Raw genomic sequence first — 56,385 nt, forward strand, 5'->3', positions numbered from 1 at the left:
TTTGGCCCCCAAAAATTGGGCGGGTCACGGGGGGGCTGGCGGGGGGGGGGGGGCGGGGGGGCGGGGGGGGCCGCGGGGGGCGCGCCTGCCGCCACCCCCCGGGGGGGCGCGCCCCCCGCACCCCCGGGATATTTTTAGTCAGATGAAGCCGATGGCCCAGCGAAGCTGATAGCCCGGAGCGCACTCAACGGCCTTCGTATTCCGCCGGGCGTTTTTCCATAAAGGCCAACACGCCTTCCTTGAAGTCGCGGGTCTTGCCGCATTTGCCTTGCAGGCGCGCTTCGAGCAGCAATTGTTCGTCCAGAGTATTGTCAAACGAGCCCCGGATCGCCTGTTTCAGATGGGCATAGGCGGCACCCGGACCTTTGGCCAGATGTAATGCACGGGCCCGCCAATGATCGGCAAAGGCGTCGTCTGCGACAGCCTCCCAGATCATGCCCCAGTCGGTGGCCTGCGTGGCGGTGATCTTGTCCGCGAACAAAGCCGCGCCCATGGCCTTGGCCGTGCCCATTTGCCGAGGCAGCCAATAGGTGCCGCCAGCATCAGGGATCAGACCGATACGGGTAAAGGCCTGAAGGAAAAACGCGCTTTCGGAGGCAATCACCACATCCGCCGCCAGTGCCAGATTGGCCCCTGCGCCCGCCGCCGCACCGTTAACGGCGCTGATGGTCGGGATCGGGCAATCATAGATCGCCCGCAGCATGGGCACATATTCGTCGCGCAGCACCCGCTCCAGGTCCATCGCCGCCGCAGAACGCGCATCGCCAAGGTCCTGACCGGAACAGAACGATGTGCCCGCGCCCGTCATCACCAATGCACGTGCCTTGTCGCTACAAGCGCGCACCGCGTCGAGGATTTCAGCCCGCATTTGGGTGTTGAGCGCGTTTTTCACATCGGGTCTGTTCAATGTCAGAACCGCAATGTCATCGGCGATCTCCAGCGTGATTGTATCGTAATTCATGGCCTGCGCCCCTTTGTCCCGGATTCGGGGGCGAGACTGGCGCAAAGGCCGGGGACTGACCAGAGAAAACGCAGCGTTACGCTGCGGCGCGGCGCCAGTCCTCGAGCGCTGGATTGCTATCCCGCGGCGTGGCATTGTCGATAGTTCCGGGCTCGGCCATATCTTCCAGCTGGCGCAGGTTTTCCACCACATCCGGCACCCGGGATACGGTTTGCGCCAACTCGCGCCGGAATTCCTGCCCCTTGGCCTGATGGCGGGCCCCGAAGTAGAAGCTGACAATGGCGCCCAGAAGCCACCAAAGCGGTTCCGGCACCAGCGCAATCCCCTGCATCCGCGCCGCAAACCAGATCGGATCGACCATCGCCGACACAAAAAGCCCCAGCGTCCCCAAGGCCAGCGCCGGACGTGGCAAGCGGTTGACCGCATCCATCAGCCGATCGAACCAGCCCCGTCGCACGACGCGGAACTCCTTGCCGAATTGTTCCAAAGTGGCGGTATGCAGCGCGGATTGGCGATCTGCGCCATTTTCGGCATTTTCGCGAAACACCTCGACCGTTTCGGCCAACACGTTGCGCCCGCCGCCAAACACCAGTGACAAAAGCCGTTCCATCAATGCCATGCCGCCACCCGCCGTTCAAATTCAGTCTGACTGAGGTGATACCGCGGCGAGACAAATTCCTCGGCCCGTTTGATCCAGCCGCCTTTGCCCCCGGCGCGCGTGCGGGCGAATTTGCGGCTGTTGGGGCGCTGATCCGCGAGGCGAAAGTAATAATTGCGCCGCGCAATCCCATAGGCATCCGCAAAGTAACGCGCGCCGTTCAATTCGGCCTGCGCAGCCGCTGCAGCGGTCTGGGGCCCGATCGCGCCGTCCACCGCCACGTCATGGCCCATGTCACGCAACAGCCGTTGCAGGATTTTCACCGCATTGGCGCCGGCGTTGACATACATGTCAAACACACTGGCCTGAATGCTGGTCGGCAGTTGCGAAATACCGGGCCGGAAAAAGTAATGGCGGACAAAGATATCCACCGCCTGATCGCGGCCAAGTCTTTGTACGTCCTGCACATCGACGTCGCCATCGCCGTCCAGATCCAGCCCCAACCGGCGCATGGTATGGATGGTCACACCATGATTTGTCGCGCCGCCGGGATCGTCGGGGTCATTCACATAGCCGCCTTCGCGGGCGACAATTTCATCGGCAATTTGCCGGACCGAATGTTGCAGCATCTTCGCCTCACTTGCCTGTTGGTCACGGCAAATCTGGCGACGTTTCGGTTAATGGCGGCTCATCTGGGCGTTCGGTGGTCGACCCCGGATTATCCTTCCGGCTCTTGATAGACGCCTTGTTCCTTCAGGGCATCCACCACTTCGCGCGGCATGTATTTCTCATCATGTTTTGCAAGAATTTCAGAGGCTTCAAAGACACCGTTGATGTAATTTCCGGTGCCGACCATGCCCTGATTTTCGGCAAAGAGATCCGGCAGAATCCCCTGATAGCTGACCGGGACAATCGCATTTCCATCGGTCACACGGAACTGTACGCGATTGTCGCCGCCCATGCTGATAGAGCCTTCTTCGACCAGACCGCCGATGCGGAACACTTCTGATTCGCGCGGCGGGTCTTCGACCACCTGGGTTGGCGAGCGAAAGAAATTGATGCCGTCCTTCATCGCATAGCCGATAAGCCCGGTGGCCAGCGCCAGTGCCACGGCGGCAACCGCAACGATCTGAATACGGCGTTGCTTCTTCAGGTTCTTCATGTCGCCTCGCGTCTGTTACGGAAACAGCGGCGCCATCATCAGCCCGGCGGTTTCCTCGATCCCCAACATAAGATTGGCGTTTTGAATGGCTTGTCCAGAGGAACCCTTGGTCAAATTGTCGAGTGCGACAATAACGATCGCCCGCCCGGCAATCCGATCCCCGGTCACACCGACGTGGACAAAGTTCGAACCGCGCACATTATGGGTGCTGGGGGTTTGACCAAAGGGCAGAACCTCAAGGAAGGGTTCATCGGCATAGGCCTGCACAAAAGTGTCGTGCACCTGCGCCGCATCGCCACTGACATAGGTGGTGGCAAGGATACCGCGGTTGGCCGGCATCAGATGCGGGGTGAATTGCACCTTGACCTCCCTGCCCGCCAAGGCGCTGAATTCCTGATCAAATTCACCCAGATGCCGATGCGTGCCACCGACGGCATAGGCATTGTAGCCCTCGCTCAATTCGGCATGCAGCAGGTTTTCTTTCAGACTGCGGCCCGCGCCCGACACCGCGCATTTCATATCAAGGATGATGTCATCCAGCCCAATAACCCCGGCCGCAATCAGGGGCCGCAGGGCAAATTGCCCGGTTGCGGCGTTACAGCCAGTGCCGGCAACCAGCCGCGCAGTTGCAATCTGGTCGCGATAAAACTCGGTCAGGCCGTAAACCGCCTCATCCTGTTGATCCAGGGCGGCATGGGGATTGCCGTACCATTTTTCATAATCCGCTGGATCGCGCAGCCGGAAATCCGCTGACAGATCAACGATCTTCAAGCTTTTCGGCAGGTCGCGGATCACTTCCTGGCTGGTCTTGTGCGGCAAGGCGCAGAAACAGAGGTCGATGGTCGAAAAATCAATCTCGCCAATGGTGACCAGATCGGGCAGCGCCATGTGGCGCAGATGTGGGAACACATCCGCCATTTTCATTCCGGCCTTACGGTCGGCGGCCAATGCGGCAATTTCCAACTCTGGATGGGTGGCAATAATCCGGGCCAGTTCGGCACCAGTATAGCCGGACGCGCCGATAATGGCGATTTTCTTGGTCATTTTGGGTCTCCCGCTCGGGATTGAGGACATATCGTGCCAATCCCCCACTTCCTAGGGGCAAATCACGCATGTGGCTGATTTCAGGCTTTGAGGAAATCTATCTTTCGTCGCAGGAACCGGGTCGCCCCCTGGCTGACCTTGGCCGGATCGCCGGTGGTCAGGAATTGCGTGGCCGCACCGCCGCCGATCATATGCGGATGGCGTGTCAGGTAATCTGCCAGGCTTTCCGCCACGATATTGGCCTGACTGAACACCATGACATCCGGGCCAAGCGCGTCCTGAAACACCTCTTCCAGCAGCGGATAATGGGTACAGCCCAACACCGCCGCCTGGGGGGTCGGCATCTTGCGTTTCAGGGCATCAACATGGCTGCGGACCAGCGCCTCGGCCAGGATCAGATCGCCCTCTTCGATGGCATCCACCACGCCGCCACAGGCCTGGGCCTCGACATCGACGCCAATGGCACGAAACGCCAGTTCACGCTGAAACGCCCGGCTGGACACGGTGGCCGGGGTGGCAAACAGCGCCACATGTTGCAACGACACCTGACGCGGGGGCGATTGATCGCCCCATTGCCGCTCGGTCAGGGCCTCGATCATCGGCACAAAAACACCCAGAACGCGTTTGCCATGCGGCACACCGGCCTCTTGCATGCGGCGCAACGATGCCGCGCTGGCGGTGTTGCAGGCCAGGATCACCAGATCACAGCCACTGTCCCAAAGAGCCGTCACCGCAGCCTTGGTCAGATCGTGAATATCATCGGCGGTGCGCACGCCAAAAGGCGCATGCGCGCTGTCGGCATAATAGGTAAACGGCACATCAGGCAGGCGGTTCGCCAGCACCTCCCATACTGTCAAACCACCCAGTCCACTGTCAAAGATTCCAACTGCCATGCGCGTTTACGACCTGTGCCGCTCCTCAAACTCGAACCCGTATTCATAGGATTCATAGGGTGTTGGCGACAGTTCATACGTGGCCTGACGCAGATAATCCATCATGGCACGGCCATCTTTGGCCCGCGCATTCAATTCCGCACGATCAATCGGGGCGCCGATGGACACCCGCACCGGCGTATTCACGCGGCGGCGGAATTCCTGAATCAACAACCCCATCCGCAACGTATTGTGCATATGGCTGGCCAATTGAAACAACCGCGAGGTATGGCCGTCAAAATAGATCGGCACCACCGCCGCATCGGATTTGGCAATCAACCGCGCGGTAAAGGTGCGCCAACCGGGATCCATGGGCCGGCTGAACGGTTTGGTCGCTGTCGACACCGTTCCACCGGGAAAGATGCCAATCGCGCCGCCCCCCGCCAAATAGGACATCGCGGTCTTGCGGGTTTCGATATTGGTCATGACCGCATCTTTGGTCTCGGAAAAATCCACCGGCAGGATAATCCGGTCCAGCTCTTCGGCCTTGCGGAAAATCTTGTGCGCCAGAATACGAAAATCGCCGCGCGCAACCGACAGGATATGGCCCAACATCAAACCATCCAGAATGCCATAGGGATGATTGGCGATCACGATCAACGGCCCGTCCTGGGGGATATGGTCCAATGACCCTTGAACAACATCCAGCCCCAGACCGTAACGCTCTACGATAACCTGCCAAAAATTCTGGCCTTGCGCGACGGCCTTTTCATAGCCGTCGGCGCGCTTGATCAGGCCCAGTCGCCCGGTGGCATTCTCCATCAATCGGATCATGGCCCGACCGCCGCGTGTTTGCGCGGAATAGGCATAAGAGATGTCACTGGCGACCTGCCGCTTGCTCGGCATGGCATGACCCTTTTTTTGGTTTTCTCCTTACTTACATCGCTTTTTGGCCAGCTTCCAAGTAAATTGCGACGTTACTCTGCCGCACGTTTCATTTCCGGCCCGTCGCTGCGGATCACCGCAAGCAATGCTTCGCGCTGTTTGGCGGCCTTAGCCTCGTTCTTTTGTTTGACCGGGCCAAAACCACGAATATCAAGCGGCAGCCGGGCAAGCGCGATGATCGCATCGCGCGTATTGGCGTCCAGCTTCGCCAGCACCTCGTCCAAATCGCGCTCGTATTGCTTGATCAGGGACCGCTCCATCCGGCGTTCTTCCGAATAGCCGAAAATATCCAGCGGCGTGCCGCGCAGGCGTTTCATCCGCGCCAAAACCTTCATCGGGCCCAGAAGCCATTCGCCAAACATCCGCTTCACCGGACGCCCATCCGATCCCATCCGGCTCAGGATTGGTGGCGCCAGATGGAAGGTCATCTTGAAGTCGCCCTCAAACGTGCCCCGGGCCTTGTCGCGACTGTCACGCATCAACCGCGCAACTTCGTATTCGTCCTTGTAAGACAGAAGCTTATGATACCCCATTGCCACCGCTTCGCGCAGCTCCGGATCGCTGATCCCGTCCAGACGTTTGGTATAGCGTCTGGCCAACCCCTTGCCTTGATAGGCCACAAGATGGTCGGCGCGGAACGCGATTTTTTCCTCCAGCGATTTCGGCAAGGCCACCACATTCGGCTGGCCCAGCTTGTCGGCCTCTTCCGGGTGCAGCGCCGCCCAACGGCCAATGGCAAAGGCACGCTTGTTGCGTTCGACTGCCTGACCGTTCATTTCGATTGCGGTCATGATGGCCCCTTCGGTCAGCGGCACAAACCCCTTTTGCCAGGTGGCGCCGAACAGGATCATGTTGGAATAGATCGAATCCCCCATCACGGCCCGCGCCAGTTCCGATGCATCGAACAGCGTCACGCGGTCTTTCAGCCGGGCCTCAAGTGCAAGCTGCAACCTGTCGGAAGGAATGGAAAATTCGGTGTTTCGGGTGAAATCCCCGGTGATGATTTCGTGGCTGTTGACCACACCGCCGGTGCGCCCGGTGCGCATCAGACCGATGGTCTTGGCCCCGGCAGAAACCACCAGATCACCACCGATCAGCGTGTCCATTTCGCCGGTTGCGACGCGAATGGCGGAAATATCACCGGGTTTGTTGGCCAAACGGCAATGGATATGCACCGCGCCGCCCTTTTGCGCCAGACCGGCCATTTCCATCATGCCGGCGCCTTTGCCGTCCAGCTGCGCCGCTTGCGCCATCACCGCGCCAATGGTCACAACGCCGGTGCCGCCGACACCGGTGATCACCACGTTGAACGTACCGTCAATCGCCGGCAGGACCGGTTCAGGCAGATCCGGCAGGTCCAATTCCTGGGTCGCGCCCTTTTTCACGGTTGCGCCTTCGACCGTCACGAACGACGGGCAAAACCCTTTGAGACAAGAGAAATCCTTGTTACAGGCCGATTGATCCACCGCCCGCTTGCGGCCCAATTCGGTCTCTTCCGGCACGATGGCGACACAGTTCGATTGCACCCCGCAATCACCACAGCCCTCGCAGATGTCTTTGTTGATGAACACCCGTTTGTCCGGGTCGGGGAATTGCCCGCGCTTGCGGCGACGACGTTTTTCGGCGGCACAGGTCTGGATATAGACGATGGCCGACACGCCCTTGATCTCGCGGCATTGTTTCTGCACCGATTCCATATCGGCACGTTCTTTTATTTCAATACCTTGCGGGAACTTCTTCAGGTCAACATCTTCTTTTTCGTCATAGACAACAAAGATGTCCTTCACCCCCATCGCCTTGATCTCGTTCACGATACGATAGGGCGACAACTCGCCTTCATTTGGCTGGCCGCCGGTCATGGCAACCGCGTCATTATAAAGGATTTTATAGGTGATGTTGGTCCCGGCCGCCAAAGCCGCCCGGATCGCAAGCGAGCCGGAGTGGTTATACGTCCCGTCGCCGAGGTTCTGGAACACATGGCCGGTATTGGAAAACGGCGCTTCGCCGATCCAGTTCGCCCCTTCGGCGCCCATATGGGTGAACCCGGTGGTTTCGCGGTCCATCCATTGCACCATATAGTGACAACCAATCCCGGCATAGGCGCGCGACCCTTCCGGCACCTTGGTGGACGAGTTATGCGGACAGCCCGCGCAATAATACGGCAGTCGCGACGCGATTTCGCTGGCATTGTCACCGGCGCGCGCCTCGTTCAACGCGGCCAGACCGGCGCGAATGCCGTCGGTGCCGCGCCCTTCTTCGATCAGGATATTGCCCAGTTTCTCGGCGATCCAGATCGGGTCAAGCGCGCCGCGCGTCGGAAACAATTCGTCGCGATGCATCCCGCCGGCGCCGCCCTTGTACCAGCCATACACCCGGCGCCCCTGACGGTCGTCAAAGATCGCTTCTTTGACCTGCACTTCGATTAGTTTGCGTTTTTCTTCAACGATCACAATCAGATCGAGGTCTTCCGCCCAATCATGGAACCCCTGCATATCCAGCGGAAAGGTCTGGCCGACCTTATAGGTCGTGATGCCCAGCCGCTCGGCCTCGGCCTCGGTCACATTAAGCAGCGCCAGCGCATGTTGCAGATCAAGCCAGTTCTTGCCCGCAGCCACAAAACCGATCTTGGCCCCCGGCTTGCCCCAGACGCGTTTGTCCATCTTGTTGGCGTGGGAAAATGCCTCGGCGGCAAAGCGTTTGTAATCAATCATCCGGGTTTCCTGGGCATGGGGGGTGTCCCCCAACCGGATATTCAACCCGCCCTCGGGCATATCGAATTTTGGCAGAACGAAATTCAACCGATGGGGATCGCCATCGACCACCGCCGTGGTTTCGATTGTATCCTTCATGGTTTTCAGACCAACCCAAAGCCCGGAAAATCGCGAAAGAGCAAAGCCATAGAGACCGTAGTCAAGGATTTCCTGCACGCCCGCCGGGCTGACCACCGGCATATAGGCATCCACAAGCGCCCATTCCGATTGATGCAATACAGTCGAGCTTTCGCCGGTATGATCGTCGCCCATCGCCATCAGCACCCCGCCAAGCGCCGATGTGCCCGCCATATTGGCGTGGCGCATCACGTCGCCGGACCGGTCCACGCCGGGGCCCTTGCCGTACCACATGCCGAACACACCGTCGAACTTGCCTTCGCCCCGCAATTCCGCCTGTTGTGCGCCCCAAAGCGCGGTGGCGGCCAGATCTTCGTTCAGGCCGGGGTTAAACGTCACATCCGACCCGGCCAGCCATTTGGCAGCCTTGGTCATTTGCAGATCCACCGCCCCCAGAGGCGAGCCGCGGTAGCCGGTGACATAACCCGCCGTCGAATGCCCCGCCGCCACATCCCGCGCCTTTTGGGCCAGCATCAACCGCACCAAAGCCTGGGTGCCGTTCAACAACACCGGCGATTTCGTCAGGTCGAATTTATCATTCAGGGAAATTCTCTGCTCGCTCATGGACCCCTCCCAAGGTGGCTGGCTGTGCATTGATATAGTGCGATAATAGGTCATAATAACTGACCTTACGAGGGAAATTTATGGAATTTTCCCATGTTAGCGCCACATCAATGCTTTACAGACATTTCTTGCATTACTATGCCGCAACCAACACGAAAGTTATTGGTATGGATTGGGATAAACTCAGAATCTTTCACGCCGTGGCGGACGCCGGCAGCCTGACGCATGCGGGGGATGTACTTCATCTGTCGCAATCTGCGGTGTCGCGTCAAATTCGTGCGCTTGAGGAAAGCCTGAACACGACGCTGTTCCACCGCCATGCCCGCGGATTGATTCTAACGGAACAGGGTGAATTGTTGTTCGACGCGACGTCGTCGATGGCAAAACGGCTGGATGCCGCCTCTGCGCGGATCCGTGACAGCGAAGAAGAGGTGTTTGGCAGCCTGCGGGTGACCACGACCACCGGCTTTGGCTCGCTCTGGTTGGCGCCGCGTCTGGCGAAGCTTTATGAAAAATACCCCGATCTCAACATCGACCTGATGCTGGAAGAGCGGGTACTGGACCTGCCCATGCGCGAGGCCGATGTCGCCATCCGCATGAAGGAACCAAGCCAGGCCGATCTGGTGCGCAAACGCTTGATGAGCGTCTGGATGCGGCTTTATGCGACCCCCGCCTATCTGGCGAAATACGGAACGCCAAAGTCGCTTGATGATCTGGCCAGCCACAGATTGATCTGCCAGCGCACCGATTCCACCCAGGTTGGTGCCGGTCAAAGCTTTGTTCAGATGCTGCTGACCAACGACGTGCGCTCTACCTTGACCGTGAACAATTACTTTGGTGTGCTTCAGGCCGTGCTCAACGACCTGGGGATTGGCGTGTTGCCGCATTATGTCATCGAAGATTTCCCATCGGTCGTCCGTGTTCTGGACGACGAAGAAAGCAGCGAAATCCCTGTTTTCCTTGCCTATCCCGAAGAATTGCGACAATCGCGCCGGATCGCGGCCTTTCGTGACTTTGTTCAGGAAGAGATTATCGCCCATCGCCGCCAGATGCGCGGATAGGCCTGCCGCCGCCCCCCTGATCGGGGCGAATGTTCATCATTTTGGCACTTCATGAATGAGGTATGCGTGCAACGCATATCAACTATGCTGCATGCGCGACATGAAAAGTCTTGATCGTTCGCACCTCGCCCATTATTTCCGCTTTATGAAATTGAACGGCGCAAGCTTGGACAATTTCATACCTCCCTGTTGGACTTCGGCCGAGCTTAGTGCTCGGCCTTTTTTTTGCGCTCAATTCATTGGCAGATCTGCGTAACGCCGCGACACTGGGCATATTGCCGACAGTCCCCCATTTTCACGACCCGGCCCCGGCGACCGATACACCAACCGGCCCCCCGTCTGATCGCCCGTCTGGAACCGTTTTGACCGGGCTGCCCTGGCCCAACACGGGTCGACAAATCTGCCCGAGACAAAATCGCGCGGTGAAACCCGCATTGCCCCGCGCACGCCCATGGCGTAAACACCGGCCAAACCGCAGCCCCAGGGATCAAACGTCTATGCAAGAGCCAGCCATCACCCCCGAATTGATTGCATCACATGGGCTGAAGCCGGACGAATACGACCGCATTCTCGACATCATCGGCCGCACCCCCAGCTTTACCGAGCTTGGCATCTTTTCGGCCATGTGGAACGAGCATTGTTCTTACAAGTCGTCCAAGAAATGGCTGCGCACCCTGCCGACCGAAGGACCACAGGTTATCTGTGGCCCGGGTGAAAACGCCGGGATCGTCGATATCGGCGATGGTCAATGTGTGGTCTTCAAGATGGAAAGCCACAACCACCCGTCCTATATCGAACCCTACCAAGGCGCTGCCACCGGCGTCGGTGGTATCCTGCGCGATGTGTTCACCATGGGTGCGCGCCCGATCGCGGCAATGAACTCTCTCAGCTTTGGCGAGGTGTCCCACCCCAAGACCAAACAATTGGTCAATGGCGTGGTCGAGGGCGTGGGCGGTTACGGCAATTGTTTCGGCGTGCCCACCGTCGGCGGCGAGCTGCGGTTTGATCCGGCGTATAACGGCAACTGCCTTGTGAACGCCTTTGCCGCCGGTCTGGCCGACACCGATGCGATTTTCTATTCCGCCGCCTCCGGCGTCGGTATGCCGGTTGTCTACCTCGGTGCCAAAACCGGTCGTGATGGCGTCGGCGGCGCCACCATGGCCAGCGCCGAATTTGACGACACGATCGAGGAAAAGCGCCCCACCGTACAGGTCGGCGATCCCTTCACCGAAAAACGCCTGATGGAGGCGACGCTGGAGTTGATGCAAACCGGCGCTGTGATTTCCATTCAGGACATGGGCGCGGCGGGCCTCACCTGTTCCGCCGTTGAAATGGGCGACAAGGGGCAATTGGGTATCCGGCTTGACCTTGAATTGGTTCCGGTGCGCGAAGAAAACATGACAGCCTATGAAATGATGCTGTCGGAAAGCCAGGAGCGCATGTTGATGGTGCTGCGCCCGGAAAAGGAAGCAGTGGCCAAGGCGGTCTTTGACAAATGGGACCTTGATTTTGCCATCGTCGGCGAAACCATTGCCGAGGATCGTTTCCTGATCGTGCACAATGGCGAGACCAAGGCCGATCTGCCGCTGTCGCAACTGGCCTCCACCGCGCCGGAATATGACCGCCCCTGGGTAGAAACCCCGCCCGCCGAAGCGCTGGCCGATGTGCCGGAAATTGATGGCATCGACGGGCTGAAGGCGCTGCTTGCCTCGCCCAATTATTCTGCCCGCAACTGGGTGTTCGAACAATACGACTGCCAGGTGATGGCCGACACGATCCGCGTTCCGGGTCTTGGCGCTGGTATCATCCGGGTGCATGGCACGCCCAAGGCGCTGGCCTTCACCTCTGACGTGACGCCGCGCTATGTGTTCGCTAACCCGTTTGAGGGCGGCAAACAAGCGGTGGCAGAAGCCTATCGCAATCTCACCGCTGTCGGGGCCAAACCATTGGCCACCACCGACAACATGAACTTTGGCAACCCCGAGAAACCCGAAATCATGGGCCAGTTCGTGGGCGCGATCAAGGGCATCGGCGAAGCGGTCAAGGCACTCGACATGCCGATCGTGTCGGGCAACGTATCGCTTTACAATGAAACCGACGGCACCGGCATCCTGCCAACCCCCACGATCGGTGCGGTGGGTCTGATCGAAGACGCAGACCAGGCCATTTGCGGCACCGCGCGCGAGGGGCATGTGCTCTTGATGCTGGGCGAGGCCGAGGGCCATCTGGGCCGTTCCGCCCTTCTGGCCGAGGTGTTCAACCGCACCGATGGCGATGCGCCGCATGTTGATCTTTTCGCCGAGCGCCGCGCCGGGGATTTCATCCGTGACAATCGCGACTGGATTGACGCCTGCACCGATATTTCCGACGGCGGCATGGTGCTGGCCGCCTATGATCTGGCCGAGGCTGGCGATGTCGGCCTGACGCTGGATGTCACCGACACGCCGCAGCTGTTTGGCGAAGATCAGGCGCGTTACCTGATCGCCTGTAGTTTCGACAAGGCCGAAGCGCTGATGATTGCCGCGGGCAAGGCCGAGGTGACATTGACCAGTGTCGGGCGTTTCACCGGCAGCGAGATCACCATTGGCGCCTCTTCGGCCCCTGTTGCGGATTTGCGCGCCCTGTCGCGCGCCACATTGCCCACCCTGTTCGCCTAAGGGCATGGCGCGGCGGCTTACCTTTCTGATTGGCGCACACAAGACCGCCTCGACCCATCTGCAACGTTCGTTGGTGGCCAATCGTGCGGCGCTGGCCCCCGAGGGGGTTGGCGTGATTGGCCCGATGCCAATCGGCGCGGATATCCTGCCGCTGTCCAACCTGCTGCGGGGCCGCGCCGATCCCGCTCTTCTGGCGCTTGCGGCAGATGGCTTTTTGACAAAACAGGCCGGCGATGCAGCTGACATCGTTTTGATGAACGAAAACATTGTCAGCCCGACTTTGGCCCCGGACATGGGGCTGGATGACAATCAATTCTATAAATTCGCGCCCGGCCGCCTGAAACGTGTGCTGCAATTGTTTCCCGACCACGACATCCGCGTCGGCATGGCCATCCGCAGCCCCGACAGTTTCCTTGTTTCGGCCTGGCAAGAAAACATGAAAGGCCATGCTTTCCGTCCATTCCGCAACTATCTGGGCCAGACCGACGTGACGCAGCTCAGCTGGTGGAAACTGGTCAAGAGATTACGACAAGCCATTGGGGATACACCGCTTTTCCTGTGGCGGTATGAGGATTATCCCGCCGTGGTGCCCACTGTCCTGACCCATTGCATCGGCGCGGCTGCGGCCAAGGTGACAATGCAGGACAGCGCCGCAAATCCCGGCTTTTCCGCTGCGGCGCTGGAATTTCTGGCCCGCCAAGGCCAGGTAACCAAAGAGACAACCGCAGATGCGCTGGCGCGCTTTCCCAAGGGCCGTGAAAATCCGCCGTTTCAACCGTGGAACGACGCGGAATTGCGCGCCATGTCAGAGCGTTACGCAGAAGACCTCGACAAAATTGCCACCCGGGGCATCGCAACGCTCCTGCGCCCGTGAACACTGGCCACTTGCCATCCCGCCGCCCCAACCTTAGATTCTGTCCAAACTCCAAGGGACCACCATATGCCAATTGATGCGACCGAAATCGAAAGCCTGATCCGTCATGCCTTTCCCGATGCCAAAATCATCGTTCAGGGCGATGATGGCCAGCATTTTGCCGCCGAGGTGATCGACGAGAGCTTTCGCGGCATGAACCGCGTGCAACAGCAACGCGCCGTGAACGCCGCCATCCGGGCCAAGCTCGACAGTGGTGAATTGCACGCGCTGGCGCTGACCACGCGCGCTCCGGGCTAGCGCCATGGATGCGGTGCTTTTGACCCTGCTGGGGGTGGCGATTTTCGGGGTAACAGTGTTGTTGGCCCGTCGCGCGATCCGGGCGGACCAGGGCAAAACGCGCGGCAGCGAACCCGGCTCGGGTTACCATGTTCTTCATACACAATATTCCTCGGGTCTGGGTGGCCAAAGCCACACAACCAAAGTGCCCCGCGATCCACAGGAATACGCCAAACGTTTCATTCCGAAGGGAAAAAGCAAATGACCGACGTCAAAGACCAAATCCAGGACACCGTTGCAGCCAATGACGTGGTGCTGTTCATGAAGGGCACCAAGGAAATGCCGCAATGCGGATTTTCCAGCCGTGTGGCGGGTGTGCTGAATTACATGGGGGTCGATTTCAAGGACGTGAATGTCCTGGCCGATGATGGCATCCGTCAGGGGATCAAGGATTTCTCTGACTGGCCGACCATCCCCCAGCTGTATGTCAAAGGCGAGTTTGTCGGCGGCTGTGACATCATCACTGAAATGACGCTTTCGGGCGAGCTGGACACCATGTTCGAAACCAACGGCGTGACATTTGATAAAGACGCCGCTGAAAAGATCCGCGAAGCCAACGGCTAAGCCGCCGCAGATCGCAATCACGGGGTGGTGCAGAGCCACCCCGTATCTATTTCTACCGTATCTATTTTTACCGGGCTTGTTCTAACCCGCCTTTTCTTCGACTTCGCTGGCCAGCGATTCCGCCCTTGCCGCCAGTTCAGCCAGCGTTTCGGTCACAACTGCGGGCACCACTGGCACCTCGACCCGTTCACGTTCCGGCGCCGGTTGATCCCGCAGCGCATCGCGGTCAGCGGTCATTTCCGAAAGCTGATCCTGCAAGCCGCGCACCTGATCTTCCAACCCGGCGGTTTTGTCCGCCAGCATCAAACCCGCCATCAGCAACATGCGCGCCTCTGGCAAACGTCCGATCTGATCCGACAGCACCCGTGCCTCGGTGTTCAGCATCGACGCTGCGGCCTGAAGAAAATGTTCCTCACCCGCCTGACAGGCCACATCAAAGGTCCGGCCGCCAATCTCAATGGTCACTTCGGGCATTACTGATCCTCCCCTGCGGCGTCATCTGCCATGGCTGTTTCACCGGATGCCTGCGGCTCACTCGGGACAAGCGTTTCCCCCGGCAAAAGCTGTTTCAACGCGGCCTCGATCGCGGCAGCTTCGGCCGTTTCGGCGGCGCGGTCGGCATTCAATGCCTCCAGCTCGGCAATCATCGAGGTGTTGATCAAATGCGGATCGGTCAGCCCTGCGCCGTTGGCATCGCGCAACGCGCGATTGTTTTCGCGCAATTGCTCATTGGCGCGACGCAGTCGCTGCAGTTCCAGATCAACCTGTGCTGTGGCTTCGGATTGCGCATCAAGCCGGGCCTTCATCGTGGCCTCTGCATCCTCCAGCTTGCTGTGCAATGCCTTGATCCGTTCTTCGCGCTGCTGTCCGGCCAGCTTTTCATCCGCAACCGCGGTTTCCGCTGCTGCCAGTTTCGCGCGCAGCTCGGCGACCTCGGCCGGATCGATGTCTGTTTCCGGCGCCGGGTGAAGCTGATCCAACCCTTTTGAGATCCGTTCAAGTGCCGCGGTAATCCTGCCCTGCAACTCCTCAATATCGGCCATATGCTCTGCCTTTCTGTCCTGTTGTCGCGTCCGATGTCGCGGCGCCTGCCCCAAATTGCTGCGAATCGCTTTTCGCGGTCCTTTCCGGCGAGTTTACCCAACCCTGTGGAAAAATGCGCCCCCCATTGACATCAAGCACTTACACGGCGCTGTTCACCCCGCCTTGAACTCTTTTGCCGGGGTGCTATGCAAACGCCAATGGCATTTAATAAGGAAAACCGCCTTGGACATCGAAGCGCTGAAATCTGCTCACCCAGATCACTGGTCAAAAGCTGCGGCCATCCGGGCCCTGACATTGGATGCGGTCCATGCCGCAAATTCGGGCCACTCGGGGATGCCGATCGGCATGGCAGACGTCGCAACCGTGCTGTTTGAAAAACACATGAAATTTGATGCGGCCAACCCGACCTGGCCTGATCGCGACCGGTTTATCCTGTCCGCCGGCCACGGTTCCATGTTGCTGTATTCCCTGCTCTATCTGGTTGGTGATGCCGAAATCACCCTCGATCAGATCAAGAATTTCCGCCAAAAAGGCGCGCTGACCGCCGGTCACCCGGAAAACTTCCTGGCCGCCGCCATTGAAACCACCACCGGCCCGCTGGGTCAGGGGATCGCCAATTCCGTCGGTTTCGCCATGGCCGAAGAAATCCAGCGCGCGCGCTTTGGCGCCAAGATCGTGGATCACCACACCTATGTGATCGCGGGCGACGGCTGCCTGATGGAAGGTGTCAGCCACGAGGCCATCGGCATCGCCGGGCGGCACGAATTGTCGAAACTGATCGTGCTTTGGGACAACAATGACATCACCATTGATGGCAAAGTGTCGCTGTCGGACCGCACCGATCAGGTGGCGCGCTTCACCGCCGCTGGCTGGCATGTTCAGGAAATCGACGGTCACAACCCGGAAGAGATCGACGCAGCCATCACAGCCGCGAAAAAGTCGGCACAACCGTCGATGATCGCCTGCAAGACCCACATCGCGCTGGGACACGCCGCCCAGGATACCTCCAAGGGTCACGGCGCCTTGACCGATGCGGATCAAATGGCCGCCGCGAAAGCGGTCTATGGCTGGACAACCGGCCCGTTTGAAGTGCCCGCCGCCATCAAATCCGCATGGGAGGCCATCGGCAGCCGTGGCAGCGACACGCGCGCGGCATGGGAGGCCCGTTTTGCCGCCGCACCCGGCAACAAGCAAAAGGAATTCACCCGCCAGCTGGCCGGTGAAGCGCCCAACAAGCTTTCGGCGACCATCAAGGCGTTCAAGAAGCAGATCAGCGACGAGAAACCCAAATATGCGACGCGCAAATCGTCGGAAATGGTGCTGGAGCTGATCAACCCGCTCATGCCCGAAACCGTGGGCGGCTCTGCTGATTTGACCGGATCGAACAACACCAAATCCGGGGATATGGGCGTGTTTGACGTCGACAGCCGTGGTGGGCGTTATGTCTATTGGGGCATCCGCGAACATGGTATGGCCTCGGCGATGAACGGCATGGCGCTGCATGGCGGCGTGCGCCCCTATGGCGGCACGTTCATGTGTTTCACCGATTATGCCCGCCCAGCAATGCGCCTGTCGGCGCTGATGAAACAACCGGTTGTCTATGTCATGACCCATGACAGCATCGGGCTTGGCGAAGACGGCCCAACCCACCAGCCGGTGGAACATCTGGCCATTTCGCGCGCCACGCCGAACACATTGGTGATCCGCCCCGCCGACACGGTGGAAACCGCAGAGGCCTGGGAAGTGGCATTGACCCAAGAAGCGACCCCCTCTGTCTTGTCGCTGACCCGTCAGGGCCTGCCGACGCTGCGGACCGAGCACAAGACCAAGAACATGGTGGCCCAGGGTGGCTATGTTCTGGCCGATGCCGAAGGCAAGCGCGAGGCGATCCTGATCGCAACCGGGTCGGAAGTGGCGCTGGCGATGGAGGCACGCGAGATCCTGCAAGCCGAAGGGATCGGCGTGCGCGTGGTCTCCATGCCTTGTATGGAGTTGTTTGCCGCACAGGACGAAGCCTATCGCAAGCGGGTGCTGCCCGGCGGGCCGGTGCGTGTCGGCATCGAAGCCGCAGTGCGCGAAGGCGGCTGGGATCGTTGGCTGTTGGGCGAACGTGGCCGCGAAGCCAAGGCAGGCTTTATCGGCATGCCCGGCTTTGGCGCGTCAGCCCCGGCTGGCGAATTGTTCGAGCATTTCGGCATCACAGCGGCGGCGGCCGTGGCCAAGGTCAAAGAGCTTCTGGGGTAAGCGATGGGGGCGCTCTGCCCCCAAACCGCAGGACAGATGGGGGCTCTGCCCCCAAACCGCAGGATAGATGGGGGCTCTGCCCCCAAACCCCCGGGATATTTGTGAACAGAAGAAGGGCTGGCCGGAAAATGGTCAGCCCTTTTTGCGAACAGAGGTCCAAAGCGGCATAATCATTTTGGTGACAACCGGGATCAACAAGATCCCAAGCGCCAGCCCCAACAGACCATCAATCGCCGCCGTGCCCAGCCATTCCATCGCGCCCTGCCAGGTCGCTGGCCCGAATTGCGCCAGTGCCACCGCCCAATCATGAATTAGATGTTCCGGTGCGTGCCAGCCCATTTCCGCGGCGCCATGGACGATGATCGACCCGCCAACCCACAGCATGGCCGCCGTGCCGACCACCATCAAAGCTGACAAAAACCCCGGCATCGCCGCAACGATCCCGCGCCCCATGAGCCGCGTCGCCCGCAGCCGCCCGCGCGCCGCCATCCACAGCCCAAGGTCATCGGCCTTTACGATCAACGCCACCGCACCATAGACCGCCAGGGTGATGCCAACCGCGACCGTGGCCAAGGTGGCCGCTTCGATCCAAAAGCTGCTTTGCGGGATGGCGGCCAGGGCAATTGTCATGATCTCAGCCGAGAGGATGAAATCGGTCTTGATGGCGCCGCGCACTTTTTCTTCTTCCAGATGTGCCGGATCACCGGTTTCCGGCCCGGCATGATCCGAACCATGCGGCACAAGAACATGTGCGACCTTTTCCGCGCCCTCAAAACAGAGGTAAGCCCCGCCCAGCATCAGCAACGGTGCAATCAGCCAGGGTGCGAACTCTGCCATTGCCAGGCCAACAGGCAGCAGAAACACCAATTTGTTGATCAGCGAGCCGCGCGCAATCCGCCAGACAATCGGCAATTCACGCGCCGGTTCAAAGCCATGCACATATTTCGGCGTCACCGCCGCATCGTCGATCACTGCACCCGCGGCCTTGGCCCCGGCCTTGGCCGCCTGCGCGGCGATATCGTCGACCGAGGCCGCCGCCACCTTGGCAATCGCCGCCACATCATCCAGCAGCGCCAGCAATCCACTCATCTTCGACTCTCCGTCTGTTTGATCCGAACTGTAGAGATCAGTTGTCGCGCTGCAAGGCCCAGCGCCCGGCCCCATGTGCCGCCAGCACAAGACAGCCACCGGCAATGGCCCAGTTTTTCACAAAGATCGTCATCTGCCATGGGTCCTCCGGCAGAAAGTGAAACAAGGACGTCACCGCGCAATATCCGGCCAGCAACAGCGCCAGGCAGCAAGCAAGCCAATGACCGCATCCGGATTGCCGGCTTTTTGCACCGCGCCGCCAAGGAACAACAACGCGATCAGAAAGCGCCCCAAAAGCACCGCTAAGTCAGGAAAATGATTCTTCATGTCCAAAGATCTAGGGCGCGAAACACAAAAGCCATGCCGCTGTTACCGCAACCAAGCAACCGATAGCGCAAACGCGTTAGCGCCACCAGACGTTTCGCGGCAACGGTTAACGCTATCATATTGTAAATGTTCAACTTTCTCTTGGAGATGCTGCACCCGCACAGTATCACCCGCACGACGCCAAATAGGAGACTTCAGATGACAGTCACAATCGGAATCAACGGATTTGGCCGGATCGGCCGCTGCACCCTGGCACATATTGCCGAAAGCGCGCGCAATGACGTTCAGGTCATGAAAATCAACGCCACCGGCCCGATTGAGACCTCTGCCCATCTTCTGCGCTACGACAGCATCCATGGCCGGTTCCCCGGCGAAGTCACCGTCAAAGGCAATACCATGGATCTGGGCCGTGGGCCGATGGAGATGTTTTCGACATATGATCCGCAGGAACTGGATTGGTCGGGCTGTGATGTGGTGTTGGAATGCACCGGCAAATTCAACGATGGCAAGAAGGCGGATGTGCATCTGTCGCGGGGGGCGAAATCGGTGCTGATTTCCGCCCCGGCCAAGAATGTGGCGCGCACGGTGGTTTATGGCGTCAACCACCGCGACATGACGGCAGAAGACCGGATCATTTCCAACGGGTCCTGCACCACCAATTGCCTGGCACCGCTGGCCAAGGTGCTGGACGAGGCGATCGGCATCGAACGCGGCATCATGACCACGATCCACAGCTACACCGGCGATCAGCCCACGTTGGATCGCCGTCACAATGACCTGTATCGCGCACGTGCCGCCGCCATGGCGATCATCCCCACCTCGACCGGTGCGGCCAAGGCGCTGGGAGAAGTTTTGCCGAACCTGCGTGGCAAATTGGACGGCACCGCGATGCGCGTGCCGACGCCGAATGTATCGGCCGTGGATTTGACCTTCGAAGCCGGCAAAGACGTGACGGTGGAGGACGTGAATGAAATCGTACGCGAAGCGGCAGCTGGGCATATGGGCGCTGTTCTGGGCTATGATCCCGAGCCGAAAGTGTCGATTGATTTCAACCACACCACACAAAGTTCGATCTTTGCCCCGGATCAGACCAAGGTCATTGGCGGACGCACGGTGCGGGTTCTGGCCTGGTATGACAATGAATGGGGTTTCTCGGTGCGGATGGCGGATGTGGCCGGCGCCATGGGGCGTTTGCTGCACTAAGGTGATCCCGGGATTTTTGACGGAATTGTCGCCACGCTGGTTTCGCGTGGCGATTTTTCTTGGGGAGGCCGACACCGCGGGCCAGATGAGGGCAAGCCCCCCAAACCACAGGATAGATGGGGGGCAAGCCCCCCAAACCCCCCGGGATATTTCTGGTCAGATGAAAGGCTTGATCGCCTTTTTGGGGGCTGTTTTTCGGTGATCAAAGTGTCGGGTGATCGGTTGCCTTCGGCAATTGTATGTAGCGCGGAGGTCCGGCCAAGCGCTGAAACCTGAGGGTCGATGATCCTGTTGTCGCTTGGGGGCCCAATCCGCAGCGACAGTGCGCGCGCCTTCTGTTGCGCCCGCACCGGCCGCCCATTGCGCCGCCGTTCACCAACCACAGATTGACCATTGCCCAGCCGGGCCGGTTGCGGCAGGGTCATGCCAAATCGGAGCCTGACATGACCAACACCATCGCCCTATACCTCGCAGTTTTTCTTTTGGCGGCTATTGGCGCGGATTTTTACCTGTTCGGCACAGAGCATTCGCTTTTCCTTGCGAAAAAGTTTCTCGATCTGTTGGAATGGCTCAGCTTCTGGCGCTGAGGCGGCAATTGACTTTTGCGGCAAGATACGTTTGTTAGCGTTAACGGAAACCGGAATCGCAGGGCGACCCGTTGTCGTCTATTTCTGCGCCCGAACCATGGGAGAATGACATGGCTGTCAAAGTTGCCATTAACGGATTTGGCCGTATCGGTCGCAACGTGCTGCGCGGCATTATCGAATCGGGCCGCACAGACATTGAAGTGATTGCGATCAACGATCTTGGTCCGGTCGAAACCAACGCGCATTTGCTGCAATACGACAGTGTGCATGGCCGGTTCCCGGTCGAAGTCACCACCGGTGACGATTGGATTGATGTCGGTCGTGGCCCGATCAAGGTTACAGCGGAACGCAACCCTGCTGATCTGCCTTGGTCTGACGTCGATGTGGTGTTGGAATGCACCGGTATCTTCACCTCGAAAGAGGCATGCCAGGCCCATCTGGAAAACGGCTCCAGCCGCGTTCTGATCTCGGCCCCCGGGAAAGATGCTGACAAGACAATCGTTTACGGTGTGAACCACGATGTGTTGACCGCCGAAGATCTGATTGTATCGAACGCCTCTTGCACCACAAACTGCCTGTCGCCGGTGGCCAAGGTTCTGAACGACACCATTGGTATTACCAAAGGTTTCATGACCACGATTCACAGCTATACCGGTGACCAGCCGACGCTGGACACGATGCACAAGGATCTCTATCGCGCCCGTGCCGCCGCTTTGTCGATGATCCCGACCTCAACCGGTGCGGCCAAGGCCGTGGGTCTGGTGCTGCCGGAATTGAACGGAAAGCTTGACGGTGTTGCAATCCGGGTGCCGACGCCAAATGTATCGGTTGTGGACCTGACATTCGAAGCCGCGCGCGAGACCACGGTTGACGAAATCAACGCCGCCATTCGCGCCGCTGCCGATGGCCCGCTCAAAGGTGTGCTGGGTTATACCGACAAGCCGCTTGTCAGCTCGGATTTCAACCACGATCCGCATTCGTCGATCTTCCACTGCGACCAGACCAAGGTCATGGACGGCACAATGGTGCGTATCCTCAGCTGGTATGACAATGAATGGGGCTTCTCGAACCGGATGGCGGATACCGCCGTTGCGATGGGCAAGCTGATCTAAGCTGGCGCGGCTTCGCCATTACGGAACGCCAAGAAACAAAAAAAGCCCCGCAGATTGCGGGGCTTTTTCTTTGCTCCCTTACACCGGGAACCGTCATTTTGGTTTTGCCTCAAAATGAAATCAAAAAGATGTCCACGTCACCGCAGGTCAATCAAATCGGGTGCGCAGGGCATCATTTACCGCCGGGGTGACAAATTTCGACACATCGCCGCCCAGCCGGGCGATTTCCTTGACCAGCTTTGACGCAATCGCCTGATGCCGGGCTTCGGCCATCAGAAACACGGTTTCGACGGAATCATCCAATGCCCGGTTCATGCCGACCATTTGATATTCATATTCGAAATCCGCCACGGCGCGCAGACCGCGGATGATCATCCCGGCCCCCACATCGCGGGCGCAGTCAATCAACAGATTCTCGAACGGATGCACGACAATTTCGGTTCCGATGGTTTCCGACAATTTCCTGGTCTCGCCCTCGATCATGGCCACACGCTCTTCCAGCGCGAACAAAGGCCCCTTGTCGCGATTGATCGCCACACCGATCACCAAACGATCCACCAGCACACTGGCCCGCCGAATGATATCAATGTGGCCAACGGTGATCGGGTCAAAAGTGCCGGGATAAAGGCCTATGCGCATGAGAATATTCCGAGGTTTGCGTCATCAAGGGTCTGCCCCGATCACTTGCCCAACAGCATTGCCGCTGTCAAGCGGCGACGAAAGATTGTTGCGCGGATGGGGCTTAATGCCCCATGATCATTCCCTCCAGCGCGTCTTTTTCCATGGCAAGCTCGCTCAGACGGGCCTTGACCACATCCCCAAGCGAAATCAGCCCGACCAATTCACCGTCTTCGACCACCGGCATGTGGCGGAAACGGCCCTCGGTCATCCGGGACAGAACGCTATCGGCCTGTTCATCACGCGTGCAGGTCTGCAACTGCGTTGTCATGTGATCGGCCACCGTTTGGCCCAGACAGCCCGCGCCGCTTTTGGACAATTCGCGCACGATGTCACGTTCCGACAGGATGCCCGCCGCAGATTTTCCATCGTCCTTGGAAATGATCACCGTCCCGATGCGTTTTTCTGCAAGGATAGCCACCGCTTCCGAAATCAGCATTCCCGGCGGCACGGTTTCGACCGAAAATCCACCCTTTGATTGCAGGATTTGCTGCACCAGCATTTTTCTCTCCTTGCCTTGCACGTTTCTTTCAGCTTTCCCGCAAGTCCTTCTGCTGTCAAGCAATCCTTCAATTCGATTGTGTAAGTGCCTCCAGCCGCGCGACTTCTGCACGCATTCCAGCGACCAGCGCGGCGGCAAACCGGTTCATCCGATCCAGCCGCCGGTCATCGCCATGTCGCACCAGATAAAACGCGCGGGACAGGGAAATCTCTGATGCCAGAACCCGGCGCAATTCCGGGGCATAGGGCAGCGCGAAATCATGCACGATGCCAAGCCCGCCGCCCTGACGCAGCCAATTGAGCTGGACCGAAACCGAGTTCGACGCCAGATGCACCTGATCCAACCCCATGTCCGACAGGTAATCCAATTCGCGATCAAAAATCATGTCCGAAATATAGCCGATCACCCGATGGGCCCGCAGGTCCTGGGGGGATTGGATCGGTGGACATTGCGCCAGATAGGTCTCGGCCGCTGCGACATGCAGTTGATAGTCCGCGATTTTTTGCACCGTCAATCGCCCGGCTGTCGGCGGGCTGACCGATATGGCGAGGTCAGCTTCGCGTTTGGACAGGTTCACGACGCGGGGCTGTGACAGAATCTGAATCTCCAGATCGGGGTTGTCGCGGGCAATTGTGGCACAGACCCGCGGCAGCAGGAAATTGGCACAGCCATCCGGCGCGCCAATGCGGATCTGACCGGAAAGCCGACCCGCCTCGCCCGCCAGCGCCTCGGCGGCCCCTTGCGTGGCCTGCTCGGCCCGTTCCGCATGCGGCAGAAGCCTCTGGCCCGCATCGGTCAGCGCATAGCCCTGGGGTGATTTCCCAAACAGCGGCTGGCCCATGTCCTGTTCCAGCCGGGTGATACGCCGCCCGACCGTTGCCGGATCAATCCGCAGCACCCGCCCCGCCGCAGAGAGGCTCTCATGCCGCGCCACCGCCAGAAACACCCGAATGTCATCCCAAGACTGCACCGCGCCCCCTTTGCAAAAATGCAAAATGCTTTTGGAACATTGTCGCTTTTCTGGGCGAATTTGCAAGACTATGCTGCGGGCAATTCAACCCGAGGAGCCCCCGATGAACGTTATCAAGAACTATATCAACGGCAGTTTTGTCGAAAGCACATCGACACGGACCGCCGATGTGATGAACCCCGCCACCGGCGAGGTGCAGGCGCAGGTCAAACTGTCGAGCAAAGCGGAACTGGACGATGCGGTGGCCAAAGCGGCCGAAGCGCAAAAGGCATGGGGCGCCACCAACCCCCAGCGTCGCGCGCGGGTGATGATGAAGTTCGGCGCCTTGATCAATGAAAACATGGACAAATTGGCCGAACTGGTCAGCCGCGAACATGGCAAGACCCTGCCCGACGCCAAGGGCGACGTGCAACGCGGGCTTGAGGTTGTCGAGGTCTGCATGGGCGCGCCCAACATGCTGAAAGGTGAATTCACCGACAATGGCGGTCCGGGCATTGACCTTTACTCCATGCGTCAGCCGCTGGGTGTCGTGGCCGGTATTACGCCGTTCAACTTTCCCGCGATGATCCCGCTGTGGAAAATGGCGCCGGCTCTGGCCTGCGGCAATGCGATGATCCTGAAACCGTCCGAGCGCGTGCCATCGACCGCATTGCTGCTGGCGGAACTGCTGAAAGAGGCCGGTCTGCCCGACGGTGTGTTGCAGGTGGTGAACGGGGACAAAGAGGTTGTCGATGCCATCCTCGACAACGACACAATCGCCGCTGTCGGATTTGTCGGCTCGACACCGATCGCCCAATACATCTATGGCCGCGCCGCCAACAATGGCAAACGCGCCCAGTGTTTCGGTGGTGCCAAGAACCACATGATCATCATGCCGGACGCCGATCTGGACAAGGCTGCGGATGCATTGGTTGGTGCGGGCTATGGTGCGGCCGGCGAACGCTGTATGGCGATTTCGGTTGCTGTCCCCGTGGGCAAGGAAACCGCCGATGCGCTGATCGAAAAGCTGGTGCCCCGGGTCGAAAAGTTGAAGGTTGGCCCCTATACTGCGGGCGACGACGTGGATTACGGCCCTGTGATCACCGCCCAGTCCAAGGCGCGGATCGAAGGTTTGATCAACAGCGGCGTGGACCAGGGTGCGAACCTCGTGATCGACGGTCGTGGTTTCGAGCTTCAGGGATATGAAAACGGCTTCTTCTGTGGCCCGTCGCTGTTCGACAATGTGACGCCGGATATGGACATCTACAAAGAAGAAATCTTTGGCCCGGTTCTGTCCCAGGTGCGCGCCGACAGCTATGAGGACGCGCTGAACCTTGTCATTGACAACGATTACGGCAATGGCACCGCAATCTATACCGCCGATGGTGATACCGCACGCGACTTTGCCCACCGGGTGAATGTGGGTATGGTTGGCATCAACTTCCCCATTCCGGTGCCGCTGTCCTATCACACCTTTGGTGGCTGGAAAAAATCGGCCTTTGGCGATTTGAACCAATATGGTCCTGATGCCTTCCGCTTCTATACCAAGACCAAAACCGTTACCGCGCGCTGGTTCTCGGGGATCAAGGACGGTGGCGAATTCAATTTCAAAGCCATGGATTAATCCCAACCCAAGGTTGATCATCACCAGATTGTGATCCAGGGCCGCAGCGTAAACTGCGGCCCTGAGTTGTTTTTTGCTTCCCAAAACGGGATTTATCAAGTTAATTGACCTATCAACGATTTTTTGGTTTTTATGGGGGGCAGCGCGGTGGGGTTTCACTATTTGATACTTGAAGAAGAGCGCGTTGTGTCCATAGAGCTGTTCAATCGGGTCGATCTGGCCTGTCTCGACAAGATGCGTCAGGAATTTGATAGCAATCCGAAATACACGCCCGATTTGAACATTCTGTGCGACCTGTCGCAGCTAGCGGAAATCGACCTGAACTTTGCCCAGATGATGCAGGCGATTTCGATGCGATCGGCGTTTTACGAACAATGCACCGACATGAAGATGGCGTTTTGGGCCCCGCAGGATCTGCCGTATGGCATGGCCCGGATGTTTTCATCGCTGATAGATCGTTTTCCCGGCGTGACCGCCGGGGTTTTCCGGGACTGGGAAAGTGCCGTGGAATTTTCCGGCTGTGACCCACAGGTCTTTGAAACCAGGGACACCGGCACCAATCAGGGCTAGCCGCCCGGCGGGTGGGCCAACCCCAAACGCGCCTGAAACAGATCCGGGTTACCCAGCCCCCAAACCGCTTTCACAACGCCGCTTGCGCGGATTTCAATGCCAGTGCATCGTTGACCGGCACTTTATAGGAGCATTGAAATGAATATGATTACCAGACGTACCGCCCTTTTGGGTTTGGCAGCTGTGCCCGTGGCTTTGGCCGGCGCAGCCCAGGCCGCAACACATAACGTTTCCATCAAAGGGTTCGCATTTTCGCCATCCAGCCTGACCGTGGCGGCCGGTGACACGGTGGTGTTCACCAACGAAGACAGCGCCCCCCATACCGCCACCGCCGAAAACGGCGCATTTGGCACCGGCACCCTCCGCAAAGGTGAAACCGCATCGTTTGAGGTGACCACCGCGGGTGCGTTCGACTATCACTGCAAATTCCATCCGGCGATGAAAGCCACGCTTGTGGTGGAATAACCCCGCGCTGCAATTTCTGCGCAGGTAAATTTCCCGGACGCTGTGGGTTGATGCATTGCCGCAATCGCGTTTTTGCCGCTATGATCCATGACGTCCGGTTTTTTTATTGCACCCCGGGACCACAAGACCACGAACCATACCATCACGACCCACAAGAAAGAGACTGCCATGCCGGATCCGGATTTCACCATTGGCATCGAAGAAGAATATCTTTTGGTGGATTGTGACAGTCTTGCGTTGGTCGAGGTGCCCGATACCCTGATGGCGGAATGCAAGGCCGCGCTGGCCGATCAGGTCAGCCCGGAATACCTGCAATGCCAGATCGAAATCGGCACCGGCGTATGCCGCAATGTGGCCGAGGCCCGCGCCGATCTGCGCCATCTGCGGCGCACAATCACCACATGCGCGGCAAAATATAATGCCGCCCCGATCGCCGCCTCCTGCCATCCCTTTGCGGATTGGAAGACCCTGCATCACACGGATCGCGAACGGTACAACCAATTGCGCCAGGATCTGGGGGGTGTGGTGCGGCGGATGCTGATCTGTGGGATGCATGTGCATGTCGGGCTGAACGACGATGCCCTGCGCGCCGATCTTTTGGGCCAGCTCAGTTATTTTCTGCCACATCTGCTGGCGCTTTCCGCGTCCTCGCCGTTTTGGCAGGGCGAAGATACCGGGCTGGCGTCTTACCGGATTTCCGTCTTCGACAACCTGCCCCGCACCGGATTGCCGCCACAGTTCAATTCCTGGGATGAATACCAGCGTTCGGTCAAGGCGCTGGTGGATTTGGGGCTGATCGAAGACAGCACCAAGATCTGGTGGGATCTGCGCCCCAGCCACAGCTTTCCAACGTTGGAAACCCGGATCTGTGATGTCTGTCCGCGCCTGGAAGACACGCTGGCGCTTGCCGCCACCATCCAATGTCTGACCCGGATGCTATGGCGTCTGCGCACCCGCAACCAACGCTGGCGGATTTATGATCGGTTTCTGATCGCGGAAAACCGGTGGCGGGCCCAGCGATACGGCGTCGAAGAAGGTTTGATTGACTTCGGACGCGGCGAAATCGTGCCAATGGTCGAATTGATCGACGAGTTGATTGAGCTGTTGGCAGAGGATGCCGAGGCGCTGGATTGCACCGCTGAAATCGCCCATCTGCGCACGATCCTGGATCGCGGCACGTCTTCGATGCGCCAACGCGCGGTACGCGCGGCCGCAGAGGCCGCAGGCGCAGACCGCGAAGCACAGATGCGCGCCGTGGTCACCCATCTGATCGAAGATTTTCAGGCCGATCTGTGAGGGCCTGACAGGTGAAGGAAACCGCGCTCTATCCCGCCGTGAAGGCGCTGTTGGTCGCACAGGGCTATGAGGTCAAGGCCGAGATCGGCGCAGCAGATGTCGTCGCAATCAAAGGCGATGACGACCCGGTGATTGTCGAGTTGAAAACCGGATTTGCCCTGACCCTGTTCCATCAGGCGATCACCCGCCAGTCGCTTACGGATTCGGTCTATATCGCGGTGCCGCGTCTGACCGGCAAACGGTTTCAACGCGCCCTGAAGGAAAACAAGGCGCTGTGCCGTCGGCTGGGACTGGGGTTGATCACGGTCCGGCTCAGCGATGATCATACCGAGGTGCATATCGACCCCGCGCCCTATCAACCGCGCCAGAACAAGCCGCGCAAAACCCGGTTGCTGCGGGAATTTGCCCGGCGCGAGGGCGATCCAAATCTGGGGGGCGCGGCGCGCAATTCGCCGCTGATCACCGCCTATCGTCAGGATGCGATCCGGCTGGCGGAATATCTGAACAGCCATGGGCCATCGAAATGTGGCGACATCCGCAAGATCACCGGCGTGGCCAAAGCAACGCAGATCATGGCCGACGATCACTATGGCTGGTTCGAACGGGTGTCGCGCGGCGTCTATCAATTGACCCCACGCGGCGCAGAGGCGCTGGTCACACCCTGATATCGCGGCCTGATATCGCTATCTGGTGGCGCGGGTTGTCCCAAGGCCGCCTTCGGATGCAAAGCCATCTTCGGCCACGCTGGCGCGGGCCTCTGTGCGATCTTGGATCGGGGCGGCCTTGGCATCCGACATCAGCGCATCGGTCACAACGATCAGGGCACTCATTGCCAAAACGGGAAGGATCAGGCGGGGCATGGTCGTCTCCTGCGGTTGTCTTGCGTGCCCTTGGTCTAGCCCCTGCCCGCGCGCCAGCCAATTCCGGTATTCCTGACCCTCCACGCCCTTGCCACAGATCGGCATGCGACATACCGACCTGTGCTTGCCGGTCATCTTCCCGGCGAAATGCCTACACCTGCATGGCGGAACGGGTTAGCTAGGGCCAGGACCGCAGCAATGAAATCACGCGCGATTGTCGCGCGCCAGCTTTTGGCAGAAACATGAACGACATACACATCCGCAAGGTCGGGCAAACTGGCCGCATCACCCTGACACGCCCCAAAGCGTTGAATGCGCTCAGCCACGACATGGCGCTGGCGATTGATGCCGCCCTGATCGACTGGGCGCAGGACACCGATGTGCGCATGGTTGTGTTTGATGCCGAAGGTGACCGGGCGTTTTGCGCCGGCGGCGATATCGCAAAACTATACGCCACCGGCAAAGCGGGTGATTTTGAGTATGGCCGCCAATTCTGGCGCGATGAATACCGGATGAATGCCCGTCTGGCCGAGTTTCCCAAACCTGTCGCAGCCTTCATGCAGGGCTTTACCATGGGCGGCGGTGTCGGCATTGGCGGGCATACATCTCATCGCGTGGTGGGACACACATCGCGGATCTCGATGCCGGAATGCAGCATCGGCCTTGTGCCGGATGTTGGCGGGACATTCCTGCTGGCACAGGCGCCGGGGCGGATCGGCGAATACCTTGGGCTGCTGGGCGCGCGCATGGGCCCCGGTGATGCCATCCATGCCGGATTTGCCGATTACTACATCCCCGAAGCGAACTGGCCCACCCTTATCAGCGCGCTGGAGCGCAGCGGCGATTGGGGCTTGATTGACGCCGCCGGTCACCCCGCGCCCGAAAGCAAACTGGCCGCGCAACAGGGCGACATTGATGCGGCCTTTGGTGGGGAAACCCTGCCTGATGTGCTGAATGCGCTGGATCATGCGGGCACGGAATTCGCGGCGGCCACGCTTCAGGTGATGGAGCGCAACAGCCCGCTGGCCATGGCCGCCACATTGGAGCTGATCCACCGGCTGCGCGGTCCCGCCGCCACCATCCACCGCGCATTGGACGGCGAATATCGTTATACCGCACGGGCCATGGAACATGGCGATTTCCTCGAAGGTATCCGGGCCGCGATCATCGACAAGGATCACTCTCCGCAATGGCATGACGTGCTGCGCAGCCTCAAAGCCCTGCGCGTGTCGCGCATGTTGATGCCCCTTGGCCAGGACGCTCTCAGCTTTGTGGATCGGGCGACATAACCAACGGCATGTCGCCCCATTTGGTCTATTCCGCCGCAACCTTGCGCGGTTTCAACATCGGCGCGAGGTAATGACCGGTGTGGCTGGCCTTGACCTTGGCCACCTTTTCCGGCGTGCCCTTGGCGACGATTTTGCCGCCGCCATCGCCGCCTTCGGGACCGATGTCGATGATCCAGTCAGCGGTTTTGATCACATCGAGGTTATGCTCGATCACCACCACGGAATTGCCCTGATCGACCAATTCATGCAGCACTTCCAACAGCTTGCGCACGTCTTCGAAATGCAGTCCGGTGGTCGGCTCGTCAAGGATATAGAGCGTGCGCCCGGTCGAGCGTTTTGCCAATTCCTTGGACAGTTTCACCCGCTGCGCCTCGCCCCCTGACAGGGTTGTCGCTTGTTGGCCGACCTTGATGTAACTCAGACCGACCCGCATCAACGCATCCATCTTGTCCCGGATCGACGGCACGGCTTTGAAAAACTCCTGCGCCTCTTCAACTGTCATATCAAGAACGTCAGCTATACTCTTGCCCTTAAAGCGAATTTCAAGCGTTTCGCGGTTGTAGCGCGCGCCTTTGCAGGTCTCGCATTCGACATACACATCCGGCAGGAAATGCATCTCGATCTTGATGACACCGTCACCCTGACAGGCCTCGCAGCGCCCGCCTTTGACGTTGAAACTGAAGCGGCCAGGCTTGTAGCCGCGCGCCTTGGATTCGGGCAGGCCGGCAAACCAGTCACGGATCGGGGTGAAGGCCCCGGTGTAAGTCGCTGGATTAGACCTCGGCGTTCGCCCAATCGGGCGTTGGTCGATGTCGATGACCTTGTCCAGATGCTCCAGCCCCTTGATGGTTTCGCAGGGTGCCGGGGTCTGGCGCGCGCCGTTCAGACGCATCGAGGCGGTTTTGAACAATGTCTCGATCGTCAGCGTGGATTTGCCGCCGCCGGACACACCAGCAACACAGACAAACTTGCCCAGCGGGAATTCGGCTGTGACCTTTTTCAGGTTGTTGCCCGTGGCCTTGACCACGGTCACCGATTTTCCGTTGCCCTCGCGACGTTCCGTCGGCACCGAAATTTCGCGTTTGCCGGACAGATATTGACCGGTCAGGGATTTGGGATCGGCGGCAACCTTGGCCGGGACGCCGTGCGACACCACCTGTCCGCCATGCACACCCGCGCCGGGGCCAATGTCAAAAACATAATCGGCTTCGCGGATCGCCTCTTCGTCGTGTTCGACGACGATCACGGTATTGCCCTGATCGCGCAGGTTTTTCAGCGTGCCAAGCAGGCGATCATTGTCGCGCTGGTGCAGACCGATCGACGGCTCATCCAGCACATAAAGCACACCGGTCAGGCCCGAGCCGATCTGGCTCGCCAGCCTGATCCGCTGACTCTCGCCGCCCGACAAGGTGCCGGAATTGCGCGACAGGGTCAGATATTCAAGACCGACATTGTTCAAAAACCCCAGCCGCTCGCGAATTTCCTTGAGGATGGCGCGGGCGATTTCGTTCTTCTGTTGCGTCAGGCTTTCCGGCACCGATTGACACCAGTCAAAGGCCTCGCGGATCGACATCTGGACGACCTGGCCGACGTGCAACAGGTGATCGCCAGAGCCGATCTTGACCGCCAGCGCCTCGGGGCGCAGACGATAGCCGTCGCAGGCATGACAATGGCGGTTGTTCTGGTAGCGTTCGAATTCCTCACGGATCCAGTTGGAATCCGTTTCGCGGTAGCGGCGTTCCATATTGGGAATGACGCCTTCGAACACGCGGGAGATCTGATAAACGCGGCCACCTTCGTCGTAGCGGAATTCGATTTCCTCGTCGCCGGACCCATAAAGAAACACCTGCTGCACATGCGCAGGCAGGTCTTTCCAACGGGTGTTCTTGTCGAATTCGTAATGCTTGGCCAGCGCTTCGATGGTCTGAAGGAAATAAGGTGACTTGCCCTTGCGCCAGGGCGCCAGCGCGCCGTCATAGATTTTCAGCGTGGCATCCGGCACCACAAGGCGTTCGTCGAAAAACAGCTCGACCCCCAGCCCGTCACATTCCGGGCAGGCCCCGAATGGCGCGTTAAAGGAAAACAACCGCGGTTCGATTTCGGGAATGGTGAAACCACTGACCGGACAGGCAAAATTCTCGGAAAATGTAATGCGTTCCGGTTCACCTTCGCTTGGCGCGGTTTCCAGAACGGTGATCCCATCCGCCAGATCCAGCGCGGTGCGGAAACTGTCGGCCAGCCGGGTTTCCAATCCTTCGCGCACCACGATCCGGTCAACGACAACGTCGATGTCATGGCGGTATTTCTTGTCCAGTTTCGGCGGTTCATCCAGCTCGTAAAACGCGCCATCCACCTTGACCCGTTGGAACCCCTGCTTGCGCAGCTCCATGAATTCCTTGCGATATTCGCCTTTGCGGTCGCGAATGATCGGCGCGAGGAGATAGCCGCGCGTGCCCTCCTCCAGCGCCATGACCCGATCGACCATATCCTGCACCTGCTGCGCCTCGATCGGCTTGCCGGTTGCGGGGCTGTAGGGCGTGCCGGCACGCGCAAACAACAGCCGCATGTAATCATAGATTTCGGTCACTGTGCCGACGGTCGAACGCGGGTTTTTCGACGTGGTTTTCTGTTCGATGGAAATTGCGGGCGACAGACCGGAAATATGGTCCACATCCGGCTTTTCCATCATATCCAGAAACTGCCGCGCATAGGCCGAAAGCGATTCCACATAGCGCCGCTGACCCTCGGCATAGATGGTATCAAACGCCAAAGAGGACTTGCCAGACCCGGACAGGCCGGTGATCACCACAAGCTGGTCCCGGGGAATATCGACGTCGATCCCCTTCAGGTTATGTTCGCGCGCACCGCGCACTTCGATATATTTCAACTCGGCCATGAACCACCTCTGCAGACATGCGCTAAGACATAGTTGATGCATCCCGGATGGCCAATCAAAAAATGAGAACACAAAGCGAACATTCCCCAAGGTAGGGAATTCCGCCGTTGATCACGCGCCGGGCGATGCGCAAGGATTGCGCCATTGATGGATCTTTGGGGGCCCAAATGAATTTTCTTCGCATATGTATCGTCGTATTATTGGGCCTGCCCGGCCTTTTGACCGCACAGGAACGTGCGCGCACCATCCTTGTTCTGGATGCATCCGGGTCGATGTGGGGCCAGATTGATGGCGCGGCCAAGATTACGATTGCCCAGGATGTGATGGGCGATCTGTTGGGGGCGCTGCCGGAAAATCAGGAATTGGGCCTGACCGCATATGGTCACCGCACCGAAGGTGATTGCACCGATATCGAAACCCTTGTGTCGCCGGGAATTGGCACGCGTGATGCGATTTCCGACGCCGTGAACGCGATCAAGCCGCGCGGCAAGACCCCGATGACCGATGCGGTTGTCGCCGCCGCCGAGGCGCTGCGCTATACCGATCAACCGGCGACGGTGATCCTTGTATCTGACGGGATTGAAACCTGTCACCCCGATCCTTGCGCCGCCGCCCGCGTGCTGGAGAAAACCGGCGTTGATTTCACCGCGCATGTGGTTGGATTTGACGTCTCTGACCCAGAGGCGATCAAACAGATGCAATGTCTGGCGGATGAGACCGGCGGTCGGTTCCTGTCGGCCTCGGATGCCAGTGAGTTGGGCACAGCCCTGACAGAGGTTGTGGTCGCCCCGGAACCAGAGCCGGTTGCCGTCACCGTGACCTTTGTCGCAACCGAAGGCGACAACACCCCGCCGATCAGCACGCCGTTGATCTGGAACCTGACCGGGGCGGATGGGCCAATTTTCGAATTTGAACGCGGCGCCAGCGTTGCGGCCGACCTCCTGCCCGGTGAATACCGCGTGACCGTATTGCGCCCCGAGGATGAGGCCAGCGCCGAAATGACATTCACCTCTGCCATGCAGGACCAGACCGTTGCCCTGGTGTTGCCGACGCTCTTGCCTGCGGCCAGCCTTGACGCCGCCGACAGCGCGGTGGCCGGGGCGACGATCCCCGTCGACTGGCAAGGGCCGAACGCCAAAAGCGACTATATTTCCGTGTCGCGCCCCGATGACAATGGATACGTGAATTATGTCTATACCGCCAAGGGCACCCCGGGCCAGCTGGTGATGCCGCCGGTGCCGGGACAATACGAGCTGCGGTATGTTCTGGCGAATGGGCGCAAGACGCTGGCAACCCGCGCCATTACCGTGACCGAAGCCCCCGCCAGCGTCATGGCCGATGACAGCGCGCCGGCCGGTGCAACCCTGCCCGTCACATGGGAAGGCCCGGATTATGCCAATGATTACATCGCAGTCGCGCGACCCGACGACAATGGCTATGAAAACTATGCCTACACCCGCAAGGGCGATCCGGCGCAGCTTCTGATGCCATCGGTGCCGGGCGACTATGAGCTGCGTTATGTGATGTCGCAGGACCGCACCGTGCTGGCGACGCAGAAAATCACCGTGACCGACGTTGCCGCAACATTGGCCGCGCCGGACAGCGCCCTGGCGGGATCGACCCTGCCGGTGGAATGGACCGGGCCGGATTATCAAAACGATTACATCTCGGTCGCACGTCCCGAAGACAAAGGATATGAAACCTATGTCTATACCCGCAAGGGCACGCCCGGACAGCTTCTGATGCCGTCGGTGCCGGGAACCTATGAGCTGCGTTATGTGATGTCACAGGACCGCACCGTGCTGGCGACCCGAACCATCGAGGTGTTGGACATCAACGCCACGCTGGCCGCACCGGCCACCGCAGCAGCGGGTGAAGATGTGTCGATTGACTGGACCGGACCGGATTACAAGAACGACTACATCTCTGTCGCCCGCCCCGGCGATGACGGATATGAGGCCTATACCTATACCCGCAAGGGATCGCCGCTCAGCGTGACCATGCCGCTGGTGCCCGGACAATACGAACTGCGCTATATCATGGGACAGGATCGCAAGATGCTGGCGTCGCAACCCATCGAGGTCGTGGATGTTCAGGCCACGCTCGACATTCCCGAAGCCGCACCAGCGGGCAGCCGGATCGTCGTGACCTGGGACGGTCCCGCCTATGATCAGGATTATGTCCAGATCTCGCGCCCGGACGATAGCGGTTATGACTTTTACAGCTACACCCGCAATGGCAACCCGCTGCTGCTGCAAACCCCATCGGTGCCGGGCACCTATGAGGTGCGGTATGTGGCGGCCAGCAACGGCAAATCGGTCCTGGCCCAACAAGAGATTGTCCTGACCGAGGTGACAGCAGAGCTGCGCGCCGCAGACACAGGCCCCGCCGGCGGCAATTTCGCGATCTATTGGCAAGGCCCGGATTTCAAAGGCGATTATATTTCCATCGCCCGCGCGCAATCGTCGGACAATGAATATGAAAGCTATCAACGCACCAGCGAAGACAGCCCGATGGTGCTGAAATTACCCGAAGCCCCCGGCGCCTATGAGCTGCGGTATGTGGTCGAGACCGGTCGACGGGTCATCGCGCGCAAACCGCTTGTGGTGGAATAGATCCGGGGGTGAACAAGCCCCTGATTGCAGACAAAAAAGACGCCGGCATTTTGCCCGGCGTCTTTGACTTTTGCGCCCTCATCCGGTTGCATTGACCAGCCAGAGCAACCAGCCAAAGCAACCAGCGCCGCCAATCGGGAACGTCACTTCGTAACATCAAATCCGTAAAGCCAATCAAACTGACGCAGCAACCGGCCGGGCGCGAAGCGCGATCCCAATCGCAACGCCGTATGCGCCGCCAATCGCAGCGGACCGGGGCGCAGATGGTATTTCCAGGCATTGCCATTGGCCGCCGCCACAATCCGCTGGCACCGGGCATGCCGCGCCGCCTGATAGGCTGCGAGACCGGACTGGGCTGTATCATGCCCCGCAAGTGACGCCGCCAATGCCCAGCCATCCTCCAGCGCCATATTCGCGCCCTGTGCCAAAAACGGCAGCGTCGGATGCGTCGCATCCCCAACCAAAGCGCAATGCCCCCCGACCCAGCGCGGCGCAACCGCATGACGAAACAGACCCCAAAGATGCACATCGTCCACTGCGGCCAACATGGCGGGCACCGGCCCGGAAAACCCCGCAAACGCGGCGCGCAAATTCTCTGGGTCGTCGCGGTGATGCCAGCCCTCTTCGGCCCATGTCCCGCGCTCCTGGGCGGCAACAAGGTTCAGCACAGATCCGTCGCGCAGCGGGTAACACACCAGATGACACCCCGGCCCCATATGCACCTGCACCTCTGCCCCTTGGCCGGTCACATTGGGAATAATGGCGCGCCAGGCAACCTGACCGCTGAACTGCGGCTTGGCCGCGCCAATCAGCGCATCACGCAATCTGGAATGCAGCCCATCCGCACCAACCACCAGATCCGCAGCGCGATCCACATCCCCGGCCAGCGTCACCACCGGGCGCGCACCGGGGGTGATCTGTGTGACCTGCTGTCCCAGTTCTATGGCGATGCCCCGGTCACGCGCCGCATCAAGCAACAGATCAATCAGATCCGCACGATGCACAAAATGATACCGTTGATCCGGCGGCAAAAGGTCAAGATCCAGCTGCGCCACCGTGGCCCCATCCGCAAAATCGCGCAGATGCACCATGTGGCCGCGCATCGACCGGGCCGCCAGCGCCTCGTCCAGACCCAGCGCCTCAAGCACCCGCAGCCCATTGGGGCTGATCTGCAACCCGGCGCCAACCTCGGCAATCTGGTTGGCCTGTTCCAGAACCGTGACCTGTGCACCGCGCGCCGCCAGACACAGCGCCGCCGTCAGACCGCCAATTCCGCCCCCCACAACAAGCGTTTCCCGTCCAAGCAACATTGTTAAGGCCTCATTTTCCCAGATACCGCATTTCGTCCGATCATACGCAAAACGCCGGAGCATTGGCCCCGGCGTTTTGCAATTCTCTATCAATGACGATCCAAAAGATCATCAATCGTCGCGATGCACCTTTTCGCGGCGCTCGTGACGTTCCTGTGCCTCAAGGCTCATCGTGGCGATGGGCCGTGCATCCAGACGTTTGAGCGAGATCGGCTCGCCGGTCACTTCGCAGTAGCCATATTCACCTTCGTCAATACGGCGCAGCGCGGCATTGATCTTGGCCACCAGCTTGCGTTGACGGTCCCGGGTGCGCAATTCCAGCGCGCGGTCGGTCTCTTCGCTGGCGCGATCGGCCACATCGGGAATATTGCGCGTGCTGTCCTGAAGCCCCTCGAGCGTGTCGCGGGTTTCGGCCATCAGGTCATTTTTCCAGGTGTTCAGCTTGCGTCGAAAATATTCAAGCTGGCGATCATTCATAAATGGTTCGTCCTCAGCGGGACGGTAATCGTCGGGCAGAAACGCTTCCTGTTTCATATCCGCTCCCTCTTTATTTCCAGCCTCAGAACCTATCACGATGTAACTCCTTTTGGCTGGGTACCCCTGCGGGCACCGATTAAACCCTGTACACGGGAATGTCACTACACAAAGCGCTGTATTGCCGCGAATTAAAGCGGTCGCTAGGGTCGCCAGCAAACCAAAGATCAAGGATCAAAGATGAAATTTCAGGGCACCGAGAGCTATGTCGCAACCGACGATTTGACTGTGGCCGTGAACGCCGCCGTCACATTGGAAAGACCGCTTCTGGTCAAAGGGGAACCGGGCACCGGCAAGACCGAACTGGCCCGTCAGGTGGCGGATGCGCTGGGGCTGGAGATGCTGGAATGGAACATCAAATCCACCACCAAGGCGCAACAGGGCCTGTATGAATATGATGCCGTGTCACGCCTGCGCGACAGCCAGCTGGGCGATGAACGCGTGCATGACGTGCGCAATTACATCCGCAAGGGCAAGCTGTGGCAGGCGTTTGAATCGGACAAGAAAGTGGTGCTGTTGATCGACGAGATCGACAAGGCCGACATCGAGTTCCCCAATGATCTTTTGCAGGAACTCGACAAGATGGAATTCCACGTCTACGAGACCGGCGAAACGGTCAAGGCCGCCCTGCGCCCGATCGTGATCATCACGTCCAACAATGAAAAAGAACTGCCAGACGCCTTTTTGCGGCGCTGCTTCTTTCACTACATTCGGTTCCCCGACCCGGACACCATGCGCAAGATCGTCGAGGTGCATCACCCCGGCATCAAAGACGCACTGCTGACCACGGCATTGACCCAGTTCTATGAGCTGCGCGAGCAAACGGGATTGAAGAAAAAACCATCGACATCCGAAGTGCTGGACTGGTTGAAGCTGCTCCTGGCAGAGGATCTGACAGCCGAGGATCTGGCACGGGACGGTGCCAATGCCCTGCCCCGGCTTCATGGTGCGCTGTTGAAAAACGAACAGGATGTGCATCTGTTTGAACGGCTGGCCTTCATGGCGCGCCGATCGCGCTAAACCTTTTGCGCCAACCCCATCAGGCCGGGGCATTTTGTGCCAGGGCGGTTGAAAATTTCGCGTATCGCGAAATGCTTGTGAGGCGCATCACAAATGAAAACGCCTGACGCAGGTCAAAACCGCGTCAGGCACGGCCTGTACATCCGCGCAACATCTGGTGGCATCTGGCACACCCTTCCACAAGCCAACCCCTTGATTCGGCTGAATTGCAACGCTTTCACCCGCCCGGGAAACCGGGCGAAATTGCGACTTAGAAATTCACAACATTGCCCTATACTCACCGTAAAGACGACAAAGCCATGAAGGATGTCTTAAGGCATCTGAGAGAGCAGGCAGAAAAAATACGATGTCCAACGAGACACCCAAACTCACGATCGAAATTCGCAAGCTGATCGCCGACGACAAAGCCCAATGGCAAGAGTTGTGGCGGCAGTATCTGGCGTTTTACGAGACCGAGTTGGACGCGGCGATCTATGACAGCACGTTCGAACGTTTGCTGGGAACTGATCCGCGCGATTTCAATGCCCTTGTTGCCGAGGTGGATGGCCGTCTTGTTGGTCTGACACATTTTCTGTTCCACCGTCATGGCTGGAAACAGGAAGAGGTCTGTTATCTGCAAGACCTCTATGCTGTGCCCGATCTTCGCGGGCATGGAATCGGTCGCAAGCTGATGGAAGCGGTCTATGACGCCGCAGATCAGGCACAGGCCCCAAATGTTTATTGGCTCACTCAGGAGTTCAACCACACGGCGCGCGATCTTTATGACCGCATCGGCGTGTTGACCCCCTTCATCAAATACCAGAGAGCCTGAGCCATGCGCATGCCACGCCGACTTTTGATCCCATTTTTTCTTATGCTCGGCGCCTGTATGCCGGTCGCCAATCCAGACACCCCAACCCGCGCGGCCAGCATGGACACCACCCTGCCGGTGATGAAAACCTTTTCCGTCCCGCGCCCCACCCCGGTGCGCCGGTCCAATGCCGACACCGCACGCGATTTCATGGATCTGACATTCAAACTGGAAAGCGGTCGGCCCCTGCCGAGCTTTTCGCGGTTTGAAGGCCCGATTGCGGTGCGCGTGACCGGCGATGCGCCTGCGCAGCTCGACCGTGATCTGAAACGTCTGGTGCATCGGCTGCGCAGCGAGGCGGCCGTCGACATCCAGCAGGTTGCCCCAAATCAGGACGCCCGGATCACGATCCACGCTGTCAGCTCTGGCGAAATCCGCCGCGCCCTGCCAATGGCCGCCTGTTTTGTGGTGCCGAATGTCAGTTCGCTGGCCGAATACAAACGCCTGCGCCGCAGCGCCTTGTTGAACTGGGCCCAGGTGAAGCGCCGCGAAAAAATCGCGATCTTCATTCCCAACGACAGCACGCCACAGGAAATGCGCGATTGCCTGCACGAAGAACTGGCGCAATCTCTGGGACCGTTGAATGACCTCTATCGTCTGTCGGATTCGGTGTTCAACGACGACAATGTGCACACGGTTCTGACCGGGTTCGACATGTTGGTGCTGCGCGCCACCTATGACCGCGAGCTGCATTCCGGCATGAGCCGCGCCGAAGTGGCCCGGCGCATTCCCGGCATTCTGGCCCGGATCAACCCACAGGGTCAGGGCATCGCGCCGCACCCCACCTCTGACACGCCGCGGGTCTGGATCGAAGCCATCCAAACCGCGCTTGGCCCCGGCACAAAACATGCCCAACGCCGCAGATCGGCGCTTGAGGCGTTGAAAGTCGCCTCTGCCATGGGCTGGAACGACCACCGCCGGGCATTTTCGCATTACGCCATGGGCCGCATCCTGTTGCACAGCGATCCCGATCAGGCACGGGCCGAATTCGAAGCGGCCAAACGATTCTATGAATATTCCCCCTCGGCCGAGTTGCATCAGGCCTATGCCGCGTCGCAATTGGCCTCGCTGGAACTGGCGCGCAACAACCCCGAACGGGCCATGCTGTTGATCGGGCCGCATATCGACACCGCCGCCCGCCACGAAAACGCGGCGCTGCTCAGCACCCTGATGATGTTGCGCGCAGAATCGCTCGATCTGATGGGCCGGGTGTCTGAAGCACGCGAGGTCCGCATGGACTCTCTCGGTTGGGCGCGCTACGGCTTTGGCGCGGATTGGGCGGTACGTGCGAAACTGCGCGAAATCTCTTCACTCAGCCCGCTCAAAGGCCGCAGAGGCTAGGGCCATCCCGCCCGCCGCTGCGTCAGACGTGAACAAAAGGGCAAAGCGGATGTTGGTATTCTTGGGCGCTGTCATCGGTGGCATTATCGGCGGCACAATCGCCAAACGGCGCGGCGGCAAGCGGCTCGACATTATACAATATGTCGGCATCTATGCCTTGATCTTTGCCCTTGGCGGTCTGCTCGCCACATTGGTCATTCATCGCCTGTCCATCTGAGGGCCGCGCAATGTTTGTGCCCTTCTTCGAAACCCTGCGCGCGACGGGCATCCCTGTGTCCTTGCGTGAATATCTGGCGTTTCTCGAAGGCATGTCCGCCGGATTGGCGACCTATGACGCGGATGCGTTTTACTACCTGGCCCGCAGCGCCATGGTCAAAGACGAACGCAACCTCGACAAATTTGACCGGGCATTTGCGCAAAGCTTCAAAGGGTTGGAGGCCATCAGCGCGCAGGATGTGCTGAACGCGGTGGATCTGCCCGAAGAATGGCTCCGCAAGATGGCGGAGAAAACCCTGTCGCCCGAAGAAATGGCCGAAATCGAGGCGCTGGGCGGCTTTGACAAGCTGATGGAAACGCTGAAACAGCGGCTTGAGGAACAAAAGGGCCGCCATCAGGGCGGCAACAAATGGATTGGCACTGCCGGCACCTCACCTTTTGGCGCCAATGGCTATAATCCCGAAGGCGTGCGCATCGGCCAAGACCAAAGCCGCCATCAGCGCGCGGTCAAGGTCTGGGACAAACGCGAATTTCGCAATCTCGACGATCAGGTCGAACTGGGCACCCGCAATATCAAGGTCGCGCTGAAACGCTTGCGCAGCTGGGCCCGCACCGGCGCGGCCGATGAATTGGATCTGGACGGCACCATTCGCGCGACGGCCGAAAATGGCTATCTGGATGTGAAAACCCGCCCCGAACGCCACAATGCGATCAAGGTTGTGCTGTTCCTGGATGTCGGCGGCTCGATGGATGCCCATATTCGCGTGGTCGAGGAATTGTTTTCCGCCGCGCGCAGCGAATTCAAACATCTGGAATATTACTACTTCCACAATTGCCTGTACGAAGGCGTGTGGCGCGACAATGCACGCCGCTGGTCCGAGGTGACCCCCACCTGGGAGGTGCTGCGCACCTATGGGTCTGATTACAAATGCATCTTTGTCGGTGATGCGTCGATGTCGCCTTATGAAATCGCCTATGCAGGCGGCGCCAACGAACATTGGAACGAAGAGGCCGGCACGGTCTGGCTCAACCGTGCGCGCGACCAATGGCCCAGCAATCTCTGGATCAATCCGGTGCCGGAAAACCATTGGGACTATACGCAATCCATCGCGATGATCCGTGAAATTTTCGCCGATGCGATGGTGCCGCTGACATTGCAGGGCCTGGAACGCGGCATGAAGACGTTGATCAGATGAGCGGCAAAGGCAACGATCTGAAGCAGTTCTGGCGTGACAATCGCCTGTTGGTCACCGGGTTCGCGCTGGCCCTGGCTGTGATGTTGTTCTTTGCCCTGCGCACCGTTTCGTTCTGGATCTATTGGAATGATCCCGCCCACCGCAATCAGGACATCGAAGGCTGGATGACCCCGCGCTATGTCGCCCATTCCTGGGCCGTCCCGCCCAAGGTCGTCGCCGATGTCATGGGGCTTGAACCCGGCGGCCCGCGGGTGACCCTGCATCAGATGGCCGAAAACCGCGGCGAAACGCTGGACGCGCTTATGGCGCGGATCATGGCGGCCATTCTGGCCCATCGCGCCGAACGCGAGGCCCGCCGCCCGTGAGCGACACATTGTTCCAGCTGGTGGCGGACTATGGTGTCTGGCTTCTTGCCGTCGCCTGTTTTCTGTCCTGCCTGCTGGTGCCAATCCCGACGTCGCTGCTGATGCTGGCCGGCGGCGCATTTGTGGCGGCAGGTGACCTCGACCTCGGCAATACCCTTGCGGCGGCCTGGATCGGGGCGGTGCTTGGCGATCAGGCCGGGTTTCGCATAGGCCGTATGGCCGCGACCACGCTGGACCGGCTGGCGGCGCGCTGGCCGAAACAGGGCCGCACCCTGCAAAAAGCCCGCGATCTGGTGGCCCGTCAGGGCGAAATCGGCGTGTTCTTCTCGACCTGGCTGGTGGCACCGCTGGGGCCCTATGTGAACCTGATTGCCGGGGCGACCGGTCTGAAATGGCTGCGGTTCACTATCTGGGACGCGGCGGGAGAGGCGATCTGGGTCTCAGCCTATATCGGGCTTGGCTATGTCTTTGCCGATCAATTGACGATGGTGGCCAATGTGGCCTCCAATGCGACCGGTTTTCTGGCGGCGGCGGCGGTGGCCCTGTTGTTTGGCCTGTTGCTGCGGTCGCGGCTGCGCAAGACGCGGCGCGACCGCCCAACCCCGAACTAAGGCGTTCGCGCCAAATCCGGATCACTCTGCGTGACGCTGACGGTCTGACAGAAACGCCATGTCGCCCGGTCTCAGCCCAGCAAACCCCAAACCCCAAGCACAGTTGTCGGCACAAAAAGCCACCCCTGCGGCACCACGCGGTAGCTTTGCCCAATCATCGGCACGCTCAGAATGCCCAACATCATGATGCCCAGTGACAACAGGGTCGCCGCCAATGCCAACCCTTGGGTCAGCCCAACCGCATCAAGACCAAAGAACACCGCCATCAACAACAAGACCACGCTCACAATGTGCCAACAAAACCACAAAACGTCGCGCACCATCGGATCAAGGCTCCGATCCGCGCGCAGCGGTCTGGCAACATCCCGCCCTCCAACAAAAAAATGAACCAAACACCACACCAGCGATAGCCCGGCGGCAGTGAACAAGACGAAATTCATGACCCGATACCCGAAATTGCCTGCACTGACCTCACCATGACCAAAGTTCACAGCCCGTCCCATGTGGCAACTTGTCCAGCCCCGCCCGGTGCCCCATATCTAGGACATGTTGAAATTCACCCCAATCCTCCTGGCCATCCTCTACGCATTGGCGATGTACCATTTCTCGGCCTGGCGCACCCGCAAGGAGCTGGACCAGAAATCAACCGAACTGGCCGATCCCGGCCTGATGGCGCTGACCAATCGCATGGCCAAAGCGCTCGATTTGCCGCGCATCCGGGTGCATATCTATGAAATTGATCCGGTCAACGGGCTGGCCGCGCCAGACGGGCGGATCTTCATCACCCGTGGCTTTTACCGCAAATACCGCAATGGCGAGGTGACCGGCGAAGAACTGGCCAGTGTGATCGCCCATGAACTGGGCCATGTGGCGCTTGGCCATTCCCGCCGCCGGATGATCGACTTTTCCGGTCAGAACGCCCTGCGCACCGCTCTTGGCATGGTGCTCAGCCGGTTCCTACCGGGAATTGGTGTCTGGATCGCCAATATGCTGACATCGCTCCTGGCCGCCCGCCTGTCACGATCCGACGAATACGAAGCGGATGCCTATGCCGCCGCCCTGCTGACCAAAGCCGGAATCGGCGTGCAGGCCCAGATCAGCCTGTTCCATAAACTGGACGCATTGACTGCCGGTCGCGGCGGTGCAGCCCCGGCCTGGCTGTTGAGCCACCCCAAAACCGCCGATCGGGTCGCGGCACTGGAAAAACTGGAAGGTCGCTGGAAATAAAACATCCAGATCACCGATCATCAAACCCAAATCCGCCCCGGGTTTTCATCTGACCATAAATATCCCGGGGGGTCCGGGGGGCTGGCCCCCCGGCCTGTCGGCACGCCACGGCGTGACGAAAACTTCCATAAACACGGCTAAAGAAACTGCGCGCAGGGCAAATCCCGTTCGGCTCAGCCCAATGCCTTGGCCAACCTCGGCAATCGTGCCTTTTTCAACAGGGGCCGCATCTGCCAATCATGCTCCGACAGCCGCCGGGCCTTGGCCAGAACCTGATCCGCAACATGGGCCATCATATCCGGCTGCGCCTGCCAGATCCCATGCAGAAACCCGTCCGGGTCCAGACGCGAAAGCCCCTCTTCCGCCAGGATCTGACGCGGAAAATCCTTGGCATTCAAGGTACAGATCATATCTGCCGACCCCGAAATCGCCGCAGCAAGCACATGCACGTCATTGCCGTCCGGCAACCACAGCCGTGCCTCAAGCGAGGGGGACCATGCCACCTCCGCGCCCGGCCAATCCACGGCCATCATGGCAATCTCGCCCCGGGCTTGCGCCTCGGCCTCGGGGCCGATCTTGCGGGTCGAACGCGCCCATTCCTCCAGAATGCGGGCCGACCACAACGGGGTAAACGCCCCTTGCCCCGCCGCCCCCAAAAGCATCTCGCGCATCACCGTCGGAAAGATCACACAGGCGTCAAGCAGCACCTTCATAGGCGATAGAACAATGCTTTGAGATACCCCGATTCCGCCAATTGCGGCATCAATGGATGGTCCGGCCCGGCAAAGCCCGTGTGCAGCAACGCGCCCTGCCGCCCGGCACGACCGATCCCGCGCATACAGGCCGTGCGAAACCCATTCAGATCCGCCGCATGTGAACAGGAACACAAGCCCAGATATCCGCCGTCCTTCACCAGGGCCGCTGCCAGCCGCGCCACCCGTTCATAGGCCCGCAACCCGGCCTCAAGCGCCGGTTTCGACGGTGCAAAGGCTGGTGGATCACAGATCACCACATCAAATGTCGCGCCCTCAGCGGCCAAGGCCGCAAGGGCATCAAACGCATCCCCCTGCCGGATCACCAGCTGATCTGCCTGCCCCATGGCCGCGGCCCCGTCCTTGGCCAGATCAAGCGCCGGCGCAGACCCATCGACACAGGTCGCACGCCCCGCGCCCGCCGCCAACATCGCCAGACCAAAGCCACCGACATGGGAAAACACGTCCAGAACCTCGGCCCCCGGCGCCACCAGCCGGCTGGCAAAGGCATGGTTCATGCGTTGATCATAAAACAACCCGGTTTTCTGCCCGCCGGTCAGATCGGCCAGATAGGTCGCGCCGTTCATCACCACCGGCAGCGCCGCCTCGGGGGCTGCGCCCACCAGAACAGCAGACAGGTCATCCAGCCCCTCTAGCGACCGGGTGCGCCCAGAGGCGTTCTTCAATACATTTTCCGCCCCGGTCACCACCTGCAACGCGGCCGTCAGCTCGTCCAGCCGCACCTCCAGCCAGGCGGCATTGGGCTGCACCACCAGCGTGTCGCCAAATCGGTCGATCACCAACCCCGGCAGACCATCCGCCTCGGCATGGACAAGCCGGTAATGTGGCGTGTCAAAAAGCTGCTCCCGCAGGGCCAGCGCCCGGCGCAGTTTCGCTTCGAACCAGGCCTGATCGACCACCTCCGCAGGATCACGCGACAACACCCTGCCGATGATCTTGGAATTCGGATTGGCCGCGACCAGCGCCAGTGGCGTGCGGTCGGCATCCTCCAGCACCGCAAGCGCGCCGGGGGCAATGCCCCGCGTACGCCGGTCGGTCACAACTTCGTTGGCAAAAACCCAAGGCGCGCCATGTCGAATGGCACGGACGTTGGATTTCGGTTTCATGCGGATCACGGGAAGCTCTGTCATGACGCCCTGATAGGGCTTTGCGCCCGCCGGGGAAAGCCCCGATCCGCCTCTCGCGCCAAGGCTGACCCTGTGTTACGATCTATGGGGAAACAACTTGATTTCGGGCATCCGCACAGGGTATACGAAAATTAAGTTAGCGCTAACACGCCTCTGGGCGTGATCCATTCCATGCACGCCGACAGGAGCCAGCATGACACTCAACGCCACAATCGCCGATGTCACCGACCGTATCCGCAAACGGTCCGAAACCCGCCGCGCGTCCTATCTCGACAAAATGCGCCGCGCCGCCGAGGAAGGCCCGCGCCGGGGTCATTTGACCTGCGGCAACCAGGCCCATGCCTTTGCCGCCAATGCCGATGACAAGGCCGCACTGGCCGAAGGTCGGGTGCCCAATCTCGGGATCATCACGTCTTACAACGACATGTTGTCGGCCCACCAACCGTTTGAGACCTACCCCCAGCGGATCAAATCCGCCGCGCGCCGCGCCGGTGGCACGGCCCAGGTCTCGGGCGGGGTTCCGGCGATGTGTGACGGCGTCACCCAAGGCCAGGTCGGCATGGAATTGTCGTTGTTCTCACGCGATGTGATTGCATTGGCCACCGGTGTGTCGCTGTCGCACAATACCTATGACGCCGCTGTTTACCTTGGGGTCTGCGACAAGATCGTGCCGGGGCTGATCATTGCTGCGGCGACATTCGGCTATATTCCCGGCCTATTCATTCCGGCGGGTCCGATGACATCCGGCATCCCCAACGACCAAAAAGCCAAGGTGCGCCAACAGTTTGCCACCGGAGAAGTCGGCCGTGACAAGCTGATGGAGGCCGAAATGGCTTCCTACCACGGGCCGGGCACCTGTACCTTCTATGGCACCGCCAACACCAACCAGATGCTGATGGAATTCATGGGGCTGCACCTGCCGGGCACCAGTTTCATCAATCCCGGCACCGAGCTGCGCGATGCGCTGACCGATGCCGCGACCGAACGGGCGCTGTCGATCACCGCACTTGGCAATGATTACACCCCGGTCTGTGACGTTCTGGACGAACGGGCCTTTGTGAATGGCATTGTCGGGCTGATGGCGACCGGCGGCTCCACCAACCTTGTGCTGCACCTGCCCGCGATGGCACGTGCCGCCGGGATTGAATTGACGCTGGAAGACTTCGACGCCATTTCCAACACCGTGCCGCTGATGGCCAAGGTCTATCCCAACGGTCTGGCGGATGTGAACCATTTCCACGCCGCAGGCGGGCTTGGCTTCATGATTGGCGAATTGCTGGATGCGGGCCTTCTGCATGACGACACCGTCACCGTGGCCGGCGGCGGGCTTGCGGCCTATGCCCAGGAACCGAAACTGCGCGATGGCACTTTGGTGTGGGAAGACGGCTCAAAAGAAAGCCAGAACGAAAAGATCCTGCGCCCGGTGGGCCGCGCGTTCCAGCCCACAGGCGGATTGAAACAGATGCATGGCAATCTCGGCCATGGCATGATGAAGGTCTCGGCCGTGGCCCCCGAACGTCATATCGTAGAAGCGCCTTGCCGGGTGTTCCACGATCAGGATTCGGTCAAGGCCGCCTTCAAAGCCGGGGAATTCACCGGCGACACCGTGATTGTCGTGCGTTTTCAGGGGCCGAAATCCAACGGCATGCCGGAATTGCACGGGCTGACCCCAACGCTCGCGGTGCTTCAGGACCGGGGCTACAAGGTCGCGCTTGTCACCGATGGCCGCATGTCCGGCGCTTCGGGCAAGGTGCCTTCGGCAATCCATATCAGCCCGGAGGCTGCCGATGGCGGGCCGCTGGCCAAGCTCCGCGATGGCGACATTGTGCGGGTCGATGCCACCAATGGCCGGATCGAGGCGCTGGTCGATGATTTCGAAAGCCGCGAAACCATCACGGCCGATTTGTCCGGCAATGGCCATGGTGTCGGCCGTGAATTGTTCGAAGCCTTCCGCAACAACGTCGGCCTTGCCTCAAACGGGGCGGCAGTGGTTGTGTGATAGCGCTAAATATGCTTCTTCTCTTTTTAAATACGCATGGCCCGGTGGCAGCGACAACCGCAAGACATCGGGCCAATCCACATTAGAAAGGCCATTTTGACATGACCCCGCAGGAAGCAAGCCTCCAAACCGAAGACCTCTGCCGCCGCGCCCCGGTGGTTCCGGTGCTGGTGATCGAGGACGTCGCCCATGCCCGCCCTCTGGCCGAGGCGCTGATCGCCGGTGGCCTGCCCGCCCTTGAGGTGACCCTGCGCACCCCCGCGGCGCTGGACGCGATCCGCGAAATGGCCAAGGTGCCGGGCGGTATTGTCGGCGCGGGCACGCTGATCACCCCGGACGACGTCAAGGCCGCAAAAGACGCCGGCGCGCTGTTTGGCGTCACACCGGGCTGCACCGATCTGTTGCTGGACGCGGTCGAAGCGGCGGATCTGCCCACCCTGCCCGGGGCCGCCACCACATCCGAGGCGCTGCGGCTTTATGAACGTGGCTATTCGGTGCAGAAGTTCTTTCCGGCCGAGGCCAATGGCGGTGTGCCGGCATTGAAATCCATCGGCGGGCCGCTGCCGCAGATCCGGTTCTGCCCCACCGGTGGCGTGTCGTTGAAAAACGCGGAAAGCTATCTGTCGCTGCCCAACACGCTTTGCGTTGGCGGCAGTTGGGTTGCCCCGCTGTCCATGGTCAATGCCGGCGATTGGGCCGGGATCGAGGCGCTGGCCCGCGAAGCTGCGGCCCTGTCGCGCGGCTGATCCAAGACCTATGTCGAAAAATGTGGGGCGATCTGGCAACAGATCGGCCCCCAAATCGTTTAAAGCGGCATCGCCAAAAACGGCATCATCTTTTGCGCGACCGCCAACCGCCTTTGCGACGGGCCTTTTCCGGCGGCGACAGGCCCGCGCGCAGCACTGTGGTCATTGGGTGTTTCGGATTGTCATTGCCGTAGCGGTCCAAAAGCGCATCAATTGCCCCCTGGATCTCTGCATCCACCGCCAAAGCCCAGTCCAGAAAGATCGACCGGCATTCAGCTTCGGTAATGCCGCGCATGCGATAGCTTTCATAGATCAGCCCGCGCGGATCAAGTGCGTCACCCTTTTTCATGTCTTGTCCTCCGTTTCCGGCAGGGCGGATGTGATCGCATGATCCGCCGATTGCCGCAGGTCCGCCAATGTCGCCACCAGTGTCTCTATCGCGTCGGCGCCAGTTTCCCGCAACACAAAGGCCGCACCACCACCGCTGAGGGTGTCGGCGGCCAGCGCCTTGTCGCTGAGCAGACGCGACGCCATCTGTAACCGCCCCTGAAGATCATAGGCCGCGCGCAGATCCCGCGCCCCCGCCGTGGTCAGCACCCCGGCCGTCGCCGCCGCATCCAGTCCCGCCATGGTGCCCGGCGCGGCGCATCCACCGATCAACGCCCCGGCCTGGGCGATCAATTCAATGTCCAACATCCGGCCCGCGCCGATCTTGGCATCCAGCGCCCCATCGGGCGATTTGGCCGCTGCGATCCGCCTGCGCATCTTTGCCACCTCGCCCAGCACTTCTTCGGCGGGACGTTTGCCCAAAAGCGCCCGGCGCAGGGCTTCGACATCTTCACCCAGCTCCGTCGATCCCGCCACCCGGCGCGCACGCGTCAGCGCCAGATGTTCCCAGACCCAGGCCTCATTCTGTTGATAGTTGGAAAAGCTCTGCCAACTGGTCGCAACCGGCCCCTGCGTGCCAGAGGGGCGCAGCCGCATGTCGACCTCATACAGCCGCCCTTCTGACATGGGTGCGGTCATCGCCGTCACCAGCGCCTGGGTCAGACGCGCGAAATAGGCCCGCGCCGCCAGCGGGCGGCGGCCTTCGGAATAGGCGCCACCATCCGCGTCATAAATCACAATCAGATCAAGATCCGACGAAGACGTCAGCCGCGCCGCGCCCAATGACCCCATGCCCAGCACCACCGCGCCGCGCCCCGGTTGCGGCCCATGTTTGGCGGCAAAATGCGTCACGACCTCAGGCCAGAGCGCGGCGAGATTGGCCTCGGCCAAGGCGCCGTATTGCGCACCCGCCTGATCGGCATCAATCAGCCCGCGCAGATGATGCACACCGATCCGGAAATGCCATTCCTTGGCCCAACGCCGCGCCGTATCCAATTTGCGCTCATAGTCTTCTTCCTGCCGCAGCAAGGTCGCCAATTCCTCGGTCAGCGCCGCGCCGCCGGGCCATTCAGCAAAGAAATCGCCGACAATCACCGCATCAAACACCGATGAATTGCGCGACAGATACCGCGCCAGCACGGGCGACGTGCCCGCAATATCAACCAACAGGTCGATCAGTTGCGGGTTGGCTTCGAACAGCGAAAACAACTGCACCCCGGCCGGCAAGCCCGACAAGAATCCGTCAAACGCATTCAACGCCTCGTCCGGGCGCGCGGTTTCGGCCAAACGGCAGAGGATTTCCGGCCTGATCCGGTTAAAGATTTCCACCGCGCGCCGGCTGCGCAGCGCCGGATAGCTGCGCCAGCGTTTGGTGATTGTGGAATCAAAATCCGCCTTTGGCTCTGCCGCCGGGCTTTCGGTTGTGTCCGGAGCAAAAAAGCCTTCGGTCCGGTCATGAACCTCGGTCAGACGGGTCATCAGCTCGGCCTTCAGCGCGTCAGGCTCCTGCCCCATCATCGCGGCGATCCGGGCCAGCCCCTCGGGCGAATTCGGCAAGGTTTGCGTCTGGGCGTCTGCCACCATTTGCAACCGATGCTCGACCTCGCGGTGAAAGCGGTAATGATCGGTCAGAACCTTGGACAGCTCGGTCGGAATACGCTTCTTTTTCGCCAACATGGCCAGCGCGTCGACAGTGCCGCGCAGCCGCAGATCGGGATCACGTCCGCCAACAATAAGTTGTTGGGTTTGCGTGAAAAACTCTATCTCGCGGATGCCGCCCCGCCCCAATTTCATATTGTGCCCCGGCAGGGTGATCGGCCCGCCCAGCCCCTTATGCGCGCGGATGCGCAGGCGGATGTCATGGGCGTCCTGAATGGCGGCAAAATCCAGATGTCTGCGCCAGACAAAGGGGCGCAATTCGGCCAGGAACCTCTTGCCCGCGTCAATGTCGCCGGCGCTGGACCGGGCCTTGATATAGGCGGCACGTTCCCATGTGCGCCCCAGACTTTCGTAATAGCGTTCCGCCGCCTCCATCGTCATGCACACCGGGGTAACCGAAGGATCGGGGCGCAGCCGCAGGTCGGTGCGAAAGACATAGCCCTCGCCGGTTTGGTCATTCAACATCGCCGACATTTTGCGTGTCGCACGGATCAGGCTAGCGCGGGCATCATGGTAATCATCCCGGTCAAACTGCGTTTCATCGAACAGGCAGATCAGATCAATATCGGAAGAGTAATTCAGCTCGCCTGCGCCCATCTTGCCCATCGCAAGCGCCACCAGGCCACCACCGGTTGCGGCATCGTCTTCGGTCTTGCCGGGCAATTTGCCCCGGCGGATTTCATGGCCGACGCAGGTCTGGATCGCCAGATGCACCGCCAGATCGGCAAAATCGCTAAGCGTGCCTGTCACCTCTTCCAGCGACCAGACACCGGCCAGATCGGCCAGCCCCGCCAGCAGCGCCACCCGGCGTTTGCCCATCCGCAACGCCGAGGCCATTTGGTCCGGCGCAACGGTCTTCAGCTCTGAAAACAGAGTTTTGATTGCCGCCTCTGGATCGTCAAATGTGGTCGGCAACCAATCGCGCTCTTTATCGGCCAGCAGTTTCAGGTAGGGGCTGCATCCGCCCGCGCCCTCCAATACCGCGGCAATCTCGCCAGAGAGGTCCGGGAACAGGGCAAGGGTTTCCCGGCCTCGGTCGGGTTCAAAGGGGCGTGGCAGGCGGGTGATACGATTGGCAAATGTCATGTCCTGATCTGCGCATGTGGCTGTGCAAGGGTCAAGTGGCGTCCAGAGGCCGCAGACGCCTGCCACCCGGAAAGATGCGTCTTTCGATGGGGGAAAGGTCCGCTTGACCTTTGCCCGACTGCCGGGTTCGTTGGCAGAAAACCCAAAGGACCGACATGAGCAAATCATTGAAACGCGTGGCGCGGGCGCTGGACACCGCGGGCATTGACACCGAAATCGTCGAAGTGGGCGCCGCCCGCACGGCACAGGATGCGGCGGATGCGGTCGGCTGCCATATCGACCAGATCGCCAAATCCATCATTTTCCGGGGCGACACCAGCGGCACAGCAATCCTGTTCCTGACCGCCGGCGGCAATCAGGTGGATGTCGCCAAAGCCAGCCACCTCGCGGCAGAGCCATTGGGCAAGGCCGATGCTGCCCTGATCCGGGCGCAGACCGGCTTTGCCATTGGGGGCGTCGCGCCGCTTGGCCATTTGAACCCGATCCGGGCCTTCATGGACGCGCGATTGCTGGAATTTGACATGATCTGGGCCGCAGGCGGCACCCCCCGGCATGTTTTTTCCATGCGGTCAGCGGATCTTTTGACCGTGACCGGATCGCAAGTATTTGATTTTACTGTGTTAACAAAATAAATGTAATAAACATTCACATTGAGGCTTGTAAAGAGACCGGCGATTGCTCATCTGTTGTGATGTGAAGAGCATTCACATTAACCGCCAACAACGGAGAGCCTAAATGACAACCGCCGCAACTGATATTCCCGTCACCCGATCGAACCAGAGCTGGTTCGCGCGGTCCGAGGCCTGGCTCGACAGCAAGGGCAAAGGTGCCTGGATTGCTGCGATGGTCCTCGGCTTTATCTTCTTCTGGCCTGTCGGCCTCGCCCTTCTTGCCTATATGATCTGGAGCAAACGCATGTTTGGAAAATGCAGCAAATCGCAACGCCACGGCCGTCACGCGGCCCGGTGGAACGCCATGAAACCTTCGGGCAACACCGCTTTTGATGCCTACAAGGAAGACACGCTGCGCCGGCTTCAGGAAGAGCAAGAAAACTTTGAAGCCTTTCTTGAGCGTTTGCGGGCCGCGAAAGACAAATCCGAATTCGACCAATTCATGGATGAACGGGCCGATGAAGCAAGCCGTACCCGCCAGGAGCTGCAAGAACCTGAACGCCGCCAGGACGCCTGACCATCTGCGTCTGCGACCCTCACAACTTTGGCAGGCCCCGACACACGGGGCCGCCTTTTTCCAACGGAGAACCTGATGCATACCGCCGCCCTGCCCGATCCGCAGTACCAGCCGGAATTTTATGCCGACATTAGCCCGAAACGCCTGATGGCCTGGTTGATTGATGTTGGCATGATCTTGGGCATGACCCTGTTGATCCTGCCGTTCACGGCCTTTATCGGATTGTTTTTTCTACCTTTTCTCTATGCGTCTATCGGATTTGTCTATCGTGTTCTGACCATTGCCGGATCTTCGGGCACATTGGGAATGCGGGTGATGTCGGTCGAATTGCGCACCGCATCCGGCAACCGCATGGACATCGGCAGCGCGTTCCTGCACACGCTGGGCTATTACCTCAGCTTCGGGATGGCGCTGGCACAGCTGGCTTCGGTTGTGCTGATGCTGACCTCGGAACGCGGTCAATCCCTGACAGATATGGTGCTGGGCACCGTAATGTTGAACCGCCGGATCTAAGCCCCCATCGCAATCGAAACGAAACGAAACGAAACGCGACATATTGCACCACTTCACCGCCGCCAAAGCCAACCGCTTGGCGGCGGTCGGATTCATTGTTATTCTTTGGGAATTCAAGGAATGACCCAATGCGCCATACTCTGCCCCTTGCGCCGCAATTTTATGTAACGGCCCCGCAACCCTGCCCCTATCTTGAGGGCCGGATGGAGCGGAAATTGTTTACCGCATTACAGGGGGAATCTGCTGGTCGATTAAACGATTCCCTTTCGAAACAAGGGTTTCGCCGATCACAGAACGTGTTGTATCGCCCGTCATGTACCGATTGCAATGCCTGTATGTCGGCCCGGATTTCCGTGGCTGATTTCGAATTCAGCAAAAGCCAGAAACGCACGATGCGCCGCAATGCCCATTTGAAACGGCGCGCGACGTCGCCCTGGGCGACCGATGAACAATACGAATTGTTTCGAATCTATCTGGAAAACCGCCATGCAGCCGGCGGAATGGCGGATATGGATGTCTTTGAATTCGCCGCCATGATCGAAGAAACCCCGATCCGGTCGCGCGTGGTGGAATACGATGACCGCGCCAGCGGCGAATTGACGGCGGTCTGTCTGACGGATGTCTTGGATGACGGGTTGAGCATGGTCTATTCCTTCTACAAACCCGATCTGCACCGCCAGAGCCTTGGCACCTATATGATCCTTGATCATATCGACATCGCGCGCGAGGCCGGCCTGCCCTATGTCTATCTCGGCTATTGGGTGCCGGGATCACCCAAGATGGGATACAAGGCGAAATTCGCCGGGCTTGAGGTTTATAGCCGCGGGATCTGGCAAAAAATGAACAATCCCGACGGCTTTTCGCCAGACGATCACCCGCTTTCGACCGATCCAATTGCCGAACAAGTGGCCAATATTTCCTTGCCGGATCTTGGGCCGCGCGGGCGATGAGCCGCCATATCTGTTTGGTGGCGCTGGTTGTGCCGGATTATGATGCCGCCATTGCGTTTTACGTTGATGCGGTTGGGTTTGACCTGCTCGAAGACAGTGATTTGGGGGGCGGCAAACGTTGGGTTCGGATTGCCCCCAAGGGCGCACAGACCGCAATTCTTCTGGCCCGCGCGGTCGATGACCAACAACAGGCCGCCGTAGGGAACCAAACGGGCGGTCGTGTTGGATTTTTCCTGCAAACCGATGATTTCGCGGCCGATCATACACGGATGACCCGCGCCGGTGTGACATTCGAAGAGCCGCCCCGCGATGAATCCTATGGCCGGGTTGCGGTGTGGCGCGACCCCTTTGGCAATCGCTGGGATCTGATCCAGTTCACGTGAGTGCGAAACTCACCCCCCCAGAACGCAAAAGGCCGGGCAATTGCCCGGCCTTTCGTTTGTGTGTTGTCGTCTATCAGTTCGGGATCAGATCCGGAACGATTGTGACGATAGAGGGGAAGAACCACAGCAGCGCCAGCCCCGCGACCTGGATCAGCACAAAGGGGATCACGCCGCGATAGATGTGGCCGGTTGTGACCTCTTTTGGCGCCACGCCCCGCAGATAGAACAGCGCAAAGCCAAAGGGTGGTGTCAGGAACGAGGTCTGAAGGTTGACCGCGATCATGATCGTGACCCATTTCGGATCAAAGGTGCCGCCGTAGATCACCGGCCCGACAATCGGGATCACGATGTAAATGATCTCGAGGAAGTCGAGCACAAAGCCCAGCACGAACAACACCAGCATCACGATCAGGAAGACTTTGAATTCATTATCAAAGCTCTGAAGGAAAGTTTGGATGTAATGTTCGCCCCCAAAAGAGATCACCACAAGGTTCAGCAGCTGCGAGCCGATCAGGATGGTGAACACCATCGAGGTCACCTTGGCCGTTTCGCGCACCACCGGGGTCAGGACACCGCCGGAAAACAGCACCCAAAGCGCATAGAACAACCCGAAGATCGAGAACAGGTAAGCGGCCTGTGCGACAAGGAAGGCAATCCAGCTTTCGATGGCGACATCGGCCAACCCGACCCGCAGATCGAAATTCACCCCGACGAGGATCATGATCACCACGGCAAAGGTCGTGTTCAGGATCATCTTGCCCGATTTGTTGTCATCCGCCAGCTTGCGATAGGCCGCCAGCATGATGGCACCACCCGCCCCCAGCGCCGCCGCCGGTGTCGGATTGGTGATCCCACCCAGGATCGAGCCAAGCACCGCAACGATCAGCACCAGCGGTGGAAAGACCACGCGCAGCAGCTCATTCTGGGACAGGATGCCCGATGCATAGCGAACACCGTAAAGTGCCATCAACAGCGGGATCAGGATGACAAGGAAGGTAAAGCCGGACGAGCTGAGCGGATTGATCAAC

Annotated in this window: 56 protein-coding genes and 1 pseudogene (1 of these 57 only partly in view); 32 read left to right on the plus strand and 25 right to left on the minus strand. The window is 59.7% G+C overall.

Annotated elements, in window-relative coordinates; translation table 11 throughout:
- Positions 1-184: 184 nt before the first annotated feature.
- The 8 genes from Q4577_RS09895 to Q4577_RS09930 form a co-directional block, all read right to left on the minus strand.
- On the minus strand, positions 185-961 hold the full coding sequence (locus Q4577_RS09895) for an enoyl-CoA hydratase-related protein (protein ID WP_303467617.1): 777 nt from the start codon (positions 959-961) through the stop codon (positions 185-187).
- 76 nt (positions 962-1,037) lie between these two features.
- The gene (locus Q4577_RS09900; protein WP_244686446.1) at positions 1,038-1,580 is read right to left on the minus strand and encodes a holin family protein; all 543 of its coding nucleotides are present in this window, start codon (positions 1,578-1,580) and stop codon (positions 1,038-1,040) included.
- The gene (locus Q4577_RS09905; RefSeq protein WP_303467618.1) at positions 1,571-2,188 is read right to left on the minus strand and encodes a holin-associated N-acetylmuramidase; all 618 of its coding nucleotides are present in this window, start codon (positions 2,186-2,188) and stop codon (positions 1,571-1,573) included. The genes Q4577_RS09900 and Q4577_RS09905 overlap by 10 nt, the downstream gene beginning before the upstream one ends.
- 89 nt (positions 2,189-2,277) lie before the next feature.
- Positions 2,278-2,721, minus strand: a complete 444-nt coding sequence (gene ccmE, locus Q4577_RS09910; protein WP_303467619.1) for a cytochrome c maturation protein CcmE — start codon at positions 2,719-2,721, stop codon at positions 2,278-2,280.
- Between the two features lie 15 nt (positions 2,722-2,736).
- Entirely contained in the window at positions 2,737-3,765 is a 1,029-nt protein-coding gene (gene argC, locus Q4577_RS09915) for an N-acetyl-gamma-glutamyl-phosphate reductase (RefSeq protein ID WP_244686442.1), read from the minus strand.
- 80 nt (positions 3,766-3,845) lie between these two features.
- Positions 3,846-4,658, minus strand: coding sequence for a glutamate racemase (locus Q4577_RS09920; RefSeq protein ID WP_303467621.1), 813 nt, complete (start codon positions 4,656-4,658; stop codon positions 3,846-3,848).
- Positions 4,659-4,664: 6 nt separating this feature from the next.
- Positions 4,665-5,543: a lysophospholipid acyltransferase family protein gene (locus Q4577_RS09925; protein WP_303467622.1), complete on the minus strand. Its 879-nt coding sequence runs from the start codon at positions 5,541-5,543 to the stop codon at positions 4,665-4,667.
- A gap of 71 nt (positions 5,544-5,614) precedes the next feature.
- Complete coding sequence (locus Q4577_RS09930; protein ID WP_303467623.1) at positions 5,615-9,034, minus strand: indolepyruvate ferredoxin oxidoreductase family protein; 3,420 nt, start codon at positions 9,032-9,034, stop codon at positions 5,615-5,617.
- A gap of 167 nt (positions 9,035-9,201) precedes the next feature.
- Here Q4577_RS09930 and Q4577_RS09935 point away from each other — a divergent pair, with 167 nt between their 5' ends.
- The 6 genes from Q4577_RS09935 (at position 9,202) to grxD (ending at position 14,526) form a co-directional block, all read left to right on the plus strand.
- Positions 9,202-10,095 (plus strand): LysR family transcriptional regulator, encoded by an 894-nt coding sequence (locus tag Q4577_RS09935; protein ID WP_303467625.1) that lies wholly within the window; start codon positions 9,202-9,204, stop codon positions 10,093-10,095.
- Positions 10,096-10,592: 497 nt separating this feature from the next.
- Entirely contained in the window at positions 10,593-12,752 is a 2,160-nt protein-coding gene (gene purL, locus Q4577_RS09940) for a phosphoribosylformylglycinamidine synthase subunit PurL (RefSeq protein WP_303467627.1), read from the plus strand.
- A gap of 4 nt (positions 12,753-12,756) precedes the next feature.
- Entirely contained in the window at positions 12,757-13,626 is an 870-nt protein-coding gene (locus Q4577_RS09945; RefSeq protein ID WP_303467628.1) for a hypothetical protein, read from the plus strand.
- A 66-nt stretch (positions 13,627-13,692) separates the two neighbouring features.
- The gene (locus Q4577_RS09950) at positions 13,693-13,923 is read left to right on the plus strand and encodes a BolA/IbaG family iron-sulfur metabolism protein (RefSeq protein WP_244686434.1); all 231 of its coding nucleotides are present in this window, start codon (positions 13,693-13,695) and stop codon (positions 13,921-13,923) included.
- A 4-nt stretch (positions 13,924-13,927) separates the two neighbouring features.
- A complete protein-coding gene (locus Q4577_RS09955) occupies positions 13,928-14,167 on the plus strand; it encodes a hypothetical protein (protein WP_244686432.1) in 240 nt (79 codons plus the stop codon).
- Complete coding sequence (grxD, locus tag Q4577_RS09960; protein ID WP_244686429.1) at positions 14,164-14,526, plus strand: Grx4 family monothiol glutaredoxin; 363 nt, start codon at positions 14,164-14,166, stop codon at positions 14,524-14,526. Before Q4577_RS09955 ends, grxD begins: the two co-directional genes overlap by 4 nt.
- 81 nt (positions 14,527-14,607) lie before the next feature.
- On the opposite strand, the gene Q4577_RS09965 is transcribed toward grxD, so the two are convergent.
- A complete protein-coding gene (locus tag Q4577_RS09965) occupies positions 14,608-15,000 on the minus strand; it encodes a cell division protein ZapA (protein WP_244686427.1) in 393 nt (130 codons plus the stop codon).
- The gene (locus Q4577_RS09970; RefSeq protein ID WP_244686425.1) at positions 15,000-15,569 is read right to left on the minus strand and encodes a hypothetical protein; all 570 of its coding nucleotides are present in this window, start codon (positions 15,567-15,569) and stop codon (positions 15,000-15,002) included. The genes Q4577_RS09965 and Q4577_RS09970 overlap by 1 nt, the downstream gene beginning before the upstream one ends.
- Positions 15,570-15,792: 223 nt before the next feature.
- On the opposite strand from Q4577_RS09970, the gene tkt reads away from it, so the two are divergent.
- Positions 15,793-17,814 (plus strand): transketolase, encoded by a 2,022-nt coding sequence (gene tkt, locus Q4577_RS09975; protein WP_303467630.1) that lies wholly within the window; start codon positions 15,793-15,795, stop codon positions 17,812-17,814.
- Between the two features lie 132 nt (positions 17,815-17,946).
- Here tkt and Q4577_RS09980 read toward each other — a convergent pair whose 3' ends face one another.
- Entirely contained in the window at positions 17,947-18,903 is a 957-nt protein-coding gene (locus tag Q4577_RS09980) for a DUF808 domain-containing protein (RefSeq protein WP_303467631.1), read from the minus strand.
- A 37-nt stretch (positions 18,904-18,940) separates the two neighbouring features.
- Positions 18,941-19,230, minus strand: a pseudogene (locus tag Q4577_RS09985) (DoxX protein).
- Between the two features lie 198 nt (positions 19,231-19,428).
- Here Q4577_RS09985 and gap (Q4577_RS09990) point away from each other — a divergent pair.
- From gap (Q4577_RS09990) to gap (Q4577_RS10000), 3 genes are all read left to right on the plus strand, one after another.
- Positions 19,429-20,433, plus strand: coding sequence for a type I glyceraldehyde-3-phosphate dehydrogenase (gap, locus tag Q4577_RS09990; RefSeq protein WP_244686417.1), 1,005 nt, complete (start codon positions 19,429-19,431; stop codon positions 20,431-20,433).
- A gap of 443 nt (positions 20,434-20,876) precedes the next feature.
- Positions 20,877-21,020 (plus strand): hypothetical protein, encoded by a 144-nt coding sequence (locus Q4577_RS09995; protein ID WP_244686413.1) that lies wholly within the window; start codon positions 20,877-20,879, stop codon positions 21,018-21,020.
- Between the two features lie 110 nt (positions 21,021-21,130).
- Positions 21,131-22,132, plus strand: a complete 1,002-nt coding sequence (gap, locus tag Q4577_RS10000; RefSeq protein ID WP_303467634.1) for a type I glyceraldehyde-3-phosphate dehydrogenase — start codon at positions 21,131-21,133, stop codon at positions 22,130-22,132.
- 147 nt (positions 22,133-22,279) lie between these two features.
- On the opposite strand, the gene coaD is transcribed toward gap (Q4577_RS10000), so the two are convergent.
- From coaD to Q4577_RS10015, 3 genes are all read right to left on the minus strand, one after another.
- A complete protein-coding gene (gene coaD, locus Q4577_RS10005) occupies positions 22,280-22,771 on the minus strand; it encodes a pantetheine-phosphate adenylyltransferase (protein ID WP_244686409.1) in 492 nt (163 codons plus the stop codon).
- Positions 22,772-22,874: 103 nt separating this feature from the next.
- Positions 22,875-23,312, minus strand: coding sequence for a CBS domain-containing protein (locus Q4577_RS10010; RefSeq protein ID WP_303467635.1), 438 nt, complete (start codon positions 23,310-23,312; stop codon positions 22,875-22,877).
- Between the two features lie 67 nt (positions 23,313-23,379).
- A complete protein-coding gene (locus Q4577_RS10015; protein ID WP_244686404.1) occupies positions 23,380-24,282 on the minus strand; it encodes a LysR family transcriptional regulator in 903 nt (300 codons plus the stop codon).
- Positions 24,283-24,385: 103 nt separating this feature from the next.
- Between Q4577_RS10015 and Q4577_RS10020 the strand changes: the two genes are divergently transcribed.
- The 5 genes from Q4577_RS10020 (at position 24,386) to Q4577_RS10040 (ending at position 28,881) form a co-directional block, all read left to right on the plus strand.
- Positions 24,386-25,885, plus strand: a complete 1,500-nt coding sequence (locus Q4577_RS10020; protein ID WP_303467636.1) for a CoA-acylating methylmalonate-semialdehyde dehydrogenase — start codon at positions 24,386-24,388, stop codon at positions 25,883-25,885.
- Between the two features lie 186 nt (positions 25,886-26,071).
- Positions 26,072-26,455, plus strand: a complete 384-nt coding sequence (locus Q4577_RS10025) for a hypothetical protein (RefSeq protein ID WP_303467637.1) — start codon at positions 26,072-26,074, stop codon at positions 26,453-26,455.
- A gap of 138 nt (positions 26,456-26,593) precedes the next feature.
- Positions 26,594-26,920, plus strand: a complete 327-nt coding sequence (locus tag Q4577_RS10030) for a cupredoxin family copper-binding protein (protein WP_303467638.1) — start codon at positions 26,594-26,596, stop codon at positions 26,918-26,920.
- 168 nt (positions 26,921-27,088) lie between these two features.
- On the plus strand, positions 27,089-28,216 hold the full coding sequence (locus Q4577_RS10035; protein WP_303467639.1) for a carboxylate-amine ligase: 1,128 nt from the start codon (positions 27,089-27,091) through the stop codon (positions 28,214-28,216).
- Positions 28,217-28,227: 11 nt separating this feature from the next.
- Positions 28,228-28,881 (plus strand): DUF2161 domain-containing phosphodiesterase, encoded by a 654-nt coding sequence (locus Q4577_RS10040; RefSeq protein ID WP_303467640.1) that lies wholly within the window; start codon positions 28,228-28,230, stop codon positions 28,879-28,881.
- An 18-nt stretch (positions 28,882-28,899) separates the two neighbouring features.
- Here Q4577_RS10040 and Q4577_RS10045 read toward each other — a convergent pair whose 3' ends face one another.
- Positions 28,900-29,076, minus strand: a complete 177-nt coding sequence (locus Q4577_RS10045) for a hypothetical protein (protein WP_303467642.1) — start codon at positions 29,074-29,076, stop codon at positions 28,900-28,902.
- A gap of 242 nt (positions 29,077-29,318) precedes the next feature.
- Here Q4577_RS10045 and Q4577_RS10050 point away from each other — a divergent pair, with 242 nt between their 5' ends.
- Positions 29,319-30,365, plus strand: coding sequence for an enoyl-CoA hydratase/isomerase family protein (locus tag Q4577_RS10050; RefSeq protein ID WP_303467644.1), 1,047 nt, complete (start codon positions 29,319-29,321; stop codon positions 30,363-30,365).
- Positions 30,366-30,390: 25 nt separating this feature from the next.
- On the opposite strand, the gene uvrA is transcribed toward Q4577_RS10050, so the two are convergent.
- Complete coding sequence (gene uvrA / locus Q4577_RS10055; protein ID WP_244689756.1) at positions 30,391-33,261, minus strand: excinuclease ABC subunit UvrA; 2,871 nt, start codon at positions 33,259-33,261, stop codon at positions 30,391-30,393.
- A 167-nt stretch (positions 33,262-33,428) separates the two neighbouring features.
- Between uvrA and Q4577_RS10060 the strand changes: the two genes are divergently transcribed.
- Complete coding sequence (locus tag Q4577_RS10060; protein ID WP_303467650.1) at positions 33,429-35,876, plus strand: VWA domain-containing protein; 2,448 nt, start codon at positions 33,429-33,431, stop codon at positions 35,874-35,876.
- 143 nt (positions 35,877-36,019) lie between these two features.
- On the opposite strand, the gene Q4577_RS10065 is transcribed toward Q4577_RS10060, so the two are convergent.
- Positions 36,020-37,186, minus strand: a complete 1,167-nt coding sequence (locus tag Q4577_RS10065) for an FAD-dependent oxidoreductase (protein ID WP_303467651.1) — start codon at positions 37,184-37,186, stop codon at positions 36,020-36,022.
- A 111-nt stretch (positions 37,187-37,297) separates the two neighbouring features.
- On the minus strand, positions 37,298-37,720 hold the full coding sequence (gene dksA / locus Q4577_RS10070) for an RNA polymerase-binding protein DksA (protein WP_244689762.1): 423 nt from the start codon (positions 37,718-37,720) through the stop codon (positions 37,298-37,300).
- 180 nt (positions 37,721-37,900) lie between these two features.
- Between dksA and Q4577_RS10075 the strand changes: the two genes are divergently transcribed.
- The 7 genes from Q4577_RS10075 (at position 37,901) to Q4577_RS10105 (ending at position 43,319) form a co-directional block, all read left to right on the plus strand.
- Entirely contained in the window at positions 37,901-38,740 is an 840-nt protein-coding gene (locus Q4577_RS10075) for a MoxR family ATPase (protein ID WP_244689764.1), read from the plus strand.
- Positions 38,741-39,086: 346 nt separating this feature from the next.
- A complete protein-coding gene (locus tag Q4577_RS10080; RefSeq protein WP_303467653.1) occupies positions 39,087-39,551 on the plus strand; it encodes a GNAT family N-acetyltransferase in 465 nt (154 codons plus the stop codon).
- A gap of 3 nt (positions 39,552-39,554) precedes the next feature.
- Positions 39,555-40,931, plus strand: a complete 1,377-nt coding sequence (locus Q4577_RS10085) for a DUF2927 domain-containing protein (RefSeq protein WP_303467654.1) — start codon at positions 39,555-39,557, stop codon at positions 40,929-40,931.
- Positions 40,932-40,980: 49 nt separating this feature from the next.
- Positions 40,981-41,148: a hypothetical protein gene (locus Q4577_RS10090; RefSeq protein WP_244689770.1), complete on the plus strand. Its 168-nt coding sequence runs from the start codon at positions 40,981-40,983 to the stop codon at positions 41,146-41,148.
- 10 nt (positions 41,149-41,158) lie between these two features.
- Positions 41,159-42,343: a VWA domain-containing protein gene (locus Q4577_RS10095; RefSeq protein ID WP_244689773.1), complete on the plus strand. Its 1,185-nt coding sequence runs from the start codon at positions 41,159-41,161 to the stop codon at positions 42,341-42,343.
- On the plus strand, positions 42,340-42,708 hold the full coding sequence (locus Q4577_RS10100) for a hypothetical protein (RefSeq protein WP_303467657.1): 369 nt from the start codon (positions 42,340-42,342) through the stop codon (positions 42,706-42,708). Before Q4577_RS10095 ends, Q4577_RS10100 begins: the two co-directional genes overlap by 4 nt.
- Complete coding sequence (locus Q4577_RS10105; RefSeq protein WP_244689777.1) at positions 42,705-43,319, plus strand: DedA family protein; 615 nt, start codon at positions 42,705-42,707, stop codon at positions 43,317-43,319. Before Q4577_RS10100 ends, Q4577_RS10105 begins: the two co-directional genes overlap by 4 nt.
- Positions 43,320-43,390: 71 nt before the next feature.
- Here the strand turns inward: Q4577_RS10105 and Q4577_RS10110 are convergent, their stop codons facing one another.
- Complete coding sequence (locus Q4577_RS10110; protein WP_303467660.1) at positions 43,391-43,822, minus strand: hypothetical protein; 432 nt, start codon at positions 43,820-43,822, stop codon at positions 43,391-43,393.
- Positions 43,823-43,865: 43 nt separating this feature from the next.
- On the opposite strand from Q4577_RS10110, the gene Q4577_RS10115 reads away from it, so the two are divergent.
- Positions 43,866-44,546 (plus strand): M48 family metalloprotease, encoded by a 681-nt coding sequence (locus Q4577_RS10115; protein WP_244689783.1) that lies wholly within the window; start codon positions 43,866-43,868, stop codon positions 44,544-44,546.
- 173 nt (positions 44,547-44,719) lie between these two features.
- Here the strand turns inward: Q4577_RS10115 and Q4577_RS10120 are convergent, their stop codons facing one another.
- The gene (locus Q4577_RS10120; RefSeq protein WP_303467664.1) at positions 44,720-45,259 is read right to left on the minus strand and encodes an RSP_2648 family PIN domain-containing protein; all 540 of its coding nucleotides are present in this window, start codon (positions 45,257-45,259) and stop codon (positions 44,720-44,722) included.
- Positions 45,256-46,449, minus strand: a complete 1,194-nt coding sequence (locus Q4577_RS10125; RefSeq protein WP_303467666.1) for an RSP_2647 family RNA methyltransferase — start codon at positions 46,447-46,449, stop codon at positions 45,256-45,258. Before Q4577_RS10125 ends, Q4577_RS10120 begins: the two co-directional genes overlap by 4 nt.
- A gap of 190 nt (positions 46,450-46,639) precedes the next feature.
- Between Q4577_RS10125 and edd the strand changes: the two genes are divergently transcribed.
- Both edd and eda read left to right on the plus strand, forming a co-directional pair.
- Complete coding sequence (gene edd, locus Q4577_RS10130; protein ID WP_303467668.1) at positions 46,640-48,445, plus strand: phosphogluconate dehydratase; 1,806 nt, start codon at positions 46,640-46,642, stop codon at positions 48,443-48,445.
- Between the two features lie 101 nt (positions 48,446-48,546).
- A complete protein-coding gene (gene eda / locus Q4577_RS10135; RefSeq protein ID WP_303467669.1) occupies positions 48,547-49,191 on the plus strand; it encodes a bifunctional 4-hydroxy-2-oxoglutarate aldolase/2-dehydro-3-deoxy-phosphogluconate aldolase in 645 nt (214 codons plus the stop codon).
- Between the two features lie 85 nt (positions 49,192-49,276).
- On the opposite strand, the gene Q4577_RS10140 is transcribed toward eda, so the two are convergent.
- Positions 49,277-49,540, minus strand: coding sequence for a hypothetical protein (locus Q4577_RS10140; protein ID WP_244689793.1), 264 nt, complete (start codon positions 49,538-49,540; stop codon positions 49,277-49,279).
- A complete protein-coding gene (locus tag Q4577_RS10145; protein ID WP_303467673.1) occupies positions 49,537-52,323 on the minus strand; it encodes a glutamine-synthetase adenylyltransferase in 2,787 nt (928 codons plus the stop codon). The genes Q4577_RS10140 and Q4577_RS10145 overlap by 4 nt, the downstream gene beginning before the upstream one ends.
- A gap of 155 nt (positions 52,324-52,478) precedes the next feature.
- Between Q4577_RS10145 and Q4577_RS10150 the strand changes: the two genes are divergently transcribed.
- From Q4577_RS10150 to Q4577_RS10170, 5 genes are all read left to right on the plus strand, one after another.
- Complete coding sequence (locus Q4577_RS10150; RefSeq protein WP_303467675.1) at positions 52,479-52,955, plus strand: YbaK/EbsC family protein; 477 nt, start codon at positions 52,479-52,481, stop codon at positions 52,953-52,955.
- A 103-nt stretch (positions 52,956-53,058) separates the two neighbouring features.
- Positions 53,059-53,511, plus strand: coding sequence for a DUF2852 domain-containing protein (locus tag Q4577_RS10155; RefSeq protein ID WP_244689797.1), 453 nt, complete (start codon positions 53,059-53,061; stop codon positions 53,509-53,511).
- Between the two features lie 75 nt (positions 53,512-53,586).
- Positions 53,587-54,024: an RDD family protein gene (locus tag Q4577_RS10160; protein WP_244689799.1), complete on the plus strand. Its 438-nt coding sequence runs from the start codon at positions 53,587-53,589 to the stop codon at positions 54,022-54,024.
- A gap of 128 nt (positions 54,025-54,152) precedes the next feature.
- On the plus strand, positions 54,153-54,974 hold the full coding sequence (locus Q4577_RS10165) for an arginyltransferase (RefSeq protein WP_303467676.1): 822 nt from the start codon (positions 54,153-54,155) through the stop codon (positions 54,972-54,974).
- On the plus strand, positions 54,971-55,357 hold the full coding sequence (locus Q4577_RS10170; RefSeq protein ID WP_303467678.1) for a VOC family protein: 387 nt from the start codon (positions 54,971-54,973) through the stop codon (positions 55,355-55,357). Before Q4577_RS10165 ends, Q4577_RS10170 begins: the two co-directional genes overlap by 4 nt.
- A gap of 73 nt (positions 55,358-55,430) precedes the next feature.
- Here the strand turns inward: Q4577_RS10170 and Q4577_RS10175 are convergent, their stop codons facing one another.
- A protein-coding gene (locus tag Q4577_RS10175) for a TRAP transporter large permease subunit (RefSeq protein ID WP_244689804.1) crosses the window boundary here: on the minus strand, positions 55,431-56,385 show its end. It continues 1,400 nt past the right edge of the window; the window shows 955 of its 2,355 coding nt (coding positions 1,401-2,355); the start codon falls outside the window, past its right edge; the stop codon is at positions 55,431-55,433.

The organism is Marinovum sp. 2_MG-2023 (assembly GCF_030548265.1).
Classification (GTDB): domain Bacteria; phylum Pseudomonadota; class Alphaproteobacteria; order Rhodobacterales; family Rhodobacteraceae; genus Marinovum.

What these genes read in the sequence shown, in the direction of transcription:
- Q4577_RS09895 (WP_303467617.1), bottom strand. Translation starts at nt 961, where the DNA reads ATGAATTACGATACAATCACGCTGGAGATCGCCGATGACATTGCGGTT.
- Q4577_RS09900 (WP_244686446.1), bottom strand. Translation starts at nt 1,580, where the DNA reads ATGGCATTGATGGAACGGCTTTTGTCACTGGTGTTTGGCGGCGGGCGC.
- Q4577_RS09905 (WP_303467618.1), bottom strand. Translation starts at nt 2,188, where the DNA reads ATGCTGCAACATTCGGTCCGGCAAATTGCCGATGAAATTGTCGCCCGC.
- ccmE (WP_303467619.1), bottom strand. Translation starts at nt 2,721, where the DNA reads ATGAAGAACCTGAAGAAGCAACGCCGTATTCAGATCGTTGCGGTTGCC.
- argC (WP_244686442.1), bottom strand. Translation starts at nt 3,765, where the DNA reads ATGACCAAGAAAATCGCCATTATCGGCGCGTCCGGCTATACTGGTGCC.
- Q4577_RS09920 (WP_303467621.1), bottom strand. Translation starts at nt 4,658, where the DNA reads ATGGCAGTTGGAATCTTTGACAGTGGACTGGGTGGTTTGACAGTATGG.
- Q4577_RS09925 (WP_303467622.1), bottom strand. Translation starts at nt 5,543, where the DNA reads ATGCCGAGCAAGCGGCAGGTCGCCAGTGACATCTCTTATGCCTATTCC.
- Q4577_RS09930 (WP_303467623.1), bottom strand. Translation starts at nt 9,034, where the DNA reads ATGAGCGAGCAGAGAATTTCCCTGAATGATAAATTCGACCTGACGAAA.
- Q4577_RS09935 (WP_303467625.1), top strand. Translation starts at nt 9,202, where the DNA reads ATGGATTGGGATAAACTCAGAATCTTTCACGCCGTGGCGGACGCCGGC.
- purL (WP_303467627.1), top strand. Translation starts at nt 10,593, where the DNA reads ATGCAAGAGCCAGCCATCACCCCCGAATTGATTGCATCACATGGGCTG.
- Q4577_RS09945 (WP_303467628.1), top strand. Translation starts at nt 12,757, where the DNA reads ATGGCGCGGCGGCTTACCTTTCTGATTGGCGCACACAAGACCGCCTCG.
- Q4577_RS09950 (WP_244686434.1), top strand. Translation starts at nt 13,693, where the DNA reads ATGCCAATTGATGCGACCGAAATCGAAAGCCTGATCCGTCATGCCTTT.
- Q4577_RS09955 (WP_244686432.1), top strand. Translation starts at nt 13,928, where the DNA reads ATGGATGCGGTGCTTTTGACCCTGCTGGGGGTGGCGATTTTCGGGGTA.
- grxD (WP_244686429.1), top strand. Translation starts at nt 14,164, where the DNA reads ATGACCGACGTCAAAGACCAAATCCAGGACACCGTTGCAGCCAATGAC.
- Q4577_RS09965 (WP_244686427.1), bottom strand. Translation starts at nt 15,000, where the DNA reads ATGCCCGAAGTGACCATTGAGATTGGCGGCCGGACCTTTGATGTGGCC.
- Q4577_RS09970 (WP_244686425.1), bottom strand. Translation starts at nt 15,569, where the DNA reads ATGGCCGATATTGAGGAGTTGCAGGGCAGGATTACCGCGGCACTTGAA.
- Q4577_RS09980 (WP_303467631.1), bottom strand. Translation starts at nt 18,903, where the DNA reads ATGAGTGGATTGCTGGCGCTGCTGGATGATGTGGCGGCGATTGCCAAG.
- gap (WP_244686417.1), top strand. Translation starts at nt 19,429, where the DNA reads ATGACAGTCACAATCGGAATCAACGGATTTGGCCGGATCGGCCGCTGC.
- Q4577_RS09995 (WP_244686413.1), top strand. Translation starts at nt 20,877, where the DNA reads ATGACCAACACCATCGCCCTATACCTCGCAGTTTTTCTTTTGGCGGCT.
- gap (WP_303467634.1), top strand. Translation starts at nt 21,131, where the DNA reads ATGGCTGTCAAAGTTGCCATTAACGGATTTGGCCGTATCGGTCGCAAC.
- coaD (WP_244686409.1), bottom strand. Translation starts at nt 22,771, where the DNA reads ATGCGCATAGGCCTTTATCCCGGCACTTTTGACCCGATCACCGTTGGC.
- Q4577_RS10010 (WP_303467635.1), bottom strand. Translation starts at nt 23,312, where the DNA reads ATGCTGGTGCAGCAAATCCTGCAATCAAAGGGTGGATTTTCGGTCGAA.
- Q4577_RS10020 (WP_303467636.1), top strand. Translation starts at nt 24,386, where the DNA reads ATGAACGTTATCAAGAACTATATCAACGGCAGTTTTGTCGAAAGCACA.
- Q4577_RS10030 (WP_303467638.1), top strand. Translation starts at nt 26,594, where the DNA reads ATGAATATGATTACCAGACGTACCGCCCTTTTGGGTTTGGCAGCTGTG.
- Q4577_RS10035 (WP_303467639.1), top strand. Translation starts at nt 27,089, where the DNA reads ATGCCGGATCCGGATTTCACCATTGGCATCGAAGAAGAATATCTTTTG.
- Q4577_RS10045 (WP_303467642.1), bottom strand. Translation starts at nt 29,076, where the DNA reads ATGCCCCGCCTGATCCTTCCCGTTTTGGCAATGAGTGCCCTGATCGTT.
- Q4577_RS10050 (WP_303467644.1), top strand. Translation starts at nt 29,319, where the DNA reads ATGAACGACATACACATCCGCAAGGTCGGGCAAACTGGCCGCATCACC.
- uvrA (WP_244689756.1), bottom strand. Translation starts at nt 33,261, where the DNA reads ATGGCCGAGTTGAAATATATCGAAGTGCGCGGTGCGCGCGAACATAAC.
- Q4577_RS10060 (WP_303467650.1), top strand. Translation starts at nt 33,429, where the DNA reads ATGAATTTTCTTCGCATATGTATCGTCGTATTATTGGGCCTGCCCGGC.
- Q4577_RS10065 (WP_303467651.1), bottom strand. Translation starts at nt 37,186, where the DNA reads ATGTTGCTTGGACGGGAAACGCTTGTTGTGGGGGGCGGAATTGGCGGT.
- dksA (WP_244689762.1), bottom strand. Translation starts at nt 37,720, where the DNA reads ATGAAACAGGAAGCGTTTCTGCCCGACGATTACCGTCCCGCTGAGGAC.
- Q4577_RS10075 (WP_244689764.1), top strand. Translation starts at nt 37,901, where the DNA reads ATGAAATTTCAGGGCACCGAGAGCTATGTCGCAACCGACGATTTGACT.
- Q4577_RS10080 (WP_303467653.1), top strand. Translation starts at nt 39,087, where the DNA reads ATGTCCAACGAGACACCCAAACTCACGATCGAAATTCGCAAGCTGATC.
- Q4577_RS10085 (WP_303467654.1), top strand. Translation starts at nt 39,555, where the DNA reads ATGCGCATGCCACGCCGACTTTTGATCCCATTTTTTCTTATGCTCGGC.
- Q4577_RS10090 (WP_244689770.1), top strand. Translation starts at nt 40,981, where the DNA reads ATGTTGGTATTCTTGGGCGCTGTCATCGGTGGCATTATCGGCGGCACA.
- Q4577_RS10095 (WP_244689773.1), top strand. Translation starts at nt 41,159, where the DNA reads ATGTTTGTGCCCTTCTTCGAAACCCTGCGCGCGACGGGCATCCCTGTG.
- Q4577_RS10100 (WP_303467657.1), top strand. Translation starts at nt 42,340, where the DNA reads ATGAGCGGCAAAGGCAACGATCTGAAGCAGTTCTGGCGTGACAATCGC.
- Q4577_RS10110 (WP_303467660.1), bottom strand. Translation starts at nt 43,822, where the DNA reads ATGGGACGGGCTGTGAACTTTGGTCATGGTGAGGTCAGTGCAGGCAAT.
- Q4577_RS10115 (WP_244689783.1), top strand. Translation starts at nt 43,866, where the DNA reads ATGTTGAAATTCACCCCAATCCTCCTGGCCATCCTCTACGCATTGGCG.
- Q4577_RS10120 (WP_303467664.1), bottom strand. Translation starts at nt 45,259, where the DNA reads ATGAAGGTGCTGCTTGACGCCTGTGTGATCTTTCCGACGGTGATGCGC.
- Q4577_RS10125 (WP_303467666.1), bottom strand. Translation starts at nt 46,449, where the DNA reads ATGACAGAGCTTCCCGTGATCCGCATGAAACCGAAATCCAACGTCCGT.
- edd (WP_303467668.1), top strand. Translation starts at nt 46,640, where the DNA reads ATGACACTCAACGCCACAATCGCCGATGTCACCGACCGTATCCGCAAA.
- eda (WP_303467669.1), top strand. Translation starts at nt 48,547, where the DNA reads ATGACCCCGCAGGAAGCAAGCCTCCAAACCGAAGACCTCTGCCGCCGC.
- Q4577_RS10140 (WP_244689793.1), bottom strand. Translation starts at nt 49,540, where the DNA reads ATGAAAAAGGGTGACGCACTTGATCCGCGCGGGCTGATCTATGAAAGC.
- Q4577_RS10145 (WP_303467673.1), bottom strand. Translation starts at nt 52,323, where the DNA reads ATGACATTTGCCAATCGTATCACCCGCCTGCCACGCCCCTTTGAACCC.
- Q4577_RS10150 (WP_303467675.1), top strand. Translation starts at nt 52,479, where the DNA reads ATGAGCAAATCATTGAAACGCGTGGCGCGGGCGCTGGACACCGCGGGC.
- Q4577_RS10155 (WP_244689797.1), top strand. Translation starts at nt 53,059, where the DNA reads ATGACAACCGCCGCAACTGATATTCCCGTCACCCGATCGAACCAGAGC.
- Q4577_RS10160 (WP_244689799.1), top strand. Translation starts at nt 53,587, where the DNA reads ATGCATACCGCCGCCCTGCCCGATCCGCAGTACCAGCCGGAATTTTAT.
- Q4577_RS10165 (WP_303467676.1), top strand. Translation starts at nt 54,153, where the DNA reads ATGCGCCATACTCTGCCCCTTGCGCCGCAATTTTATGTAACGGCCCCG.
- Q4577_RS10170 (WP_303467678.1), top strand. Translation starts at nt 54,971, where the DNA reads ATGAGCCGCCATATCTGTTTGGTGGCGCTGGTTGTGCCGGATTATGAT.